This window comes from Streptomyces sp. bgisy100 (genome assembly GCF_057709105.1).
Map to the genome: position 1 here is coordinate 1 of NZ_JBYITE010000021.1, position 55,754 is coordinate 55,754.

48 protein-coding genes, 2 tRNA genes and 1 riboswitch are annotated in these 55,754 nt (G+C 72.9%); of the genes, 24 read left to right on the plus strand and 26 right to left on the minus strand.

Annotated elements, in window-relative coordinates:
• Positions 1-302 precede the first annotated feature (302 nt).
• A complete protein-coding gene (locus AC3EQ1_RS16185; RefSeq protein ID WP_432095013.1) occupies positions 303-1,244 on the plus strand; it encodes a beta-ketoacyl-ACP synthase III in 942 nt (313 codons plus the stop codon).
• Positions 1,245-1,585: 341 nt separating this feature from the next.
• Here AC3EQ1_RS16185 and AC3EQ1_RS16190 read toward each other — a convergent pair whose 3' ends face one another.
• Positions 1,586-2,626 carry a family 2 encapsulin nanocompartment cargo protein polyprenyl transferase gene (locus AC3EQ1_RS16190; RefSeq protein ID WP_432095014.1) on the minus strand — a complete coding sequence of 347 codons (1,041 nt, stop codon included), beginning with the start codon at positions 2,624-2,626 and terminating at the stop codon, positions 1,586-1,588.
• A gap of 327 nt (positions 2,627-2,953) precedes the next feature.
• Between AC3EQ1_RS16190 and AC3EQ1_RS16195 the strand changes: the two genes are divergently transcribed.
• Both AC3EQ1_RS16195 and AC3EQ1_RS16200 read left to right on the plus strand, forming a co-directional pair.
• Positions 2,954-3,187 (plus strand): hypothetical protein, encoded by a 234-nt coding sequence (locus AC3EQ1_RS16195; RefSeq protein WP_432095015.1) that lies wholly within the window; start codon positions 2,954-2,956, stop codon positions 3,185-3,187.
• 164 nt (positions 3,188-3,351) lie between these two features.
• Entirely contained in the window at positions 3,352-4,269 is a 918-nt protein-coding gene (locus tag AC3EQ1_RS16200) for a 1-aminocyclopropane-1-carboxylate deaminase/D-cysteine desulfhydrase (protein WP_432095016.1), read from the plus strand.
• A 70-nt stretch (positions 4,270-4,339) separates the two neighbouring features.
• Here AC3EQ1_RS16200 and AC3EQ1_RS16205 read toward each other — a convergent pair whose 3' ends face one another.
• Positions 4,340-5,926, minus strand: coding sequence for a Na+/H+ antiporter (locus AC3EQ1_RS16205; RefSeq protein WP_432095017.1), 1,587 nt, complete (start codon positions 5,924-5,926; stop codon positions 4,340-4,342).
• A gap of 73 nt (positions 5,927-5,999) precedes the next feature.
• Between AC3EQ1_RS16205 and AC3EQ1_RS16210 the strand changes: the two genes are divergently transcribed.
• From AC3EQ1_RS16210 to AC3EQ1_RS16220, 3 genes are all read left to right on the plus strand, one after another.
• Positions 6,000-6,260, plus strand: coding sequence for a UBP-type zinc finger domain-containing protein (locus AC3EQ1_RS16210; RefSeq protein WP_351515370.1), 261 nt, complete (start codon positions 6,000-6,002; stop codon positions 6,258-6,260).
• A gap of 230 nt (positions 6,261-6,490) precedes the next feature.
• Complete coding sequence (locus AC3EQ1_RS16215; RefSeq protein ID WP_351515369.1) at positions 6,491-6,904, plus strand: ATP-binding protein; 414 nt, start codon at positions 6,491-6,493, stop codon at positions 6,902-6,904.
• A gap of 101 nt (positions 6,905-7,005) precedes the next feature.
• On the plus strand, positions 7,006-7,896 hold the full coding sequence (locus tag AC3EQ1_RS16220; RefSeq protein WP_432095081.1) for an RNA polymerase sigma factor SigF: 891 nt from the start codon (positions 7,006-7,008) through the stop codon (positions 7,894-7,896).
• 216 nt (positions 7,897-8,112) lie between these two features.
• On the opposite strand, the gene AC3EQ1_RS16225 is transcribed toward AC3EQ1_RS16220, so the two are convergent.
• The gene (locus AC3EQ1_RS16225; RefSeq protein ID WP_432095018.1) at positions 8,113-8,547 is read right to left on the minus strand and encodes a hypothetical protein; all 435 of its coding nucleotides are present in this window, start codon (positions 8,545-8,547) and stop codon (positions 8,113-8,115) included.
• A 239-nt stretch (positions 8,548-8,786) separates the two neighbouring features.
• On the opposite strand from AC3EQ1_RS16225, the gene AC3EQ1_RS16230 reads away from it, so the two are divergent.
• Positions 8,787-9,755 carry a diacylglycerol/lipid kinase family protein gene (locus AC3EQ1_RS16230; RefSeq protein WP_432095019.1) on the plus strand — a complete coding sequence of 323 codons (969 nt, stop codon included), beginning with the start codon at positions 8,787-8,789 and terminating at the stop codon, positions 9,753-9,755.
• Positions 9,756-10,072: 317 nt separating this feature from the next.
• Complete coding sequence (locus AC3EQ1_RS16235; RefSeq protein ID WP_003983230.1) at positions 10,073-10,330, plus strand: WhiB family transcriptional regulator; 258 nt, start codon at positions 10,073-10,075, stop codon at positions 10,328-10,330.
• 311 nt (positions 10,331-10,641) lie between these two features.
• On the opposite strand, the gene AC3EQ1_RS16240 is transcribed toward AC3EQ1_RS16235, so the two are convergent.
• From AC3EQ1_RS16240 to AC3EQ1_RS16250, 3 genes are all read right to left on the minus strand, one after another.
• Positions 10,642-12,126, minus strand: a complete 1,485-nt coding sequence (locus tag AC3EQ1_RS16240; RefSeq protein WP_432095020.1) for a sensor histidine kinase — start codon at positions 12,124-12,126, stop codon at positions 10,642-10,644.
• Positions 12,127-12,470: 344 nt separating this feature from the next.
• Complete coding sequence (locus AC3EQ1_RS16245; protein ID WP_432095021.1) at positions 12,471-13,541, minus strand: SIS domain-containing protein; 1,071 nt, start codon at positions 13,539-13,541, stop codon at positions 12,471-12,473.
• Between the two features lie 44 nt (positions 13,542-13,585).
• On the minus strand, positions 13,586-15,115 hold the full coding sequence (locus tag AC3EQ1_RS16250) for a glycoside hydrolase family 3 protein (RefSeq protein ID WP_432095022.1): 1,530 nt from the start codon (positions 15,113-15,115) through the stop codon (positions 13,586-13,588).
• A gap of 263 nt (positions 15,116-15,378) precedes the next feature.
• Between AC3EQ1_RS16250 and AC3EQ1_RS16255 the strand changes: the two genes are divergently transcribed.
• From AC3EQ1_RS16255 to mctP, 3 genes are all read left to right on the plus strand, one after another.
• Positions 15,379-16,140 carry a GntR family transcriptional regulator gene (locus tag AC3EQ1_RS16255; RefSeq protein ID WP_432095082.1) on the plus strand — a complete coding sequence of 254 codons (762 nt, stop codon included), beginning with the start codon at positions 15,379-15,381 and terminating at the stop codon, positions 16,138-16,140.
• 213 nt (positions 16,141-16,353) lie between these two features.
• A complete protein-coding gene (locus AC3EQ1_RS16260) occupies positions 16,354-16,617 on the plus strand; it encodes a DUF3311 domain-containing protein (RefSeq protein WP_432095023.1) in 264 nt (87 codons plus the stop codon).
• On the plus strand, positions 16,614-18,257 hold the full coding sequence (gene mctP / locus AC3EQ1_RS16265) for a monocarboxylate uptake permease MctP (RefSeq protein ID WP_432095024.1): 1,644 nt from the start codon (positions 16,614-16,616) through the stop codon (positions 18,255-18,257). Before AC3EQ1_RS16260 ends, mctP begins: the two co-directional genes overlap by 4 nt.
• A 161-nt stretch (positions 18,258-18,418) precedes the next feature.
• Here the strand turns inward: mctP and AC3EQ1_RS16270 are convergent, their stop codons facing one another.
• Positions 18,419-18,796, minus strand: coding sequence for a thioesterase family protein (locus AC3EQ1_RS16270; protein WP_432095025.1), 378 nt, complete (start codon positions 18,794-18,796; stop codon positions 18,419-18,421).
• A 204-nt stretch (positions 18,797-19,000) separates the two neighbouring features.
• Positions 19,001-19,124, plus strand: a riboswitch (cobalamin riboswitch).
• 150 nt (positions 19,125-19,274) lie between these two features.
• Between AC3EQ1_RS16270 and AC3EQ1_RS16275 the strand changes: the two genes are divergently transcribed.
• The 3 genes from AC3EQ1_RS16275 (at position 19,275) to AC3EQ1_RS16285 (ending at position 24,748) form a co-directional block, all read left to right on the plus strand.
• The gene (locus AC3EQ1_RS16275; RefSeq protein WP_432095026.1) at positions 19,275-21,668 is read left to right on the plus strand and encodes a ribonucleoside-diphosphate reductase subunit alpha; all 2,394 of its coding nucleotides are present in this window, start codon (positions 19,275-19,277) and stop codon (positions 21,666-21,668) included.
• Positions 21,668-22,711 (plus strand): ribonucleotide-diphosphate reductase subunit beta, encoded by a 1,044-nt coding sequence (locus tag AC3EQ1_RS16280; RefSeq protein WP_432095027.1) that lies wholly within the window; start codon positions 21,668-21,670, stop codon positions 22,709-22,711. Before AC3EQ1_RS16275 ends, AC3EQ1_RS16280 begins: the two co-directional genes overlap by 1 nt.
• Positions 22,712-22,849: 138 nt before the next feature.
• Positions 22,850-24,748 carry a transglycosylase domain-containing protein gene (locus AC3EQ1_RS16285; RefSeq protein WP_432095028.1) on the plus strand — a complete coding sequence of 633 codons (1,899 nt, stop codon included), beginning with the start codon at positions 22,850-22,852 and terminating at the stop codon, positions 24,746-24,748.
• A 77-nt stretch (positions 24,749-24,825) separates the two neighbouring features.
• Here AC3EQ1_RS16285 and def read toward each other — a convergent pair whose 3' ends face one another.
• The 8 genes from def to AC3EQ1_RS16325 form a co-directional block, all read right to left on the minus strand.
• Positions 24,826-25,473: a peptide deformylase gene (gene def, locus AC3EQ1_RS16290; protein ID WP_432095029.1), complete on the minus strand. Its 648-nt coding sequence runs from the start codon at positions 25,471-25,473 to the stop codon at positions 24,826-24,828.
• Between the two features lie 95 nt (positions 25,474-25,568).
• Positions 25,569-26,552, minus strand: coding sequence for a tetratricopeptide repeat protein (locus AC3EQ1_RS16295; protein ID WP_432095030.1), 984 nt, complete (start codon positions 26,550-26,552; stop codon positions 25,569-25,571).
• 454 nt (positions 26,553-27,006) lie between these two features.
• On the minus strand, positions 27,007-28,221 hold the full coding sequence (locus AC3EQ1_RS16300; RefSeq protein ID WP_432095031.1) for an HD-GYP domain-containing protein: 1,215 nt from the start codon (positions 28,219-28,221) through the stop codon (positions 27,007-27,009).
• Between the two features lie 698 nt (positions 28,222-28,919).
• A complete protein-coding gene (locus AC3EQ1_RS16305; protein ID WP_432095032.1) occupies positions 28,920-30,497 on the minus strand; it encodes an HD-GYP domain-containing protein in 1,578 nt (525 codons plus the stop codon).
• Positions 30,498-31,004: 507 nt separating this feature from the next.
• The gene (gene rsrA / locus AC3EQ1_RS16310) at positions 31,005-31,370 is read right to left on the minus strand and encodes a mycothiol system anti-sigma-R factor (RefSeq protein ID WP_432095033.1); all 366 of its coding nucleotides are present in this window, start codon (positions 31,368-31,370) and stop codon (positions 31,005-31,007) included.
• Positions 31,367-32,035 (minus strand): sigma-70 family RNA polymerase sigma factor, encoded by a 669-nt coding sequence (locus AC3EQ1_RS16315; protein ID WP_432095034.1) that lies wholly within the window; start codon positions 32,033-32,035, stop codon positions 31,367-31,369. Before AC3EQ1_RS16315 ends, rsrA begins: the two co-directional genes overlap by 4 nt.
• Positions 32,036-32,403: 368 nt before the next feature.
• Positions 32,404-33,033 carry an alpha/beta hydrolase family protein gene (locus tag AC3EQ1_RS16320; protein ID WP_432095035.1) on the minus strand — a complete coding sequence of 210 codons (630 nt, stop codon included), beginning with the start codon at positions 33,031-33,033 and terminating at the stop codon, positions 32,404-32,406.
• A 51-nt stretch (positions 33,034-33,084) separates the two neighbouring features.
• Positions 33,085-33,900 carry an SOS response-associated peptidase gene (locus AC3EQ1_RS16325; RefSeq protein ID WP_432095036.1) on the minus strand — a complete coding sequence of 272 codons (816 nt, stop codon included), beginning with the start codon at positions 33,898-33,900 and terminating at the stop codon, positions 33,085-33,087.
• A 53-nt stretch (positions 33,901-33,953) separates the two neighbouring features.
• Here AC3EQ1_RS16325 and AC3EQ1_RS16330 point away from each other — a divergent pair, with 53 nt between their 5' ends.
• The 4 genes from AC3EQ1_RS16330 to AC3EQ1_RS16345 all read left to right on the plus strand — a co-directional run bounded on the left by AC3EQ1_RS16330 (position 33,954) and on the right by AC3EQ1_RS16345 (position 37,840).
• On the plus strand, positions 33,954-34,667 hold the full coding sequence (locus AC3EQ1_RS16330) for a M50 family metallopeptidase (RefSeq protein WP_432095037.1): 714 nt from the start codon (positions 33,954-33,956) through the stop codon (positions 34,665-34,667).
• A 116-nt stretch (positions 34,668-34,783) separates the two neighbouring features.
• Positions 34,784-36,136 (plus strand): 3-phosphoshikimate 1-carboxyvinyltransferase, encoded by a 1,353-nt coding sequence (aroA, locus tag AC3EQ1_RS16335; RefSeq protein WP_432095038.1) that lies wholly within the window; start codon positions 34,784-34,786, stop codon positions 36,134-36,136.
• Between the two features lie 12 nt (positions 36,137-36,148).
• Positions 36,149-37,174: a ribosome small subunit-dependent GTPase A gene (gene rsgA, locus AC3EQ1_RS16340; RefSeq protein WP_432095039.1), complete on the plus strand. Its 1,026-nt coding sequence runs from the start codon at positions 36,149-36,151 to the stop codon at positions 37,172-37,174.
• A gap of 342 nt (positions 37,175-37,516) precedes the next feature.
• Positions 37,517-37,840: a DMT family transporter gene (locus AC3EQ1_RS16345; RefSeq protein ID WP_351514601.1), complete on the plus strand. Its 324-nt coding sequence runs from the start codon at positions 37,517-37,519 to the stop codon at positions 37,838-37,840.
• A 143-nt stretch (positions 37,841-37,983) separates the two neighbouring features.
• Here AC3EQ1_RS16345 and AC3EQ1_RS16350 read toward each other — a convergent pair whose 3' ends face one another.
• On the minus strand, positions 37,984-38,625 hold the full coding sequence (locus tag AC3EQ1_RS16350; RefSeq protein ID WP_432095040.1) for a TetR/AcrR family transcriptional regulator: 642 nt from the start codon (positions 38,623-38,625) through the stop codon (positions 37,984-37,986).
• 152 nt (positions 38,626-38,777) lie between these two features.
• Between AC3EQ1_RS16350 and hisN the strand changes: the two genes are divergently transcribed.
• Both hisN and AC3EQ1_RS16360 read left to right on the plus strand, forming a co-directional pair.
• Positions 38,778-39,578, plus strand: coding sequence for a histidinol-phosphatase (hisN, locus tag AC3EQ1_RS16355; protein ID WP_432095041.1), 801 nt, complete (start codon positions 38,778-38,780; stop codon positions 39,576-39,578).
• A gap of 216 nt (positions 39,579-39,794) precedes the next feature.
• Positions 39,795-40,196 (plus strand): CBS domain-containing protein, encoded by a 402-nt coding sequence (locus AC3EQ1_RS16360; protein ID WP_432095042.1) that lies wholly within the window; start codon positions 39,795-39,797, stop codon positions 40,194-40,196.
• A gap of 189 nt (positions 40,197-40,385) precedes the next feature.
• Here AC3EQ1_RS16360 and AC3EQ1_RS16365 read toward each other — a convergent pair whose 3' ends face one another.
• Entirely contained in the window at positions 40,386-41,861 is a 1,476-nt protein-coding gene (locus AC3EQ1_RS16365) for a catalase (RefSeq protein WP_432095043.1), read from the minus strand.
• Between the two features lie 134 nt (positions 41,862-41,995).
• Between AC3EQ1_RS16365 and AC3EQ1_RS16370 the strand changes: the two genes are divergently transcribed.
• On the plus strand, positions 41,996-42,412 hold the full coding sequence (locus AC3EQ1_RS16370; RefSeq protein ID WP_432095044.1) for a Fur family transcriptional regulator: 417 nt from the start codon (positions 41,996-41,998) through the stop codon (positions 42,410-42,412).
• 199 nt (positions 42,413-42,611) lie between these two features.
• Here AC3EQ1_RS16370 and AC3EQ1_RS16375 read toward each other — a convergent pair.
• The 4 genes from AC3EQ1_RS16375 to AC3EQ1_RS16390 form a co-directional block, all read right to left on the minus strand.
• Positions 42,612-42,685: transfer RNA gene (locus AC3EQ1_RS16375), tRNA-Met, on the minus strand.
• A 399-nt stretch (positions 42,686-43,084) separates the two neighbouring features.
• The gene (locus tag AC3EQ1_RS16380) at positions 43,085-44,971 is read right to left on the minus strand and encodes a tetratricopeptide repeat protein (protein ID WP_432095045.1); all 1,887 of its coding nucleotides are present in this window, start codon (positions 44,969-44,971) and stop codon (positions 43,085-43,087) included.
• A 165-nt stretch (positions 44,972-45,136) separates the two neighbouring features.
• Positions 45,137-45,210: transfer RNA gene (locus AC3EQ1_RS16385), tRNA-Met, on the minus strand.
• A 44-nt stretch (positions 45,211-45,254) separates the two neighbouring features.
• Positions 45,255-48,134 carry a UPF0182 family membrane protein gene (locus AC3EQ1_RS16390; RefSeq protein WP_432095083.1) on the minus strand — a complete coding sequence of 960 codons (2,880 nt, stop codon included), beginning with the start codon at positions 48,132-48,134 and terminating at the stop codon, positions 45,255-45,257.
• Between the two features lie 138 nt (positions 48,135-48,272).
• Here AC3EQ1_RS16390 and AC3EQ1_RS16395 point away from each other — a divergent pair, with 138 nt between their 5' ends.
• Complete coding sequence (locus AC3EQ1_RS16395) at positions 48,273-48,830, plus strand: PPA1309 family protein (protein ID WP_432095046.1); 558 nt, start codon at positions 48,273-48,275, stop codon at positions 48,828-48,830.
• Positions 48,831-49,051: 221 nt separating this feature from the next.
• Here the strand turns inward: AC3EQ1_RS16395 and AC3EQ1_RS16400 are convergent, their stop codons facing one another.
• From AC3EQ1_RS16400 to AC3EQ1_RS16415, 4 genes are all read right to left on the minus strand, one after another.
• Positions 49,052-50,143 carry a YlbL family protein gene (locus AC3EQ1_RS16400; protein ID WP_432095047.1) on the minus strand — a complete coding sequence of 364 codons (1,092 nt, stop codon included), beginning with the start codon at positions 50,141-50,143 and terminating at the stop codon, positions 49,052-49,054.
• A gap of 263 nt (positions 50,144-50,406) precedes the next feature.
• Entirely contained in the window at positions 50,407-50,577 is a 171-nt protein-coding gene (locus tag AC3EQ1_RS16405; RefSeq protein ID WP_351514592.1) for a hypothetical protein, read from the minus strand.
• 131 nt (positions 50,578-50,708) lie between these two features.
• Positions 50,709-51,167: a molybdenum cofactor biosynthesis protein MoaE gene (locus AC3EQ1_RS16410; protein ID WP_432095048.1), complete on the minus strand. Its 459-nt coding sequence runs from the start codon at positions 51,165-51,167 to the stop codon at positions 50,709-50,711.
• Between the two features lie 81 nt (positions 51,168-51,248).
• Complete coding sequence (locus tag AC3EQ1_RS16415) at positions 51,249-52,358, minus strand: SDR family oxidoreductase (RefSeq protein WP_432095049.1); 1,110 nt, start codon at positions 52,356-52,358, stop codon at positions 51,249-51,251.
• A 190-nt stretch (positions 52,359-52,548) separates the two neighbouring features.
• Here AC3EQ1_RS16415 and AC3EQ1_RS16420 point away from each other — a divergent pair, with 190 nt between their 5' ends.
• Both AC3EQ1_RS16420 and AC3EQ1_RS16425 read left to right on the plus strand, forming a co-directional pair.
• A complete protein-coding gene (locus tag AC3EQ1_RS16420; RefSeq protein ID WP_432095050.1) occupies positions 52,549-54,075 on the plus strand; it encodes a zinc-dependent metalloprotease in 1,527 nt (508 codons plus the stop codon).
• Between the two features lie 263 nt (positions 54,076-54,338).
• Positions 54,339-54,797, plus strand: a complete 459-nt coding sequence (locus tag AC3EQ1_RS16425) for an NUDIX hydrolase (protein WP_432095084.1) — start codon at positions 54,339-54,341, stop codon at positions 54,795-54,797.
• A 177-nt stretch (positions 54,798-54,974) separates the two neighbouring features.
• Here the strand turns inward: AC3EQ1_RS16425 and AC3EQ1_RS16430 are convergent, their stop codons facing one another.
• Positions 54,975-55,736, minus strand: coding sequence for an AIM24 family protein (locus AC3EQ1_RS16430; RefSeq protein WP_432095051.1), 762 nt, complete (start codon positions 55,734-55,736; stop codon positions 54,975-54,977).
• Positions 55,737-55,754: the final 18 nt, after the last annotated feature.

A 55,754-nucleotide genomic window follows, 5' to 3' on the forward strand; every position in this document is an offset into this window, starting at 1 on the left:
CACCCGCACCAGCCACTTCGCACGACTTCGCCCCGCCGAGCACCAACTCGGCGGGGCGAAGTGATCGGGCCCGAATAAACCAACAGCGTCGCCATCGGCGGCCGGGCCCTTCCCGGTTTCCCCCGGCCTCCCGGACCCCACTCGCCGGGCGCGCCTGCCGGGGCGGCGGCCCCGGATCCGTGCCGGTTGTGCGGGTCGTGCCAGAACTCGCGGCGGAACGTTGGCGGAACCCGCTCTGCCCTACTGGCGAGTCGGCCCAAGACTGGGAGCACACCCGCACCGCGCAACAGGGAGAACGCCCCATGACCACCGGGTCACGCGTACTGGCTCTCGGTCACCACCAGCCCGCCACGGTGCTGACCAACGACGAGCTGGCCGCCATGGTGGACACCAGCGACGCCTGGATCCGCAGCCGGGTCGGGATTCGCACCCGCCATGTCGCCGGGCCCGAGGAGTCGGTGGACGACATGGCCGCCACCGCGGCCGGCAAGGCCCTGGCCCACAGCGGCCTGGCGCCCGCGGACATCGATCTCGTCCTCGTCGCCACCTGCACGGCCGTCGACCGCAGCCCCAACACCGCCGCCCGGGTCGCCGCCCGGCTCGGCCTGGCCTCGCCCGCCGTGATGGACCTCAACGTCGTCTGCGCCGGTTTCACCCACGCCCTCGCCACCGCCGACCACGCCATCCGCGCCGGCTCGGCGAGCCGCGCCCTGGTGATCGGCGTCGAGAAGTTCACCGACGTCGCCGACTGGACGGACCGGTCGACCTGCGTCCTGGTGGGCGACGGCGCCGGCGCCGCCGTGGTCACCGCCGCGGAGGAGCCGGGGATCGGCCCGGTGGTCTGGGGATCCGTTCCGGAGATGGGCAACGCCGTGCGCATCGAGGGCACGCCGAGCCGCTTCTCCCAGGAGGGCCAGGCCGTCTACCGCTGGGCCACCACCCAGCTGCCGCCCATCGCCCGCCGGGTCTGCGAGCGGGCCGGCGTCGCCCCGGAGGACCTCGCGGGGGTCGTCCTCCACCAGGCCAACCTGCGGATCATCGAACCGGTCGCCCGGAAGCTCGGCGCGGTCAACGCGGTGATCGCGCGGGATGTCGTCGAGTCCGGCAACACCTCCGCCGCGAGCATCCCGCTGGCGCTGTCGAAGCTGGTGGAACGCGGTGAGGTCAGCTCCGGCGCCCCGATTCTGCTCTTCGGCTTCGGCGGCAACCTCTCGTACGCGGGCCAGGTCATCCGCTGCCCCTGAGCGGTCCGCGGGGCCGTACCGGCCGGGCCTTCCGCGCCTTCCGGGCTTCCGGGCTTCCGGGCCTTCCGGGCGGGGCGGAGGCCGGGGCCCCGCCCCCGGGCGGACGGGGCAGCGGACCCGGTTTCCCGCTCGGCGGCTGCGGCGGAACTTTCGGGGCGGAAGCCCCGAGCCCCCACCCCGGGACGGACGCCGCAGGAGCCGGCCCGGAGCCCGGGCTCGGCCGCCGCGGCGGGACTTCCGGACCGGACGCCCCGAGTCCCCGCCCGGGACCGGCGCGGGGCAGCGGCCCCGGCCCCCGGCTCAGCGGCTCAGCAGTTGTGGCGGCCCAGCGGCTCAGCGGCTCAGCGGCTGCGGCGGGTCACGAACTCCGCGAGAGCCAGCAGGTCACCGGCGTGCGCGAGATCCGGCACCGCCCGGGCCAGCTGATCCACGGCCGAGGCCATCCGGACGCAGGCCTCGCTCTGCGCCCAGTCCCGCCCTCCCGCACGCTCCACGGCGTCCGCCGCCCGCCGCAGCGCACCGGCGTCCAGCGGGCCCTCCATCGCGTACACCCGGGCGAGTTCGGCGGCGGCGGGCGTGCCCGACGCCAGTGCGGCGACCACGGGCAGCGACTTCTTGCGGGCCGCGATGTCGGCCCCCACCGGCTTGCCCGTGTCCGCCGGATCGCCCCAGATGCCGATCAGATCGTCGATCAGCTGGAACGCCAGCCCCGCCTCCCGCCCGAAGGCGTCCATGGCGGCCACGGCACTCTCCCCCGCGCCGGCGTAGAGCGCGCCGAGCGCACAGGCGCAGCCGAGCAGCGCCCCGGTCTTGGCCTCTGCCATGGCCAGGCTCTCGTCGAGCCCGACCTCCGCCCGCTGCTCGAAGGCGCAGTCGGCGTGCTGGCCGTCGCACAGCTCGACCACGCAGGCGGCGAGCCGGCCGGCCGCCTGTGTGGCGGCGGGGTGGGGATCCTGGGCGAGGATCCGCAGCGCCAGGGAGTGCAGGGCGTCCCCGGCGAGGATGGCGTCCGGGATGCCGAAGACGGTCCAGGCGGTGGGCCGGTGGCGGCGGGTCGGGTCCCGGTCGATGACGTCGTCGTGGAGGAGCGTGAAGTTGTGCACCAGCTCCACCGCGGCCGCGGCGCGCACCGCCTGCTCGGCCCGGCCGCCCAGGGCCCCGGCGGCGGCCAGCACCAGGGCCGGGCGGATGGCCTTGCCCGCGTTCCCCGCGGTCGCGGTGCCTCCGGCGTCCTGCCAGCCGAAGTGGTAGGCGGCGATGCGCCGCATCGAGGCCGGCAGCGAGTCCACCGCCGCACGCAGCGCCGGGTTCACGGCCCTGCGCGACCGCTCGAGAAGATCCGTGGCCTCGCGGCACTCCCGGCTCTGCGTGAACGTGTCCATCGCCCCACCCCTCGATGTGCCAACGCAGGTCTCCCACCTGCCCGTTCATCCTGGCAGCCGCCGTCCGCCGCCCACCATTACTCGAATGGGTGGGAATAGATCACGGTGCCCGGGCGCGTCCGGACGCCACGTCACGGCGCCCGGCCCCTCGCGGGGGCGCGACGGGAGGCGGTGGAACGGGTGTCGGTTACCCTGAGAACAGGGCATGACATATCAATCCAGACCTTTCAGGCCTTCCGCCGCGGGGATCCCGGTCCACCGGGCGGGCCTTGTCCGGTGACGGGGCGACGGCATCCGCTCATCCGCATCGATCGCAGGAGGCAGCTCATGTCAGGGTTCCTGGACCGCGCCAAGGAACAGGCGCAGCGCGGGCTCCATCAGGGCAAGCAGAAGATCGACGACGTGCAGGCCCAGCGGGCGGGCCAAGACCTGGTGAAGAGGCTGGGCGAGGCGTACTACGCGGAGCGGCACGGCACGGGCACCCCGGAGGGGACCCAGAAGGCGCTGGACGCCGTGGAGAACCACGCCCGGACCCACGGCGAGGACTTCCTGCGAGGCTGAGCAGGAGACACAGGGCCGGCCGCCCCGGGTCCGCTCGCCGGGCCGGGGGCGGCCGGTCGGCTTGCCCCGGGAACCGGCCGCCGGGCCGAGGGGCGCACCTGCGCCGCCGCACCGCCCGGCCGGCCGGCCGAGTCCCCGGCGTCACCGCAGGTGACAATGGTCCGGTGAGTTCCCCGGCCCCCGATCCCGACCTGCTGCGTCCGCGGCTGCCCTCGCCGCTGGAGCCGGTGGACGACGCGCGCTTCACCCGCCGGGGCGTCCGGCTCCTGCTCAAGCGGGACGACCTCATCCACCCCGACATACCCGGCAACAAGTGGCGCAAGCTGGTCCCCAACCTGCGCGCCGCGGCCGAGCGGGGACAGACCGCGCTGCTCACCTTCGGCGGCGCCTACTCCAACCACCTGCGCGCCACCGCCGCCGCCGGACGCCTGCTCGGGCTGCGGACGATCGGGGTCGTCCGGGGCGGCGAGCTGGCCGACCGCCCGCTCAACCCCTCCCTGGCCCGCTGCGCCGCCGACGGCATGGAGCTGCACTTCGTCGACCGCGCCGCCTACCGGCGCAAGGCGGAGCCGGCCATGGCCGCCGAGCTGCGGGAACGCTTCGGCGACTGCCACCTGGTACCCGAGGGCGGCAGCAACGCGGCGGCGGTGCGCGGCTGCACCGCGCTCGGGCGGGAACTGCGGGGCGCCGCGGACGTCGTCGCCGTGGCGTGCGGAACCGGCGGCACCCTGGCCGGGCTGGCCGCCGGGCTCGCCCCGGAGCAGCGGGCCGTCGGCTTCCCCGCCCTCAAGGGCGGCTTCCTCGACCGCGAGACCGAGCGCCTGCAGCACGCGGCCTTCGGCGGACGCACGGGCCGCTGGCGGGTCGAGGAGCGCTTCCACTTCGGCGGCTACGCCAGGCTCACCCCCGAACTGCACGCGTTCGCCGACGACTTCACCGAGCGGCACGGCGTCACGGTGGAGCGCCTGTACGTGGCCAAGATGCTCTACGGGCTCACCACCCTGGCCGAGGAGGGCGCGTTCCCGCCGGGGACGACGGTCGCCGGCGTGGTGACCGGCCCGGACCTCTCCCTGCGGGACTGACGGCCGGACCGCCGGGGACGACGGCCCGGCCTCCGGGAACGGCGCAACGGGGCCCCGCGCGGCGCGCGGCCTACCCCGCGAGCTCCTCCCCGTGCGCCGCCGCCTCCTCCAGGTCCAGCCGGCGCAGCAGCAGCCGGAGCATCTCGTCGTCGAGCCGACCCTCGTCCCGCATGCGCACGAAGACGTCCCGCTCGGCCGCGATCACCTCGCGGGAGAGCCGGCGGTAGGTCTCGTCGACCGACTCCCCGGTCAGTTCGTTGACCCCGCCGAGCCGCTCCCACACCGCGTTGCGCCGCCGCTCCAGCACGGTGCGCAGCCGCTCCTCCAGGGGGCGCGGCAGGGCGTTGCGCGGGTCGGCGAGCAGCTCGTCGAGCCGCTGCTGGGCCGCCTCCGACGCCGCGTTCTGCGCCTCCGCCTCGGCCAGCAGGAGCTGCTGGGGGTCGTGGCTGGGCAGCTTCAGCCGCCGGATCAGCGGCGGCAGCGTCACGCCCTGCACCACCAGGGTTCCGATCACCGTGGTGAAGGCCAGGAACAGCAGCAGATTGCGGGCCGGGAACGCGCCGCCGCCGTGCACGGTCTCCGGGACCGAGAACGCGATCGCGAGCGAGACCACCCCGCGCATGCCCGCCCAGGACACCGCGAAGGGATGGGTCCACGGCGGCCGGCCGCCGGGCCCGCGCAGCAGCGGAAGGTAGGTGGCCGGGTACACCCAGAGGAAGCGGGAGGCGACGACCGCCACGAAGACGACGACGGCGTACCAGGCGGCCTCACCGGGGGCGTAGCCGCCGAGGCCGCGCAGCACGACGGTCAGCTGGAGCCCGATGACCAGGAAGACCGACGACTCCAGGATGAAGGCGATCATCTTCCAGACCGCCGCCTCCTGGAGCCGGGTCGCGAAGTCGACCTGCCAGGCCCGGTGCCCGAAATAGAGGCCGACGACCACGACCGCGAGCACGCCCGAGGCGTGGACCGACTCCGCCACCCCGTACGCGAAGAACGGCGTCAGCAACGAGAGGGTGTTCAGCAGCAGCGGGTCCCGCAGCCGGGTCCGCAGCCAGTGCAACGGCACCATCAGCAGCAGTCCGATGCCCACACCGCCGCCCGCGGCGAGCGCGAACTCCGCCAGCCCCTCGCCCCAGGACACCCCCTCCCCGACGGCCGCCGCCAGGGCGACCCGGTAGGCGGTGATGGCGGTCGCGTCGTTGAACAGCGACTCGCCCTTGAGGATGGTGACGATCCGGTGCGGAAGGCCGATCCGGCGGGCCACGGCGGTCGCGGCCACCGCGTCCGGCGGGGCGACCACGGCGCCCAGCACCAGGGCGACGGTCAGCGGCATCCCGGGGACCACGGTGTACGCGACCCAGCCGACGGCGGCGGTCGCGAACAGCACGTATCCGACGGACAGCAGCGCCACCGGCCGGACATTGGCCCGCAGCCCCAGATAGGAGCTGTCGAGCGCGGCGAGGTGCAGCAGCGGCGGCAGCACGAGCGGCAGCACGATGTCCGGGTCCAGGGTGTAGTCCGGGATGCCCGGAAGGAAGCTGCCGAGCAGGCCCGCGGTCACCAGCACCAGCGGCGGGGGCACCGGGGTCCGGCGGGCCAGACCCGCGATCGCGGCGCCGGCCGCCACCAGCACCAGCAGAGGAAATGCCGCCATCCGCCCGCTCCACCCCGTCTCAGGCGTGCGGCACCCGCCGCGTCACGCCTCGGCTCGTTTTACTCTGGCCATCATGAGCGAGTGCCCGCATCTTCAGGAACAGCCGCACCCCGAACCGTCGCCCCAGTCCGACACCTGTCTGGAGTGCCGGGCCGCGGGCACCCATCCCGTGCACTTGCGTCTGTGCCTGGAGTGCGGTCACGTGGGATGCTGTGACTCGTCGCCGCTCCGGCACGCCTCGCAGCACTTCGAGGACACCGGACATCCGGTGATGCGCTCGTTCGAGCCCGGCGAGAGCTGGCGGTGGTGCTTCGTGGATCAGCGGATCGCTTGAGCGGCCAACCGGACGGGCATCCCTTCGAATTGGGAGCGCAGACCTCTAGCCACTGTGCGTACCCAGGGGCTTACAATAAGTGATGCTCCCCGGTCCATGGGACCTCTTCCCCCGGATCGCGATAGCGTCGCAGCTGAACCATGTGCCGCGTCGGCCCGGTCCCGCCTCAGGCGGGCCGCCGTGCCGGTGCTCGGAAAGCTCAACCAGCTTGTGTCACCTTGGAGGTGAGGGTGTCCCAGATCGCAGGCGAGCCCGGGACCCAGGACTTCGTGGAAGTCCGGCTGCCCGCTGCGGGTGCCTACCTGTCGGTGCTGCGTACGGCCACGGCCGGCCTGGCAGCCCGCTTGGACTTCACCCTCGACGAGATCGAGGATCTGCGCATCGCGGTCGACGAGGCGTGCGCGATCCTGCTGCAGCAGGCCGTACCGGGAAGCGTGCTGAGTTGCGTCTTCCGTCTGGTCGGCGACGCACTGCGGGTGACCGTCTCCGCGCCCACCACGGACGGCCGCGCACCGGAGCGCGACACCTTCGCCTGGACGGTGCTCTCCGCACTCGCCGGTGAAGTCGACTCGTCGGTCGCGGAGGACCGCACGGTCAGCATCAGTCTGCACAAGAAGCGCGGCGCGGGCCCCGGACAGCCGTGACGGACGGGACGGGCAGGCCGGTGCCGGACGAGAGGCGCGTCGCGCGGGTGGTGCCCGGTACGGCCATCCCCGAGCAGCAGCAGGCAGAGTGGGCGGACCACATGGACCAGCATCAGCATCAGCGCCAGGACGAGCAGCACCAGGGCGAGCGGCCGCAGGGCGACCATAGCCAGGGTGAACGACGCGAGCACGAACCGGAGCACGCGTACGAGCACGAGCACGGGCAGTTGCCCGATCCGCACGACCGCAGCGGTGCCCGTGCCCTGTTCATCAAGCTGCGGGACCTGCCCGACGGCTCTCCCGAGCGCGCCGAGCTGCGCAACCACCTGGTCCGGATGCACCTGCCGCTGGTGGAGCACCTGGCCCGCCGCTTCCGCAACCGGGGCGAGCCGCTGGACGACCTGACCCAGGTCGCCACCATCGGTCTGATCAAGTCGGTGGACCGGTTCGACCCGGAGCGCGGGGTGGAGTTCTCCACGTACGCGACACCGACGGTCGTCGGGGAGATCAAGCGGCACTTCCGCGACAAGGGCTGGGCGGTGCGCGTCCCGCGCCGGCTCCAGGAGCTGCGCCTCTCACTGACCACCGCGACCGCCGAGCTGTCCCAGCGGCACGGCCGGTCACCCACCGTCCATGAGCTGGCGGAGCACTTGAGCATCTCGGAGGAGGAGGTGCTGGAGGGGCTGGAATCGGCCAACGCCTACAGCACGCTCTCCCTCGACGTGCCGGACACCGACGACGAGTCCCCGGCCGTCGCGGACACCCTGGGCGCGGAGGACGACGCCCTGGAGGGCGTCGAGTACCGGGAGTCCCTCAAGCCGCTGCTCGAGGAGCTGCCGCCGCGGGAGAAGAAGATCCTGCTGCTCCGGTTCTTCGGGAACATGACCCAGTCGCAGATCGCGCAGGAGGTCGGCATCTCCCAGATGCACGTCTCCCGGCTGCTGGCCCGCACCCTGGCCCAGCTGCGGGACAAGCTGCTCGTCGAGGAATGACGGCGCCGGGGGCCGCACCGGCCTCCGGCACGCCGCTCCCCGGTCGCACCCTGGGCCCCGGGTGCTCCGGCCCCGCGCCGCAGCGCTGCCGGCGGAGCCTCACGGCAGTCGCTGCCGCGGCCCCGCCACTGGAGCCGGTCCCGCCACCGAGCGTCACCACCGTCGCTCCCGCGGCCCTGCCACCGGAGCGTCACAGCGTTCGCCGCCGCGCCCCGCTCAGGCGTCGCGCGGTGCGATGCCCAGTGCCTCGGTCGCCGTCGGGTTCACCAGGAGCGCCAGCACGGCCAGCGCCACGGCGCCGAGGGCCACCCCCACCGCGATGAGCACCCCGCCGGTGCTGATCAGCGTCCAGGCGACCGGCACGGCCATGATCTGGGTGATCAGCGCAGGCCCCCGGCTCCAGCGGCGGCGGAGCAGCAGTCCACGCGCGGCCGCCAGCGGCAGCGCCGCCAGGGCGAGCAGCGTCAGCCCGCCCGTCTCGGCCTGGGTCGGGCTCTCGGGGCTCCCGAGCAGGCCCATGACGAGCAGATACGCCCCGAACACGGCGAGCGCCGCACCCTCCGCCCCCGCCAGCGCGGCGGCGACGGTGAGCCGGGTGGGGCGGGGGCCGGCGGAGCCGGTGTCTTCGGGGGCCTGGGTCTGCTTGCTCACCCCAGCAGGGTAGCTCCCGGCCCACGGGGCACCGCGGGGACGGTCGTGCGGCGCCCCGGGGCCGGTCACCCGGCACCCCTGGGTCGCGGGGCCGGTCGCCCGGCACCCCTGGGTCGCGGGGCCGGTCGCCCGGCACTCCTGGGCCGCGAGGCCCTCCGATGCCCCGTGGGGCCGGGAGGCTGTCCGGTGGGCGGGCACCCGGCTGGGCCCGGTACCAGAGGGTAGGTAGTCTGCTGCGCATGCGCGCGCTTCTCGTGGTCAATCCGGCAGCAACCACCACCAGTGCCCGCACGCGCGATGTCCTCATCCACGCCCTCGCGAGCGACCTCAAGCTGGAGGTCGTGACGACCGAGTACCGGGGCCACGCCCGCGACGTGGCCCGCCAGGCGGCCGAGGGCGGCGAGACGGAGCTGGTCGTCGCGCTCGGCGGGGACGGAACCGTCAACGAGGTCGTCAACGGGCTGCTGCACCGCGGCCCCGACCCCGACGCGCTGCCGCGCCTGGGCGTCGTCCCCGGGGGGTCGACCAATGTCTTCGCCCGGGCTCTCGGCCTCCCGAACGACGCCGTGGAGGCGACCGGCGCCCTGCTGGACGCGCTGCGTGACCACAGCGAGCGAACCGTGGGCCTGGGCCACGCGGCCGGCACCCCGGGCACCGCGGACGAGGGCGTGCCCGCCCGCTGGTTCACCTTCTGCGCGGGGTTCGGCTTCGACGCGGGCGTCGTCGGGCGGGTCGAACAGCAGCGCGAGCTGGGCAAGCGCTCGACCCACGCGCTGTACGTGCGGCAGCTGATGCGGCAGTTCCTCACCGAGCAGCGCCGGCGGCAGAGCCCGATCACCCTGGAGCGCCCGGGCCACGCCCCGGTCGAGAACCTGCTGCTCTCGATAGTCTGCAACACCGCTCCCTGGACCTACCTGGGCAATCGCCCGATCTACGCCTCCCCGCGCGCCTCCTTCGACACCGCGCTCGACGTGCTCGGGCTGAGCACCCTGTCGGCCGCCGGGATGGCCCGGTACGCCACGCAGCTGCTGACCTCGTCGCCCGACCGGGGGCCGAGCGGAAAGCACGCGGTGTCGCTGCACGACCTGACGGACTTCACCTTGCATTCGCAGGCGCCGGCCCCCTTTCAGATGGACGGCGACCATCTGGGACTGCGTTCGAGCGTGACGTTCACAGGCGTACGCCGTGCACTGCGTGTGATTGTGTGAGCGGAACGGGCAAAAGTCCTTCCACTCGAACGTTTAGGCCAGCTTCCACCCACTGGAAGTACGGCTGTGACCCAGACGACACCAAGGAATCAAAAAAAACTTTCCAGAAGGGGTTGTATCCGCCGCCGAGGTTTGCGAGTCTCTTCATGGCGATCGGGACGGCCCGCAGGAAGGCCCCCTTGAGAGCCGGAACCCCTCCTCATTTCGCTGGGACCGCACCAGGCAACTGGAAGCAGGCCCCTTCCCTTGTGGGGGGATTCGTGAAAGCGTTCACATTCACAAGCAACCTGCTGGTAATACAAGGAGATGGAGCAGCCATGGACTGGCGTCACCGCGCCGTTTGCCGCGAGGAAGACCCCGAGCTCTTCTTCCCCATCGGCAACACCGGTCCTGCGCTGCTGCAGATCGAGGAAGCCAAGGCCGTCTGCCGTCGCTGCCCCGTCATGGAGCAGTGCCTGCAGTGGGCGCTGGAGTCCGGCCAGGACTCCGGCGTGTGGGGTGGCCTCAGCGAGGACGAGCGCCGCGCGATGAAGCGCCGCGCCGCTCGCAACCGGGCGCGCAACGCCAGCGCCTGACCCGAACGCCCCCCGTGCCCGGGCGGCGCGTACAGCGAGTGCGCACCTCCCGCCCCCGAGCCGCAGCGCGCAGTAACCCCAGCCGCTCCCCCGGAGCAGCTTCTGGGGGTGCCCACGCACCGTGAGCAGTGAGCCCCGGACCGATTCGGTCCGGGGCTCGCTGCTGTGCGGGGCTCACTGTCATCCGGGGTTCACTGCTGTGCGGGGTTCACTGCTGTGCGGGCGGGCACCGGCCGGAGCCGGGGCCCGTCGCAGCTCTCCGCGCCCCGGCGGGGAGCCACGTCAACACCGGCGAACACGCGGTTCCGCGGTCAGTGCTTCTCGGCGCGTACGGGGATGTCCAGCACCACCCTGGTGCCGCGCTCCGGGGCGGGCAGCATGTCGAACGTTCCGCCCAACTCCCCCTCGACCAGGGTCCGGACGATCTGCAGGCCCAGGTTGCCGGTCCGGCCGGCGTCGAAGTCCTCGGGCAGGCCGCGGCCGTTGTCCTGGACCGTGACCAGCAGCCGGCCCTCGGTCCGGGTGCCGCCGCGCACCGCGGACACCTCGACCGTTCCCTGCTCCCCGCCCGGCGAGGCCGTGGTGCCGAAGCCGTGCTCCAGCGCGTTCTGCAGCACTTCGGTGAGGACCATGGACAGCGGGGTGGCGACCTCGGCGTCCAGGATTCCGAAGCGTCCGGTCCGGCGGCCGGTGACCCGGCCCGGGGAGATCTCCGCCACCATGGCGAGCACCCGGTCGGCGATCTCGTCGAACTCGACCCGCTCGTCGAGGGTCTGGGAGAGGGTCTCGTGCACGATGGCGATCGAGCCGACCCGGCGGACCGCCTCGCCCAGGGCTTCGCGGCCCTCCTCCGAACCGATCCGGCGGGCCTGGAGCCGCAGCAGCGCGGCCACGGTCTGCAGGTTGTTCTTCACCCGGTGGTGGATCTCCCGGATGGTGGCGTCCTTGGTGATCAGCTCCCGCTCGCGGCGGCGCAGTTCGGTGACGTCGCGCAGCAGCACCAGCGAACCGATGCGGGGGCCCTTGGGCTTGAGCGGGATGGCGCGCAGCTGGATCACGCCGCCGTTGCCCTCGACCTCGGTCTCCCGGGGCGCCCAGCCGCTGGCGAGCTTGACGAGCGCCTCGTCGACCGGGCCGCGGGACGGGGCGAGTTCGGCCGTCGTCCGGCCGAGGTGGTGTCCCACCAGGTCGGCGGCGAGGCCGAGCCGGTGGTAGGCGGAGAGCGCGTTGGGGCTGGCGTACTGCACGACGCCGTCGGCGTCGAGCCGGATGAGACCGTCGCCCACCCGCGGCGAGGCGTCCATGTCGACCTGCTGGCCGGGGAAGGGGAAGGAGCCCGCGGCGATCATCTGGGCCAGGTCGGAGGCGCTCTGCAGATAGGTGAGTTCGAGGCGGCTGGGGGTGCGCACGGTCAGCAGGTTGGTGTTCCGGGCGATGACGCCCAGGACCCGGCCGTCGCGCCGGACCGGGATGGACTCGACCCGGACCGGGACCTCCTCGCGCCACTCGGGGTCGCCCTCCCGGACGATCCGGCCCTCGTCGAGCGCGGCGTCGAGCATCGGGCGGCGGCCGCGCGGGACCAGATGGCCGACCATGTCGTCCTGGTAGGAGGTGGGTCCGGTGTTCGGCCGCATCTGGGCGACGGAGACATAGCGGGCGCCGTCGCGGGTGGGCACCCACAGCACCAGGTCGGCGAAGGAGAGGTCGGAGAGCAGCTGCCACTCCGAGACCAGCAGGTGCAGCCACTCGAGGTCGGACTCGTCGAGGGCCGTGTGCTGACGTACAAGGTCGTTCATGGAGGGCACGAATGTGAGCCTACCTGTGGCAGAGTTCGTTGCAGCATGGGTGAACGCTCTGCCGATGCATGGACAGATGTTAGTGGTCTAGTCCACAATGAGAAGGTAAAGCCTCCGCCCTCCCCGCACAGGAGGACGGAACAGAGGCACACGGCGCTCTCTGCCCTGACTGCTCCGTGGCCTCCGGTCGGCCGGCCGTCCGCGGGAACCGCACACTCCGCACGACGGTGGGCCGGCACCAGCTCCGGGCTGCGGTGCCGGACAGGTTGAGGGTCCTGTCCCGGCGCCGTGGCCCGAAGTGTTTTCCGGCCTCCCCGGCCCCTCCCCCGGCAGCCCCCGGCGGCTCAGTGGGTCTCGGTGACCTTGGCCAGGGCGCGCGGCGCGTCCGGGTCCTGGCCGCGGGCGATGGTGACCTCGTACGCCAGCATCTGGAGCGGCAGGATCTCCAGGATCGGCTGGACCTCCTCGGCCACGCCGGAGGTGGGCAGCGCGAAGCCGGCGGACGCCCGGTCGACCTCGGCCCGGCTGCCGATGACGACCAGGTCGGCGCCCCGGCCGCGGAGCCGGTCGAGCACCGGCTGCAGGGCCTCGCCGCCCTTCCCCTCGGTGACGATCGCGATCACCGGCGAGATGTTGTCGACCATGGCCAGCGGGCCGTGCAGCAGGTCGGCGCCGGAGTAGGAGAGCGCCGGAATGTAGCTGGTCTCCATCAGCTTCAGGGCGGCCTCCTTGGCGGTCGGATAGCCGTAGCCGCGGGAGGTGAGCACCATGCGCTCGGCGAAGCGGTACCGGGCGGCCAGCGCCCTGACCTCGTCCTGGCGGGCGAGGATCTGCCGGGCGAGCTCGGGGAGGGCCTTGGCGGCGGAGCCGTCGCCGCCGCGCAGGCCCTCGACGAAGAGGTAGAGCGCCAGCAGCTCGGCGGTGTACGTCTTGGTCGCCGGAAGCGCCTTCTCGGGGCCCGCGAGGACGTCGATGTGGAACTCCGAGACCGCGGCGAGCGGTGAGCCGGCGTTGTTGGTCACCGCGAGGGTGACCGCCCCGGCCGCCCGGGCGGCCTCGGTGGAGGCCACCAGGTCCGGGGAGCCGCCCGACTGGCTGACGGTGATCACGAGCACATCGGTGAGGTCCGGGGTCGCCCCGTACGCCGTGGTGGTGGACATCGAGGTCAGGCCGCAGGGCTTGCCGACCAGCACCTCCAGCAGGTACTTGGCGTAGAGCGCGGCGTTGTCGGAGGTGCCGCGGGCGGTGAGCAGCACGAAGCGGGGGTTGCGGGCCGCCACCTGTTCGGCGATCTCCCGGATCCTCGGCGCCCCCTCGTCGAGGATCCGGCGCAGGACCTCCGGCTGTTCGGCCATCTCGCCGGACATGATGCTGCCCGGCTGCCCGGCGGGCCGGTCCGGAGTGGTGGCGGACATGCTGGGTGCCTCCCGTTGGTTCGGTCGTTGCGGTGCCACGGCCGTCAGCTTCCGGCCGTCCGGCCGGTGATGACCTCCGCGGCGGCCCGCGCGCAGACGCGGGCGGCTCCGTGTGTGGCGATGTGCGGCGCTCCGGCGGGCGGCGCCTGGGGCACGCCCATCTCGACCACGACCGTGGCGGGCCGGACGGCGAGCAGGGCGTCCAGTGCGGCGGCCATCCAGGGGTGCCGGTGGAGATCGCGGACCACGGCGACGATCCTACGGTCACCCGCCCGTTCCAGCACATCTCCGATCATTCCCGGCATTCCGCCCCCGTCCGCGGCCTCCCGGCCGTAGGTGCCGGTCACGGTGCCGGGGAGCAGCCGGGCCAGTTCCGCCGCGATGCCCCACGGGGTCTCGTCCCCCACCGCGATGTTGGCGACGGGGGTGAACGCCGCGACGAACGGTGGAGCGGTCAGGGGCTCGTGGCCGGCGAGCCCGGTGACCCGCAGCGCGCGCCGGGCCGCGGCCAGGCCGACACCGGGGTCGGCCGCGGGCGCCTCGGGTGTCCCCGGCGGCCGGGCGGCGAGCGCCCGGACCCGGCCGGCCGCCTCGGCCAGCCGCTCCTCGGGGAGCTCACCGGCGCGGACGGCGGCGACCAGGGCGTCCCGCAGCCGCAGCACGGTGGCCTCGTCCGCCAGTCCGCCGCCGACACAGACGGCGTCGGCGCCCGCCACCAGCGCCAGGACGCTGCCGCGCTCGATGCCGTAGCGGTCCGCGACGGCGCACATCTCCATGCCGTCGGTGACGATCAGCCCCTCGAAGCCGAGGCCGCCCTCGGCGGCGGGGGCCCGCAGCAGCCCGCCGAGGACGGACGGGCTGAGGGTGGCGGGGCGGTGCGCATCGAGCGCGGGCAGCACGATGTGGGCGCTCATCACGGCGCGGGCACCGGCGCGCAGGGCGGCGCGGAACGGGACCAGTTCGCGGGCGTGCAGCGTCGCGAGGCCGGCGCCGACGGTCGGCAGGTCGTGGTGGGAGTCGGTGGTCGTGTCGCCGTGCCCGGGGAAGTGCTTGGCGCAGGCGCCGACCCCGGCCGACTGGAGCCCCTCCACGTAGGCGGCGGTGTGCCGGGCGACGAGCTCCGGGTCGGAGCCGAAGGAGCGGACGCCGATCACCGGGTTGTCCGGGTCGGAGTTGACGTCGGCCGACGGCGCCCAGTTGAGATTGATCCCGCAGGCGGCGAGCCGGCGGCCCAGCTCCCGGGCGACGGCACGGGTCAGCTCCGGGGAGTCGACCGCGCCGAGGGCGAGGTTCCCGGGGAAGGAGGAGCCCGTGCGGACCTCCAGCCGGGTGACGTCCCCGCCCTCCTCGTCGACGGCGACGATCAGGTCGCCGCGTTCGGCGCGCAGCCGTGCGGTGAGGGCCGCGAGCTGTTCGGGGCCGGCGATGTTGCGGCCGAACAGACCCACCGAGGTGAGACCTTCACCGAGCCGGCGCAGCAGCCAGTCGGGGGCGGTGGTGCCGGTGAACCCGGGCTGGAGGACGGCCAGGGCGTCCCGGGTGAGGGTGTCGGCCCTGCGGGTGAGCGTCGCCATGGAGAAGCGTCATCCCTTCGCTGCAGCGTCGGCTCCGGGGCGTGGTCCCGAACGGTTCGCACCTTAATGGTTTAGACCACTGACCGACAGCTTGGCCTGGACCAATCGGGGTGTCAAGGGCACCCCTCGGCCGCGGCCGGGTCCGTTACGCAGCCGACACCTGGGCGGGAGCCGTGCCCCGGCACGCCCGGACCGTGCCACGATGTCCGCGACGGACGGAGGAGCCGGTGACGGCAGCAGGACGTGAGTCGGGAAGGCTGGCCATGGAGAGCGAACGGGCCGACGGCGGCGGGGCGGCGGGCGCGAACCGCACCGCTCGCGTGCCCAAGTACTACCGGCTGAAGCGGCACTTGCTGGAGATGACGGAGACCCTGCCGCCCGGTACGCCGGTACCGCCGGAGCGCACCCTCGCCACGGAGTTCGACACCTCCCGCACCACGGTGCGCCAGGCGCTGCAGGAGCTCGTCGTCGAGGGGCGACTGGAGCGGATCCAGGGGAAGGGGACCTTCGTCGCCAAACCCAAGGTGTCGCAGGCGCTGCAACTGACCTCGTACACCGAGGACATGAAGGCCCAGGGCCTCGAACCGACCTCCCAGCTGCTGGACATCGGCTATGTGACGGCCGACGACCGGCTGGCCGGGCTGCTGGACATAGCGCCCGGCGGCCGGGTGCTGCGCATCGAGCGGCTGCGGCTGGCGAGCGGCGAGCCGATGGCGATCGAGACCACGCACCTGTCGGCGAAACGCTTCCCCGCGCTGCGCCGCAGCCTGGTGAAGTACAGCTCCCTCTACACCGCGCTGGCGGAGGTCTACGACGTGCGCCTCGCGGAGGCCGAGGAGACCATCGAGACCTCGCTGGCCAATCCGCGCGAGGCGGGGCTGCTCGGCACCGACGTCGGACTGCCGATGCTGATGCTGTCGCGCCACTCGCGGGACACCGACGGCGAGCCGGTGGAGTGGGTGCGGTCGGTGTACCGCGGCGACCGCTACAAGTTCGTGGCCCGGCTGCGGCGGCCCGAGGTCTGAGCCCGGCCCGACGCCCGAACCCGGCCCTCCGCCGGAGCCCGGCCCTCCGGCGCGCCCCCGGGGATCTTCCCGGGGCGCGCCGCACCGGCTCTGACCTGCGGATCCGTCAAGTGTGTCCGTACCGAGATGCGGACAGGGGCTGACGCCGGGCCGCGCGCTCGCTTAGATTTCCTGCGCACTGCAGTGATCGCTGAAGAGGGACGGAGCCGCGGCATGTCGGAACAGCCACCGAGAAGCGAGGGCACCAGGCCGGTGATCACGCCGCCACGCGTGGTCGTGGCCCTGTGCCTGATCGCACCGTTCGTCGCCATGCTGTGGGTCGGCTCGTACGCACGGGTCGAACCGACGGTGATCGGTATCCCCTTCTTCTACTGGTACCAGTTGTTCTGGGTGTTCGCGTCCACCGGTCTCACCTCGCTCGCCTACGTGCTGGTCCGGCGTGAGCGGCGGGCCCGCAAGGGAGGTGCGCCGGAATGAACGACGGCGTGAACGGCGTCGCCCTCGGCGTCTTCATCTTCTTCTTCGTGGCCGTCACGGCCATGGGCTTCCTGGCGGCGCGCTGGCGGCGGGCCGACAACGCCGACAGCCTCGACGAGTGGGGCCTGGGCGGCCGCAGCTTCGGCACCTGGATCACCTGGTTCCTGCTGGGCGGCGACCTCTACACGGCGTACACCTTCGTGGCGGTGCCGGCGGCGATCTACGCGGCGGGCGCCGCGGGCTTCTTCGCGGTGCCGTACACGATCCTGGTGTACCCGCTGATCTTCACCTTCCTGCCGCGGCTGTGGTCGGTGTCGCACAAGCACGGCTACGTCACCACCTCGGACTTCGTCCGCGGCCGGTTCGGCTCCAAGGGGCTTTCGCTGGCCGTCGCCGTGACCGGCATCCTCGCCACGATGCCGTACATCGCGCTGCAGCTGGTGGGCATTCAGGCGGTGCTGGACGTGATGGGCGTGGGCGGCGGCGAGTCGACCCACTGGTTCATCAAGGACCTGCCGCTGCTGATCGCCTTCGGTGTGCTGGCCGCGTACACCTACTCCTCGGGGCTGCGGGCGCCGGCGCTGATCGCCTTCGTCAAGGACACCCTGATCTACATCGTGATCGCCGTGGCGATCATCTACATCCCGATCAAGCTCGGCGGCTTCGACTCGATCTTCGCCAAGGCCGGCGAGGCGTTCACCCAGACCAATCCGGTGACGGACAAGCCGCGCGGATCGGTGGTGACCGGGGAGCCCGCGCAGTGGACCTACGCCACGCTGGCGCTCGGCTCGGCCCTGGCGCTGTTCATGTACCCGCACTCGATCACGGCGACGCTCTCCAGCAAGAGCCGTGAGGTGATCCGCCGCAACACCACCATCCTGCCGCTGTACTCGCTGATGCTGGGGCTGCTGGCGTTCCTCGGCTTCATGGCGATCGCCGCCGGGATCAAGGTCAAGAACGGCCAGCTGGCCATCCCGCAGCTGTTCGAGAACATGTTCCCGTCCTGGTTCGCGGGCGTGGCCTTCGCGGCGATCGGGATCGGCGCGCTGGTTCCGGCGGCCATCATGTCCATCGCCGCGGCCAACCTCTTCACGCGGAACATCTACAAGGACTTCCTCAAACCGGACGCGACGCCCGCCCAGGAGACCAAGGTCTCCAAGCTCGCCTCGCTGCTGGTGAAGGTCGGCGCGCTGGCCTTCGTCCTCACCATGGACAAGACCGTGGCCATCAACTTCCAGCTGCTGGGCGGCATCTGGATCCTCCAGACGTTCCCGGCCCTGGTGGGCGGCCTGTTCACCCGGTGGTTCCACCGCTGGGCGCTGCTGGGCGGCTGGGCGGTCGGCATGATCTACGGCACCCTCGCGGCGTACGGGGTGCCGAGTCCGACCAATCCGGCCCAGAAGCACTTCGGCGGCAGCGCGGACGCCATCCCGGGGATCGGTGAGATCGGTTACATCGGCCTCACCGCGTTCGTCCTCAACGCCCTCGTCACGGTGGTGCTCACCTTCGTGCTGCGGGCGGTGAAGGCGCCCGACGGCATCGACGAGACCACCGCGGCCGACTACACCGCGGACGCGGGCGAACCGGGCGTGGAGACCGAACTGCCGCCGGCCACCGCGGGGGCGCCGGGCGGGCACTGACCCCGGCCGGTATCCGGCTCGACGCGAGCCTGCGGGCCGTCGCCTCCGACACGGGGGCGGCGGCCCGTCGGCGTGTCCGGGGCGCCGCGCGCGGGGGCGGGCGGTACGGGCAAAGCCGGCGGCGGGGCCGGGCGAAGCTGCGCGGACGGGTCCGCCGGACCTCAGAGACGCGCCAGGAACCGGTCCCGGTCGACGATCACCCGGGTGATCTCACCGGTGGCCAGCAGCCGGCCGGCGCCGTCCTGGGCGGCCACGGTGAACCGCACCAACCGGCCGTCGAGGTAGGTGACTTCCGCGGTGGCGGTGACGGTCGCCCCCACCGGTGAGGCCTTGAGGTGGTCGACCTGGACCCGGGTGCCGACCGAGGTGCGGCCGGGCTCCAGCGCGCCCGCGAGCGCGTCGACGGTGGCGGCCTCCAGCAGGGCCAGCAGGCCGGGGGTCCCCAGGACCGGGAGGTCGCCGCTGCCGAACTCCGCGGCGGTGTCGGCCTCGCTGACGGTGTGTTCCGCGGAACCCCGCGCACCGGTCCTCAACGTCATGCCGGACAGGCTAACCGACGCGCCGGGTGACCCCGGCGGGTGATCCGCGAGCGATCCCGAATGGGAATCCGGGCGGCCCGCGGGACGCGCTTCCCCGTCCCCCCGGGCCTCGGCGCCGTTACCACATCTGTTCCCCTGCAAAGCGCACCACCCGAACCCCTGACACAAGATGTGGTGTTGCGTGCGGACCGCGACACAAGATGTATGCTCTTGCTCGCTGTCGTCGCAGGGGAATCCGGTGCGAATCCGGAACTGTCCCGCAACGGTATGAATGCGCTGGAAATGCGCACTTCCAAGTCCGAGGACCTGCCGGCGGCCTGCCCGGATCGACCGAACCGGGCGACGAAATCGTCCGGGCCTCGCGGGTTGGGCCGGTGGACGCTGCGCGGTGCGCTGCCCTGTTCCGGGGTGAGGTGTGCCCGTTCGGCGCCCGTCGTGTCCGTCCGTGCGGCCCCAGCCGAGCGAGGGAGAGCACCACGTGACCATCGCGCCCGCCGATCCGGCTTCAGCCGCCGCACCGGTGACCGAGGCAGACGGCCCCGGCACCGCGCTGCTGCGTACCCTGACCGACCTCACCGCCGATCTGCCCGCGACCGACCCGGGCCGGGTCGCCGCCGCCGCGCTCCGCGGCCGCCACGCGGGCTCCGACGAGGCCGAGTTGCGGGAGCTGGCGACCGAGGCGGCCGCCGGCCTGATCGCCGAGGACCCGGAGTACTCCCGGCTCGCCGCGCGCCTGCTCACCCGGGCGGTCGCCGACGAGGCCGCGAGCCAGGGCGCGGTCTCCTTTTCCGCCTCGGTCGCCACCGGTCACCGCGAGGGTCTGATCGCCGACCGGACCGCGGAGTTCGTCCGCGCCCACGCCTCCCGGCTCGACACGCTCGTCGAGGTCGCGCTGGCCGACGGCGCCGACGACCGCTTCGGCTACTTCGGACTGCGCACGCTGCACAGCCGGTACCTGCTGCGGCACCCGATGACCCGCCAGGTCATCGAGACCCCGCAGCACTTCATGCTCCGGGTGGCCTGCGGGCTGGCCGAGGACGGTTCGGACCGCGCCGTCGACGAGGTCGCCGCGCTCTACCGGCTGATGAGCCGGCTGGACTACCTGCCCAGCTCCCCCACGCTCTTCAACTCCGGCACCCGGCACCCGCAGATGTCGTCCTGCTACCTGCTCGACTCCCCGCTGGACGAGCTCGACTCCATCTACGACCGCTACCACCAGGTCGCCCGGCTCTCGAAGCACGCGGGCGGCATCGGCCTGCCGTACAGCCGGGTCCGCTCCCGCGGCTCCCTGATCCGGGGCACCAACGGGCACTCCAACGGCATCGTGCCGTTCCTGCGGACCCTCGACTCCTCGGTCGCCGCGGTCAACCAGGGCGGCCGCCGCAAGGGCGCGGCCTGCGTCTACCTGGAGACCTGGCACGCGGACCTGGAGGAGTTCCTGGAGCTGCGCGACAACACCGGTGAGGAGGCGCGCCGCACCCACAATCTCAACCTGGCCCACTGGATCCCGGACGAGTTCATGCGCCGGGTCGAGGCCGACGCCGACTGGTCGCTGTTCTCCCCCTCCGACGTGCCGCAGCTCGTCGACCTGTGGGGCGAGGAGTTCGACGCCGCGTACCGGGCGGCGGAGGCCGCCGGGCTGGCGCAGCGCTCGGTCCCGGCCCGCCAGCTGTACGCCCGGATGATGCGCACCCTCGCGCAGACCGGCAACGGCTGGATGACCTTCAAGGACGCCGCCAACCGCGCCGCCAACCAGACCGCGGAGCCCGGCCGGGTCATCCACTCCTCGAACCTGTGCACCGAGATCCTGGAGGTCACCGACGACGGGGAGACCGCCGTCTGCAACCTCGGCTCGGTGAACCTGGGCGCCCACCTGGGCGCGGACGGAGAGATGGACTGGGAGCGGCTGGACGCCACCGTGCGCACCGCCGTGACCTTCCTCGACCGCGTGGTGGACATCAACTTCTACCCGACCGAGCAGGCCGCGGCGTCGAACGAGCGGTGGCGGCCGGTGGGCCTGGGCGTGATGGGCCTCCAGGACGTCTTCTTCCGGCTGAAGCTGCCCTTCGACTCCCCCGAGGCGTCCCGGCTCTCCACGCTGATCGCCGAGCGCATCATGCTGGCGGCCTACGAGGCCTCCTGCGACCTCGCCGAGCGGCACGGCCCGCACCCGGCGTGGTCGGCCACGCGCGCCTCGCGCGGCGTGCTGCACCCGGACCACTTCGGGGTGGAGCCGACCCTGCCGGAGCGCTGGGCGGCGCTGCGCGCCCGGGTCGCGGCCACCGGCATGCGCAACTCCCTGCTGCTCGCCATCGCGCCGACGGCCACCATCGCCTCGATCGCGGGCGTGTACGAGTGCATCGAGCCGCAGGTCTCCAACCTCTTCAAGCGCGAGACGCTGTCGGGTGAGTTCCTCCAGGTCAACTCCTACCTGGTGGAGGAGCTGAAGGAGCTGGGTGTGTGGGACGCCCAGACCCGGGAGGCGCTGCGGGAGTCCAACGGCTCGGTGCAGGAGCTGAACTGGATCCCGCAGGAGATCCGGTCGCTGTACCGGACGGCCTGGGAGATCCCGCAGCGCGCGCTGATCGACATGGCGGCGGCCCGTACGCCCTACCTCGACCAGAGCCAGTCGCTGAACCTCTTCATGGCCTCCCCGACCATCGGCAAGCTCAGCTCGATGTACGCCTACGCCTGGAAGAAGGGCCTGAAGACCACGTACTACCTGCGGTCGCGCCCGGCGACCCGGATCGCGCGCGCCGCGGGCGGCAGCGGAGCGGCTGCCGCGCCGATCCCCGTCCAGCAGACGGCCGAAGCGGCGGACGCCGTCGCCTGCTCCCTGGAAAACCCCGAGTCCTGCGAGGCCTGCCAGTAATGTCCACCCACACCACCGAGATCGCGGCGGACTCCACCGCCGAGAAGAACCTGCTCGACCCGGGCTTCGAACTGACCCTGCGCCCGATGCGCTACCCGGACTTCTACGAGCGCTACCGCGACGCGATCAAGAACACCTGGACCGTGGAGGAGGTCGACCTCCACTCGGACGTGGCCGACCTGGCCAAGCTCTCCCCCGGTGAGCAGCACATGATCGGGCGGCTGGTCGCGTTCTTCGCGACGGGGGACTCGATCGTCGCCAACAACCTGGTGCTGACGCTCTACAAGCACATCAACTCGCCCGAGGCGCGGCTCTACCTCTCCCGGCAGCTCTTCGAGGAGGCCGTCCACGTCCAGTTCTATCTGACGCTGCTGGACACCTACCTCCCCGACCCGGACGACCGGGCCGCCGCCTTCGCCGCGGTGGAGAACATCCCGTCCATCCGGGAGAAGGCGCAGTTCTGCTTCCGCTGGATGGACTCGGTGGAGAAGATGGAGCGGCTGGAGTCCCGGGAGGACCGCCGCCGCTTCCTGCTCAACCTGATCTGCTTCGCGGCCTGCATCGAGGGGCTGTTCTTCTACGGCGCCTTCGCGTACGTCTACTGGTTCCGCTCGCGCGGTCTGCTGCACGGCCTGGCGACCGGGACGAACTGGGTGTTCCGCGACGAGTCGATGCACATGGACTTCGCGTTCTCGGTCGTGGACACCGTCCGCGAGGAGGAGCCCGACCTCTTCGACGAGGAGATGGGCAAGCAGGTCACGGCGATGCTGGAGGAGGCCGTGGAGGCCGAGCTGCAGTTCGCCCACGACCTGTGCGGTGACGGCCTGCCCGGGATGAACACCGCGTCCATGCGCGAGTACCTGCAGTGCGTGGCCGACCAGCGGCTGCGCCGGCTCGGGCTGCCGGTCCGCTACGGCTCGGAGAACCCGTTCTCCTTCATGGAGCTGCAGAACGTCCAGGAGCTGACCAACTTCTTCGAGCGCCGCGTCTCCGCCTACCAGGTGGCGGTCGAGGGTTCGGTCGCCTTCGACGACGACTTCTGACCGGCGCGCGCCGCCCGGCGCCCCCGGGGCTGCCCGGTCCGGAGTCCGAACGGAATATTCCGGTCACTGGGCAACCCCGGCCCCGTGCGTCACATCTCCCTCGGCGAAGACCTCTTCGCCGAGGGAGGAATGCACTCCATGAAGTGGCGCCGTCCGAAACGTGCGGAGGACCGCACCGAGCGGCCCCCGTCCGGCCGCCTCCGCCGCGTCGTCGACTACCCGCGCCGCGGCCGCGGCGGCTGGCGGCGCTGGCTGCCGTCCTGGCGCCAGTGGCTGAGCGCCGCACTGCTCGCGGTGGCGGGCCTGGCCGGGCTGTTCGCCGTCGTGTACGCGAGCGTCGACATCCCGGACGAGAACGCCGCCGCCCGCCAGGAGGGCACCGTCTACTACTGGGCCGACGGCAGCCAGATGGTCAGCGTCGGCGCGGTCAACCGGCAGAACGTCGAGCTCGGCAAGGTGCCGGACGCGGTGGAGAGTGCCGTGATCTCGGCCGAGAACGCCAGCTTTTACACCGACCCCGGTGTCTCGGTGAAGGGCGCCGCGCGGGCCATCGTCAACATGGTCAGCGGGGAGGAGACCCAGGGCGGGTCCACCATCACCCAGCAGTACGTGAAGAACACCTACCTCTCCCAGGACCAGACGGTCACCCGCAAACTCCGCGAGTTCTGCATCTCGCTGAAGCTGTCGAACCACCGCACCAAGCGGGAGATCCTCCAGGGGTACCTCAACACCAGCTGGTTCGGCCGCGGTTCGTACGGCATCGAAGCCGCGGCGCGCACCTACTACGGCGTCAGCGCCGAGCGGCTGAACCCGAGCCAGGGCGCGATGCTGGCCGCCCTGCTGAAGGGCTCCGAGAGCTACGACCCGGGGCTGAGCCGGGCCAACCACGCGCGGGCCGAGGCCCGCTGGAAGTGGATCCTGGACCGGCAGGTCGCCACGGGGGCGATGAGCAAGGCGGAACGGGCCCGGTACCGGACGTTCCCCGAGCCGCGGAAGCCGTCCAAGCCCACCAGCCAGGCGGGGCAGACCGGTTACCTGATCGACATCGCCAACAAGTACATCAAGCAGCGCACCGACCTCACCGACCAGGACCTCGCCCGCGGCGGCTACCGCATCCGCACCACCTTCGACCGGAACCGGGTGCGGCAGCTGGAGCAGGCCGTGCGGCGGGAGCGCCGGCAGAGCTTCGACCCGCGCCGGCGCACGGAAGACCGCCATGTGCAGGTGGGGGCCGCGTCCGTACGGCCCGGGGACGGAGCGGTCGTCGCGGTCTACGGGGGCACCGACGCCACCCGGCACTTCAGCAACAACGCCGACACCTCGGGGGTCCCGGTCGGCTCGGCCTTCAAGCCGTTCGTGATGGCGGCGGCCCTCCAGGAGGAGGAGTTCTCGGGGGAGCTCGCCGGGAAGGGCCTCGCGCCCGTGTCGTCGTCCGGTCTGGCCGGTCCGCTGGTGGCCTCGGAGAACCCGCCGTTCGTCGAGGCCGGCCGGAGGATCGGCCTGGAGAAGGTGCGGGACACGGCGGTCTCCACCGGGCTGCGGATCGACAGCATGGCGCGGCTGGAACCGACGTTCCCGCTCGGCACCTCCACGCCCAGCGCGATCCGTATGGCCGGCGCGTACGGCACCTTCTTCAACGGCGGCAGCCGGGCCGAGCCCTACTCGGTGACCGAGGTCACCCGGGACGGCCGGAAGGTCGGCGGCTTCGAACGGCCCGCGGCGCCACGGGTCATGGACCCGGGGGTGGCCAAGAGCGTCACCGCCGCACTGGGCGCCGTCGCCTGGACCACCCTCGACCCGGTGAAGGCCCGGGACCTCGACGCCGTCGCGGCGGGCCGGACCGGGGAGAACGACCGGATGAAGTCCGCCTGGTACATCGGCCACGCCGACGACCTGACCACCGCCGTCACCCTGTTCCGGGCGAAGCCGGACGGCGGGCCACTGCTGCCGCTGTCGGGCGTCGGCGGTCCGGACTCGGAGCGCGGCAACGTCTTCCCGCAGCGCATCTGGACCGACTACGCCAACGACGTCGCGTAGCCGCCCGCGCCGGACCCGCACCGATGCCGGAAGGGCCGGCTCCCCCAGGGGGAGCCGGCCCTTCCGCGCGTGCATGCTCAGTCGTTGGGCACCGTCTCGTAGCGCGGCGTGCCCTCTTCCATCTGGCGCAGGGCCGCCTTGCGCTCCCGCTTCGAGAGCCGGTCGATGTACAGGTAGCCGTCGAGGTGGTCGGTCTCGTGCTGGAGGCAGCGGGCGAAGTACCCGGTGCCCGCCACGGCCACCGGCTTGCCCTGGAGGTCCTGACCGCGGCAGACCGCGTAGTCGGGCCGGGCCAGCTCGGCGTAGGCGGTGGGGACCGACAGGCAGCCCTCGTTGGAGTCGTCCAGCACCCGGCGCTCGGCGGGCACGTCCTCGATCACCGGGTTGCAGATCGCGCCCACGTGCCGGACGCCCTCGTCGTCCTGGCAGTCGTAGACGAACACCCGCAGGTCGACGCCGATCTGGTTGGCGGCGAGGCCGACGCCCTCGGCGGCCCGCTGGCTGGCGAACATGTCGTCGACCAGCTCGGCCAGCTTGTCGTCGAACTCCGTCACGTCCTGGCAGCGCCGGTGCAGCACCGGGTTGCCGACGACGGTGATCGGGCGGGCGGTGCCGCGCTCGCGGTGGGCCTGCTCACGCGCCTCGGCGTCCACCGTGTCGTCGAGGAACTCCGAGGTGTTCGCCTGCTCCTCGGCCACCTGCTGCCCGCTGTCCTGCTGCGCCATCTCCGCCGTACGCCTTCCTCACGCCTGATCGCCCCGGTAGCGGGGCCTGGCCCCTGTGGCAGGGCCTGCTACAGGGTACGGCCCCGGCGAAGGCCTCAGCAGACCTCTTCGAGATCCCGCCACTCCCGGGTGTCCGGGCTGTCGGCGACCCAGCCGTCGAGCAGCCCGTGGACGAGTCCCGACGGGGCGGCGATCCCGCACTCCCGCTCGGGCACCCACAGGTCGCCCGAGGTCCGGTGCCCCAGCGGGCCGGGGTGACCGGGCTCACTGTGGTCGTGCGGGTCGAGGTGCTGCTCGCCGTCGCCCTCGTCGCTGGGCATGCGGCTCTCCGAACAGGTGCGGCAGAGCAGCCGCACGGAGGAGGACCAGTCCTCGGCGGCGAATCCGGCGTCGGCGGCCAGCCGCTCCAGGGCGTCCCGGTCCGCCTCGGTGGCCGCCTCCAGCAGCACCACCCAGGTGGGCACCGGCGACGGGGCCCACAGCTCGATCTCGTCGAACACCGGATACGACGGGCCCGCGGAGGTGACCCGCTCGCCGTGCGGGACGCCGTCGTGCAGCACGACCTCGCCCCAGCGCCGCCCGGAGGACGGCAGCGGGATGCTCTGCACCTCTATCCGGGCCGGGTCGAGCCGGCGGCCCCAGACCACCTCGGCCTCCCCCTCGGGGGAGAGCCGCACGGCCGCGCTGCCCAGCTCCATGCCGACCGGCTCGTCGGCGGGGGCGCCCTCGCCCGGCACCTTCAGCCCGTAGGCCTGCCAGGCGCGCCGGGCCAGCGGCCAGTCCTGCAGGGCGGTGGCCGCGATGCCGACGTTCCACCAGTCCGGGGCGCCGGTCTCCCGGTCCAGGAGGGCGACGGCGCGCAGCCCGGCGGCGCGCGCCTGCTCCCAGTCGTGCCGGAACTTGTGGAGCAGGGCGAGGTTGAACCACGACTCGGAGAGCCAGGGTTCCAGGTCCGCGGCCCGGGTGAGCAGGGCGCCTGCGTCCTCGTACCGGCCGTCGCCGATCAGCGTGAAAGCGCGGTCGGTCGCCTGCCGCCACGAGGCGGAGGGCCGATGCCGTACCTTGCCGAAGATCCTCACGATTCCCGCCTGCCGCTTCAGCTCCGTGTCCTGCGCCGTGCCGGCGCCGGCCGGTCACGGCCGGGGCGTCCTGGCGCCCGCACGACGTCCCCCTCGGTCACCGTGGTCCGGTCACCGTCTCCGCTGCCTCGTCGGGCACCGGTCTCCTTCTCCTGATCGATTCCATGACGACCACGGGGTGGCCCGCGGATTCCGCGTCGGCTCCCTGAGGACAACCTGCCACAGATCGGCTGTCATCTCAGCCCGGATCCCGACGCTCACCACTGCTCCTTGCCACCGTGGCGACCCCCGAACCCCCTCTCTCCGCATCCAACCATGCCCATCTGCGCCCGCGCTCATTACCCATGGGTTCCGGTACCGGACAAGATCCCTGCTCACGCAGCGGATCCAGCCGTTCACAGCGGGGAGCCGGCCGGGCCCGAGCGGGGCCTCCACGACCCTCCGCCCGGCGGCTTCACGACGGCCCGCCGCCCCGGGCGAGCACCCGGGCGAGCGCCTCCACGACCCGGGGTTCGTGGTCGCGGGCGGTCGCCAGCCGGAGCCGTTCCAGAGCGGCCAGCGGACCGTCCAGCCCGCCGCCGCCCGCCAGGTCGTCGTAGGCGTTGACGGTGCGGACGATGCGGGCGGGGAGCGGCTGTGCACGGTACGGGTCGGCCTGCCGCTCGACGATCAGCGCGACCTCGGGGTCCACCCCGGTCTGCCGGACCACCGCGCCGCCGAGCAGCGCGATCCGGTGGCGTTCCTCGGGCGGCAGGGATTCCGTGGCGCCCGACGGAGCCGGGTCGAGGAGCGAGAGCCGGCCGATGTCGTGCATCAGCGCCGCGTACTCCAGCACGGTCAGGCCGGGTTCGGTGAGACCGAGCTCACGGCCGACGGCCCGGCTCAGCGAGGCGACCCGACGGGCGTGGCCCGTGGGGGTGCAGCCGGCGATCTCGGTGGCCCGGGCGAGGGAGGCGATCGTCTGCCGGTAGGTGGCCTTGACCGCCGCGTACCGGCGGAAGGCGAACTGGGTGAGCAGCAGCGGCACGCTGAACACGGGCAGCGCCCAGAGCCCGGCCACGGCCGCGGCGAGCGCCATCACCACCCCGGTCGCGCAGATCGCCGAACCGATGCCGAGCAGGGCCCGCAACTCGTCCCGGAGCAGCGGGCCGTACGGCCAGCCGGTGCGGGCGTGGGCGAGGGCCGCGGTGAGCACCGCGTCGCACAGCGCGGTGAGGCCGAGCAGGAACAGCAGGAGCAGCGCGTAGGACGGGCCGCGTCCCGTCCAGGCGTCCAGGACACCGGAGTTGTAGAGGGGCTGGAAGCAGGTCGCCGCGAAGCCCGCGGTGAGGACGCGGCGGGTGAGGTGGTCGAGGACCCGGTTCCGGCCGCAGGCCACGTGCGGCGCGGCCCCGGCGAGTGCGGCGGCGCCGACGACGGTGACCACCTGGAGGACGCCGTGGCCGGAGGAACGCCCGCCGACCTCCCCGAGCAGCGCGTAGGCGAGGGCTCCGGCCGCGCCGAGCGGGGCGGCTTCACGGCCGCCCCGGGTCTCCCGGCGCACCAGCTCACCGACGGTGATGAGGACGCCGAAGGCGAGTGCGGTGGCCGGCTCGGCGATGCCGTGCCAGAGCGTCCAGACGAATCCCGCTGCGCCGAGTCCGCCCGCGGCGGCCCGGACGGCGGGCACGGCCCAGGAGGCGCGGACGGGTCTCCGGCGGGCGGGTGCCCCGCGCAGGGGTCCCCGGCGTGGGGACGGACGGCTTGTGGACGGGCGGCTTACGGAGGGACGGCTTACGGGCGGACGGCCGGGCGCACTCCGCTCGCCGGGCGCCTGCCCGGGCAGCCGGACCCCCTCGGCCCACTCCGGGCGCCCGCACGCTGCGCCGGGCTCCGTACCGGGCTCTGTGACGGGGTCCGAGCCGCCTGATGCGCCGGGCTCCGTGCCGGACGCCGTGCCGCCGGATGCGCAGGGCTCCGTGCCGCACTCCCCGCCGGGCCCTGCACGGCGCTCCGTACCGCCTGATGCGCCGGACCCCGTACCGAGCTCCGTGTCGCGCTCCGTGCCGCCCGCGGCAGGGAGCTCTGCGCCGGGATCCGGGTCCGGGGCCGGCTTCGGGTCGACATCCGGGACCGGATCCGGGACCGCCTTTGTGCCGGCTTCGGGATCCGGGTCCGGATCCGGGTCCCGGTCCGGGTCCGGCTCCGTGCCGGGCCGGGGTATGGCTCCGGAGGGTGACGGCGGGTGGTCCTGCCGGTCCGGTGCCTGAGTGCGCTCGCCGGGCTCCGTCGGGTCCGGGCCGTCGCCCGCTCCGGACCCGGCACCGATGGTCCGCGCGGCATCCGGAGCGCCGTGCCGGGAGTCCTCCCCCGCCCCCGGACGGGCGCTCATCGCCGACCGCCGCGAGGGCGGCGGCGGTTCCCGGCGGTGCCGGCCGCGGGCCGGACGTCCGGGACCGGGACCGGCCCGGACTCCCGCGGGTGCGGACCGGCCCTTCGGGCCCGCCGCTCCTCCGCTGCCGTGCCCGCCGCCGAGTCCGCTGCCGTGTCCGCCGCCGTGCCCGCCGCCGGTTCCGGGGCGGGGGCGGGCACGGCCCCCGGAGCGGTGTCCGGCGCCGGTGCGGGGACGTTTCCGCTGAGGTCCGCGGGGTGCTCGCTGTCCGCGGTGACGTTGGGGTGCCAGCCGTGCCGGTCCAGCGCCCGGACCAGCGCCCGGACCATCCGGGGGTCGAAGTGCGAACCCGCGCACCGGCGGAGTTCGGCCACCGCCGCCGCCACCGGCCGGGCCCGCCGGTAGGAGCGGGTGGAGGTCATCGCGTCGAAGGCGTCGGCGACCGCGACCACCCGGGCGAACTCCGGGATCTGCCGTCCGGAGAGCCCATAGGGGTAGCCGCGCCCGTCCAGGCGTTCGTGGTGATGCAGGATCGCCACCCGGGCCTCCCCGAGGAAGCCGATGCCGCGGACCATCTCGTGCCCGTACTCGGGATGGAGTTCGATGACGCGGCGCTCCTCGGGGGTGAGCGGGCCGTCCTTGCGGAGCAGCCGGGTGGGGACACCGAGCTTGCCGACGTCGTGCAGGATGCCCGCGATGCGCAGGGTCTCGACCCGGCCCCCGTCCATGCCCAGCTCCCGGGCGATCATCGCCGAGGCGCGGCCGACGCGCTCGCTGTGGCCGCGGGTGTAGCGGTCCTTGATGTCGACCGCCTGGACCAGGGCGCGGATGGTGGCGTGATGGGCGGCGCGCTCCCGGTGGTACTGGGCGAAGACCCAGCAGGAGATGTACATCGGCAGCAGCACCAGCAGCGACGTGACCGGCCCGAACGGGCTGCGCCACAGGACGGCCATCATCAGCCCGGCCGACCCGTGGACCAGATGGGGGGCGAGCGAACGCAGCAGCAGCCCGCGCCAGGCGGTGCGGGGCGGACAGCGCTCGGCGGCGACCAGGATCCCCCCGTCGAGGGCGGCGGTCACCGCGCAGAACGCGAGGACGGCGAGGGCCGCGGGCAGCAGGACACCGGGGAAGTCGGCGGTGGCGACCGCTTCCCGGCCGTCGCCGGTGAGGCGCCCGGCGCCGAAGACCTGACCTGCGGCGAAGGTCGCGAGGGCGACGCGGGCGGCGTGCCAGACCCGGCGGAGCCGGACGGGCTGCTGCTCGACCCGGCCCAGCAGCGCCCCGGGCAAGCCGACCAGGGCGGCGGCCGCGGGCGGCAGCAGGAAGGCACCGGCGAGGAGCACCGGGACGAAGGGCCCGGCGCCGGCCGGGGCGGTGCGTCCACGGTCCGGGGCGCCCCGTGGTGCGGTCCGGGGACGGCCGAGCCGCTCGGACGCGGCGCAGAGCAGGGCCAGCAGGGCGGCGGCGTCCCACGGCGTACCGGCGCCGGGGCGTAACGCGGGCGCGGCGCACACCACCGCGGCGAGCACAGCGCACAGGACGTACGCGCGCGCCCCGCGCGGCACAGCTCGCATGGTGCTCCTCTCCCATGGTTCCCGTGCGCTCGACGTGATCGCTGCGTCTTCGAAGCTGCGTCAGGATGGGGAGAATAAGCCCGCGCCGGGCCGAGGACAGGCGCATCGACGTATTAGGCCGTGCGGGGGGCGCGGATTCGCACCTTCGGGTGACAGAAGGGCCCTCGTCCGGGGTGCTGCGACGGGGGCGGGCGCCCGCTGTCGGCGGGCCAGGAACCACCGGCCGTACGCCCCTGCCGCGCGCCGTGCACAGCCCGGGGACCGGCGCCGCCGGACGCGCCCTGCACACCCCGCGGACCGGCCCCGTCGAAGCAGTCCCGAGGAGCAGACCCGTCGAAGCAGTCCCTCGCGTCGAACCGGCCCATCCGGAATCCGTACGCCCGCAGGCGCGCACACGTACGGGCCCGCCCGGAAGCGGGCCCGGAGGGATGCGGACTCAGGCGCTCGGACGGCCTCGGGTACCGGCGGCCGAGGTCTCGGGCGGCCGGGGCCTCGGGCGGATCGGCCTCAGGCCGATTCGGAGGTGCGCTCCGGCCCGGCGGAGGACTCCGCCTCGGCCTCCGCGGCCTGCTGGTCGGCGACCGCCTGCTCCAGTACGGTCTGCTCGGGCACGGCCTCGCCGGCCCGGATGAGCTCGATCCGGCCCATGACCTTGGAGCGCAGGTCGGTCGGCACGTCGTCATGGCCGCAGCAGCGCTTCACGAGCTTCTTCACGGCCTGCTCCAGGCCGTACTTCTCCAGGCACGGTGAGCATTCGTCGATGTGCACCTCGAACTTGGCGCACTCGCCGTCCGGCATCTCACGGTCGAGGAACTCGTAGAGGTGGTCGAGTACCTCGGAGCAGTCCGTCTCGTGCGGATCTCCGCAGCTCATGATCCCGAGCCTTTCCGATCGTGCGACTCGGTCGACGCAGCGCCCGCGCCGGCGGGGACCAGCCCGCGCTCACGGGCGTAGTCCTCCAGCAGACCGCGCAGCTGACGACGGCCGCGGTGCAGCCGCGACATCACCGTGCCGATGGGTGTAGCCATGATGTCCGCGATCTCCTTGTACGCAAACCCCTCGACATCCGCGAGATAGACCGCGATGCGGAACTCCTCGGGAATGGCCTGGAGCGCCGCCTTCACATCCGAGTCGGGCAGGTGGTCGAGCGCCTGCGACTCGGCGGAGCGCAGCCCCGTGGACATATGGGACTCGGCGCGCGCGAGCTGCCAGTCCTCGATTTCCTCGGCCGCACTGCGCTGGGGCTCGCGCTGCTTCTTGCGGTAGGAGTTGATGAAGGTGTTCGTGAGGATCCGGTACAGCCACGCCTTGAGATTGGTGCCCTCGCGGAACTGGTGGAAGGACCCGTACGCCTTCGCATACGTCTCCTGCACGAGGTCCTCGGCGTCCGCCGGATTGCGGGTCATCCGCAGCGCGGCGGAGTACATCTGGTCGAGGAAGCCGAGGGCGTCCCGTTCGAAGCGCGCGTTGCGCTCGGCCGCGGTCTCCCGTGCCTGGCCGTCGTCGGTCCCTGCGTCGGTCCCAGTGACCGGACCCACCTCCTCCAACGCCGCCGTGGCGGAACCGAATGCGGACCCGCTCGAATCGGAGAATAGACGACGATCCGCGTCACCCGCCGCTCCACGGGAAGCAGGCTGGGGCAGCAACGCCCGGGACCACTCGGTGTCGGCGGTCTGCGGACGGGCCGGGCATTGGATCGAACCCATGCGGCGGACTCCCTCTCCTCATACGAAGGCCTGCATCAACGGACACCCGCGACAACGCAGGCGAGCACCGCCGCATTCCCGCGTTCCGGCATGTGGTACGCCACAGCCCCTCGGCGGAACCGGGGCGGAACCGGGGCGGAACCGGGGCGGAACCGGGGCAGCACCGGGGCGGGCCCGGAGACGCGGCGACGGCCCGGCCGTCAGGCGGTCCGGTCCAGCCAGGCACCGACCCCATCCGTGATGATCTCCAGGGTCTCCTCCTGCCCGGGCCCCGCCTTCTTCGGTACGGCGAAGCCGTGATCGGCGTACGGCACCTCGACGATGTCCGTGCCCGCCGGAAACTCCTCCGGGCGCCCGAACGGGTCCCGTCCGCCCTGGACGACGAGGGTGGGCACCCCGGCGCCCGTCAGCTCCTCCGCCCGGGACTTCTCCGGCCGGCCGGGCGGGTGCAGCGGGAAGGACAGCGCCAGCACGGCCCGCGCGCCGAGGCCGCGCGCCGTACGGCAGGCGACCCGCGCCCCCGCGCTCCGGCCGCCCGCCACCACCGGCAGCCCCGGCTTCTCCAGTGCGGGCCACAGGGCCGTCCAGGCGGTGTCGAGGGTCTTCGGCGCCGGGGCGAGCCGCTTGCCGGCGACCCGCCAGGGCTGCTCGACCAGCGCGACGGTGACGCCGCGGGCGGGCAGCCCGGCGGCGAGCGCCCGCAGGTCCCGGGCCTCGATCCCGCCGCCGGCGCCATGGCCGAGGGCCAGCACCAGCCGCGCCTTCCGCGCCGCCCGGTGCCAGGTGATGCGGGCGTCGCCCGCGGGAGTGGGTACGGTCTCGGTCTCCATCACCCGTCCATCCTGGCCCGTGCGCCCCGGGAAACCGGAAACCCCGGGGGCTCAGAAGAGCGTTTCCTCCTCCGGGGCCTCGAGCTCCGTCAGCAGTTCCGGGCCGTTGTTGCGCACATTGCTGACCTCGGTGGAGACCGGGTACGCCCGGACGGTGCCGGCCGGCGGCGGGGCCAGCAGGGTGCGCAGGTCGTCCGGGTCCGTGCGCGCCGGGTCGAGCCAGGCGGACCAGCGGTCCTCGGGGAGCACCAGCGGCATCCGGGGGTGGATCTCGGCGAGCGACCCCGGACCGTCGCCGGTGGCACCGGGCAGGGGTGTGGTCTCCGCCTCGGTCGTGACCACCGAGCAGGTCACCCACCAGGCCCGCGGGTGCTCGGGGGGCAGGGTGCCGTCCCGCCAGAACTCGTAGAGCCCGGCCATCGCCATCACCGAACCGTCGGCGGGGGTCACGAAGTAGGGCTGCTTGCGCGGGCGCTTCTTCCTCCCCTCCTCCTCCAGCCGGCGCTCGGCGGCCGCGGTGACCCACTCGTAGTAGCCGTCCGCGGGGAGCAGGCAGCGGCGCGCGGTGAAGGCCCGGCGGAAGGAGGGCTTCTCGTGCACCGTCTCCGCCCGGGCGTTGATCATCTTCGCGCCCCCGTCGGGATTCCTGGCCCAGGACGGGACGAGCCCCCAGCGCAGCATCCTCAACTGCCGCACCGGAGCCGGGTCCCCGGTCTCCTTGTCCGGCCGCTCCAGCACCGCGTAGACGTCCTTCGTGGGCGCGACATTCCAGTCGGGGGCGAGGGTCTCTTCGGGATCCCACTTCGCGACGCCGAACGCCCCGACGAGGTCCTCGGGCTTCCGGCTCGCTGAATATCGACCGCACATAAGTGCCACACTGCCACGACGTCCGTACCTTCCGGCAAGGGAGCCGCCCCTTCATGAACAGCACAGCGATAGGCGATCTCTGGGATCGCGTCATAGGTTCCCAACCGGACCCCTCTCTCTGGCTGGTGGCCACGACCGCGGTGGTCGCCCTCGCGGCCGTGCTCCCGCATGCCGCCTGGCGGCTCTCCCGGAACGCCGTGACCATCGCGCACGAGGGCGGACACGGCCTGGTGGCGCTGCTCAGCGGCCGCCGGCTGGACGGCATACGGCTGCACTCGGACACCTCCGGGCTGACCGTCTCGCGCGGCAAGCCCACCGGGATCGGCATGATCCTCACCGCGGCGGCGGGCTACACCGCGCCGTCCCTGATCGGGCTCGGCGGCGCCTGGCTGCTGGCCGCCGGACACATCACCGCCCTGCTCTGGGGCGCGGTCGTGCTGCTGACCGCCATGCTCGTGATGATCCGCAACGCCTACGGCGTGCTGACGGTCCTGGTGGCCGGCGCCGCCTTCTTCCTCGTCTCCTGGCTGACCGGCCCCGCCGTGCAGGCCGCCTTCGCCTACGGCGTGGTGTGGTTCCTGCTCCTCGGCGGCGTGCGCCCGGTCTTCGAGCTCCAGGGCAAGCGGCGCCGGGGCGGGGCACCGGACTCCGACGCGGACCAGCTGGCACGGCTGACGAACGTCCCGCCGGTGCTCTGGCTCCTCCTCTTCCACGTGGTCTCACTGAGCTCGCTGATCGGCGGCGGACGCTGGCTGCTCGGTATGTGAGCGGCGGCGGTTGCGCGGCGTGACATCGGCTACCCTCCACCACTGCCGACTTTCGGCTGGGTTTCTCCGCTTTTGATCAAGATCGGTGCCCGAGCCGAACCACTAAAGTGAGGCCCATGACCGGTAACCCCGAGCACACCGCCCTCTGGCCCGCCCCGTCCGCGTCCGGCCCCGTCGACGCGACCGTCACCGTGCCCGGATCGAAATCGGTCACCAACCGCGGCCTGGTCCTGGCCGCGCTCGCCGCGGAACCGGGCTGGCTGCGCCGCCCGCTGCGCTCCCGCGACACCCTGCTGATGGCCGAGGCGCTGCGCGCCATGGGCGTCGGCATCGAGGAGACCGTGTCCAGCGCCACCGCGGGCGCCGACGGCGGCGAGGCCTGGCGGATCATCCCGGCCGGGCTGCACGGCCCGGCCACCGTGGACGTGGGCAACGCCGGAACGGTGATGCGTTTCCTGCCACCGGTCGCGGCGCTCGCCGACGGCCCCGTCCGGTTCGACGGCGACCCCCGTTCCTACGAGCGCCCGCTGCACGGGGTGATCGACGCCCTGCGCGCCCTCGGCGCCCGGATCGACGACGACGGCCGCGGCGCCCTCCCCCTGACCGTGCACGGCGGCGGGGCACTGGACGGCGGCTCCGTCGAGATCGACGCCTCCTCGTCCTCACAGTTCGTCAGCGCGCTGCTGCTGTCGGCGCCCCGCTTCAACCAGGGCGTGGAGGTGCGGCACGTGGGCGCCGCCCTGCCGTCCCTGCCCCACATCCGGATGACCGTGGACATGCTGCGGTCCGCCGGCGCCCGGGTGGACACCCCCGAGGCCGGCGGCGAGCCGAACGTCTGGCGGGTGACGCCGAGCGCGCTGCTCGGCCGGGATCTGGTGGTCGAGCCCGATCTGTCCAACGCCCAGCCGTTCCTGGCCGCGGCCCTGGTCACCGGCGGCCGGGTCACCGTCCCGGACTGGCCGGAGCGCACCACCCAGCCCGGTGACGCGCTGCGGCAGATCTTCACCGAGATGGGCGGTTCCTGCGAACTCACCGACGCGGGGCTGACGTTCACCGGATCGGGCTGCATCCACGGCATCGACGTGGACCTCGGCGACGTCGGCGAACTCACCCCCGGCATCGCGGCGGTCGCGGCGCTGGCCGACTCCGAGTCCGTACTGCGCGGCGTCGCGCACCTGCGGCTCCACGAGACCGACCGGCTGGCCGCGCTCACCAAGGAGATCAACGGCCTGGGCGGCGACGTCACGGAGACCGAGGACGGTCTGCGCATCCGCCCGCGCCCGCTGCACGGCGGGGTCTTCCACACCTACGACGACCACCGGCTGGCCACCGCCGCCGCGATCATCGGACTGGCCGTCGAGGGGGTCCGGGTGGAGAACGTCGCGACCACCGCGAAGACGCTCCCCGACTTCCCGGACCTGTGGTCGGGGATGCTCGGCACCTCCGTGGCCCCCGCACGGAGAGCGTGAGAGCACCCAGCGATGCGCCGCTACGGCAAGCACACCGACGAGGACGACGTACGGGTCCGGCCGAACCGCAAGGGCAACCGCCCCCGTACCAATATCCGGCCCAAGCACGAGGACGCCGCCGAGGGCTTCGTCCTGACCGTCGACCGGGGCCGGCTGACCTGCCTGGTCGAGGGCCGCACGATCACCGCGATGAAGGCCCGCGAACTGGGCCGCAAGGGCGTGGTCGTGGGCGACCGGGTGGGGATCGTCGGTGACCTGTCCGGCGCCAAGGACACCCTGGCGCGGATCGTGCGCGTCGAGGAGCGCTCCTCGGTGCTCCGGCGCACGGCGGACGACGACGACCCGTTCGAGCGGGTGGTCGTGGCCAACGCCGACCAGCTCGCCATCGTCACGGCGCTGGCCGACCCGGAGCCGCGGCCCCGGCTGATCGACCGCTGCCTGGTCGCGGCCTACGACGCCGGGCTGGACCCGCTGCTGGTGCTCACCAAGTCCGACCTCTCGCCGGCCGGACCTCTGCTGGAGACGTACGAGACGCTGGGCGTGCCCTACGTGGTGACCAACCGGGCGCAACTGGCCGACGGCGGCGCCGCGGAGCTGGTCCGGGGGCGGCTGGCCGACCGGATCACGGCCTTCGTCGGCCACTCCGGGGTCGGGAAGACCACCCTCGTCAACGCCCTGGTGCCGGACCGGCAGCGGGCGACCGGCGTGGTCAACGCGGTGACCGGCCGCGGCCGGCACACCACCACCTCGGCGCTCGCGCTGCCGCTGACCGCGGACGCGGCCACCGGCGGGAAGGGCGGCTGGGTGATCGACACTCCCGGAGTGCGGTCCTTCGGGCTGAACCACATCGATCCGTCCCGCGTGATCCACGCGTTCCCGGACCTGGTGCCGGGCACCGAGGGCTGCCCGCGGGCCTGCAGTCACGACGAGAAGGACTGCGCGCTGGACGCGTGGGTCGCCGAGGGGCACGCGGACCCGGCACGGCTGCACTCCCTGCGGCGGCTCCTGGCCACCCGGGAGCGGCGCGAGGGGGACTGACCTCCCGGCGCCCGGCCCGCGGCGCGTCCGGCGATCCGGCCCGGCCCGCGCGCACCCGGTCCGGCCCGCGCCCGCTCGCCCGGCCCGCGCCCGCTCGTCCGGCCCGCAGGGGCTCCTGCCGGCCCGGGAGGGCAGCGAGCCGGAGGCGGCTCTCCGGTGGACCCGCTCCTCGGATGCGGGCGCGCCACCCTTCCGCGGCGGCCGCCGGCGCCGGGTGCCCGGGGCGGTTTCCGTGCGGCGTTCGACGCTCCGACGTTCGGCGGTTCCCGCCCGAGGTGCGTGCATAATCGCACCAAGCACACCGAGGCGGACGAAGCGGTCACCGACGCGGGAGGCACACACATGGCGTGGCTGCTGGTCGTGGTCGCCGGGCTGCTGGAGACGGGCTTCGCGGTGTGTCTGAAGCTCTCGCACGGCTTCACCCGCCTCTGGCCGACCGTGGCCTTCTGCGCCTTCGCGCTCGGCAGCTTCGGCCTGCTGACCCTGGCGCTCAAGAAGCTGGACGTCGGACCGGCGTACGCGGTCTGGACGGGCATCGGCGCCGCCGGGACCGCCCTCTACGGCATGATCTTCCTCGGCGATCTGGTCTCCACCCTGAAGATCGTCTCCATCTCGCTGGTGATCGTGGGCGTGATCGGCCTCCAGCTCTCCGGCTCCGCGCACTGACCGCTCCGCCGCCACCTCTCCGCCGCCGGCCCGGGCCCGGGCCCAGCAGCACGGCCCGGTTCCGCCGGCAGCACGGCCCGGGGCCCGGGCCGGTTCCGGCGGCGAGCGGCCCAGGAACCCGGGCCGGCGACGGGGCCCCGGGCTCAGCCGGACCGCCGCGCGGCGACCCCCGCCGCGCAGCACCCCCTGACCAGCCGCGAGGGATCCTCCGCCCCCGCCGGAACCACCACGTAGGACAGCGCCAGCCGGACGGCGACCTCGCACTCCCGGGCCAGCTCCTCCGCCTCCTCCTTCGGCCGCCCCGCCTCCAGGACGGCCAGCGCCCGGTCGCGCACCTGCCTCAGCAGCTCGACCGGGGTGGGCGGCCCGGCGTCGGCGCGGCGCTGCGCCGGGAGGTACGACGCGGGCGATCCGGCTCCCCCGGCGCGCGGGGGAGCCGGCAGCAGCTCACCCCAGAACCCGGTGAGGACGGCTCTGACCAGCGGATTCGTCCGGGCGGTGCGCACCGTCCAGTCCGCGACCGCCGCGAGGCGCCGGCCCGGGTCCGGTTCCGCGCCGTTCCCGTCCGGCCGGCCGAGAGCTCCCTCGACCCCGGCGAGATAGGCGTCGGCCTCCCGCCGCACCAGGGCTCTCGCCAGGCCGTCCTTGCTCCCGAACTCGTTGTAGAGGGTCTGCCGGGACACCCCGGCGGCGGCCGCGACCTCGACCATCCGAACGCCCGACCAGGGGCGGTACGTCAGCGCCGCGAAGGCGGCGTCCAGCAAGGATTCACGTGCAGTAGGCATCGTTGCCTCCCGGCACTCCGGTTCACACGGCTGACGTCCGCACACAATTGACGCGCCGCCATGGAGTGTCAATAGCCCCGACGGCGCACCCCTCCACCCCAGACGGACACGGTCGTGTGGCCGGTCCGCGGAGCGGTCGATACTGTTCGCCCATGCCCGACTATCACGATGATCTGCGTCTGGCCCACGTGCTGGCGGATACCGCGGACGCCGCGACCATGGAACGGTTCAAGGCGCTCGACCTCAAGGTCGAGACCAAACCCGACATGACGCCGGTGAGCGAGGCCGACAAGGCCGCCGAGGAGCTGATCCGCTCCCAGCTGGCCCGTGCCCGGCCGCGCGACGCCGTGCTGGGCGAGGAGTACGGCAGCGAGGGCAGCGGCCCGCGGCGCTGGATCATCGACCCGATCGACGGCACCAAGAACTATGTGCGAGGCGTCCCCGTCTGGGCGACCCTGATCGCGCTGATGGTGCAGGGCGAGGGCGGCTACCAGCCGGTCGTCGGCGTGGTCTCCGCTCCGGCGCTCGGCCGCCGCTGGTGGGCGGCGCAGGGCTCGGGCGCCTACACCGGCCGCAGCCTGTCCTCGGCGACCCGGCTCCGGGTCTCCCAGGTCGGCAAGGTCTCGGACGCCTCCTTCGCCTACTCGTCACTGACCGGCTGGGAGGACCAGGGTCGGCTCGACGGCTTCCTCGACCTGAGCCGCGACTGCTGGCGGACCCGCGCCTACGGCGACTTCTGGCCCTACATGATGGTGGCCGAGGGCTCGGTGGACATGTGCGCCGAGCCGGAGCTCTCCCTCTGGGACATGGCGGCCAACGCGATCGTCGTGCAGGAGGCCGGCGGCAGCTTCACCAGCCTGGACGGCGTGCCGGGGCCGGGCGGCGCGAACGCCGCCGCCTCCAACGGGCTGCTCCACGAGGACCTGCTGGGCTATCTGAACCAGCGCTACTGACGACGGGCGGGCGCGGGCACCGGGCGCCACCGCGCCCCGTCCCGGCTCCGCCCGCCCCCTTGCCGCCTCCAACGCCGCATGTGAACATGAGAATCCCCCTGCTTGTGAACTTGTGAATTCCTTCTCATGAAGGATTCCCACCTCATGAGGGGTTCACCTCCTCTTGGAGGATTCACGCTTCGCGGGGGGATACACGAAGAGAGGTGGCCCCGTTCCATGCTCGTTCGCGACGCCATGAGCTCGGTAGTCCTCACCATCGGCCCCACCCACACCCTCCGCCAGGCCGCGCAGCTGATGTCCGCGCGCCGGGTCGGCGCCGCCGTCGTCCTCGATCCGGAGGACTGCGGGATCGGCATCCTCACCGAACGCGACATCCTCAACTCCCTGGGCGCCGGCCAGGACCCCGACCGGGAGAGCGCCCACGCCCACACCACGACCGACGTCGTCTTCGCGGCCCCCTCCTGGACGCTCCAGGAAGCGGCGGAGGCCATGGCCCACGGCGGCTTCCGGCACCTGGTCGTCCTCGACGACCTGGAGCCCGTCGGCGTGGTGTCGGTACGCGACATCATCCGCTGCTGGGCTCCGGAACGCCGGCGGACCACGGCACTCGCAGGCTGACGGACGCGTAAGCCGCACACCGGCGGACCGCACACCCCGCGGCCCCCGGACCGGCGCCACGAGCGAACGGGCCCGAGCACATCCCCGCCACGCCCGCACCCGGGCACCGGGCGGGTCGCACACCACCGAGCACCGGAAGGGGCCGGATCCCGTGCGGGATCCGGCCCCTTCGTGACGACGAGCCTCCGGTCAGCCGCGCAGGGCCCGGACCGCGGCCTCCAGACGCTTGCCGTAGTCCTCGTCCGCCCGGCGGAAGTTGTCGATCGCCCGCTCGGCGATGTCGTCGCGCGACACCTGGGCGATGAAGCCCGCGAGGTTGGCGATCAGCCGCTCCCGCTCGGCCTCGGACATCAGCCGGTAGAGGTGACCCGCCTGGACGAAGTCGTCTTCCTCGGCGTGCGAGGGGGCGGCGTCGTTGCCGGTGACGCCGCCGACCGCGAGCGGCTGCCACAGCGGACGGCCGGTCTGCTCCGGACCGCCGAAGCTGTTCGGCTCGTAGTTCCGGGCGCGGCCGTGCCGGCCGTCGTAGAGCGCGCCGTCCCGGCCGTGGGTGCGCGCCTCGGTGGCGCGCGGACGGTTCACCGGCAGCTGGTCGGCGTTGATCCCGACGCGGTGGCGGTGGGCGTCGCCGTAGCCGAAGAGCCGGCCCTGGAGCATCTTGTCCGGGGACGGGCCGATGCCCGGTACGAAGTGCGCCGGCGAGAAGACCGACTGCTCGACCTCGGCGAAGATGTTCTCCGGGTTGCGGTTGAGCTCCAGCTTCCCGATCTCGATCGGCGGGTAGTCCTCGTGCGGCCAGACCTTGGTCAGGTCGAACGGGTTGAAGCGGTAGCCCGCCGCGTCGGCCGCGGGCATGATCTGCACCTGCACGGTCCAGGTCGGGAACTCCCCCCGCTCGATGGCCTGGCGCAGATCGCGCTGGTGGGAGTCGGGGTCCTCACCCGCGAGCCGGTCGGCGTCGCCCTGGGCGAGGTTCCGGATGCCCTGGTCGGTCTTGAAGTGGTACTTGACCCAGAAGACCTCTCCGGCCTCGTTGTTCCACTGGAAGGTGTGCGAGCCGTAGCCGTTCATGTGGCGGTACGAGGCGGGGATGCCGCGGTCGCCGAAGAGCCAGGTCACCTGGTGGGTCGACTCGGGCGAGAGCCCCCAGAAGTCCCAGACGTTGTCCGCCTCCTGCGACCCGGTGTACGGGTCGCGCTTCTGGGTGTGGATGAAGTCCGGGAACTTGATGGCGTCCTTGATGAAGAACACCGGGGTGTTGTTGCCGACGAGGTCGTAGTTGCCCTCCTCGGTGTAGAACTTCAGCGCGAAGCCGCGCGGGTCCCGCACCGCGTCGGCCGAACCGAGGCTGCCGGCGACGGTGGAGAACCGCAGGAAGGTCTCGGTCCGCTTGCCCACCTCGGACAGGAACTTCGCCCGGGTGTACCGGGTCACATCGGCGGTGACGGTGAAGGTGCCGTACGCGCCGGCGCCCCGCGCGTGCACCACCCGCTCCGGGATCCGCTCCCGGTTGAAGCGCGCGAGCTTCTCCAGCAGGTGCTGGTCCTGGACCAGGACCGGGCCGCCGGTGCCCGCGGTCTCGCTGTTCTGGTTGTCCGCGACCGGAGCGCCGGACTCCGTCGTCAGCGGGCCGGTGGTCCCGGTCACCTCGTCCCGAACCGTCACGTGCTCCTCCTGCGTGTCGTCCTGCTCGTGGCCTTCGCTGAACGCGATCCTACATTGGACTTAGTCCAAGTCAAGATGAAGACGAAGACCGTACCGGTTCGGAACAACGGTCGCCCGCTGTTAGGCTGATAGTCATGAGTGACCTGCTGGAGCGACTTCGAGGACGCGGCTGGCGCCTGACCGCGCAGCGGCGGGTCGTCGCCGAGGTCCTCGACGGGGACCACGTCCACCTCACCGCGGATGAGGTCCATGCGCGGGCCGTCGAGCGACTGCCCGAGATCTCCCGCGCGACCGTGTACAACACGCTGGGCGAGCTGGTCTCGCTCGGCGAGGTGATCGAGGTCAGCACGGACCGCCGCGCCATGCGTTACGACCCGAACGCCCACCACCCGCATCAGCACCTGGTGTGCGCGAAGTGCGGCACGGTGCGCGATGTCCATCCCGGCGGCAATCCGCTCGCGGACCTGCCGGACGCCGAGCGCTTCGGCTTCACGGTCTCCGACGTCGAGGTCACCTACCGCGGGCTCTGCCCGTCCTGCACCAGCGCCTGAGGCGGTCGGCAGCACCGCCCGGACCCGTCCTCGCCGTCGGAACGCACTGCGCCGACGGCCTTCCGCACGCGCGGGCCCGAGACGAAGCGCACCGCCCGAAGCAGACAACGACGGCACGGAGCGGGCGGCGCACACCACGCACTCATGCGCGCGCACATGACGAAGGCCCGGATCCTGAGGATCCGGGCCTTCGTTCTCGTAGCGGGGACAGGATTTGAACCTGCGACCTCTGGGTTATGAGCCCAGCGAGCTACCGAGCTGCTCCACCCCGCGTCGGTGTGCCTTTACTCTAGCCTCAGGCCGACGACCAGCGCAAATCCGTTGAGGAGGCGGCCTCCCGTCGCGCCCTCGCGGCCCGCGGCGCAGCCCCGGGAGGGCCTTGCGCGCCGGGTGACCACGCCCCACAGGCGCCCTGCGCCCGCCGGTGACCGCGGCCACCGGCGCACCGGACACCGGCCGCCGCGCACCGCGCACGGTCCGCCGTACCGGGGTTCGCCGGGCGCCCGCGCACGGTCCGCCGTACCGGGCACGGTCCGCCGGGCCGGGCGTCCTCCGCCGGGCCGGGCGCCCGGGAGCGCCCGCGGGCCCCGGCCGCCACGGCGGCCTGTGCGGACCGACGGCCGCCCGGCCGAGGCCGTGACCCCGGCCGGCGCCGGCTCGTCCCGCCCGGCGTCAGGCCGTCAGCTCCTGCTGGAGGGCGTCGCGCAGTCGCGCCGCGCGCTCGGCGACCGCCGCCGGCCCCAGCTCGACCGCTCGCGTGCACCAGCGCTGCCCCTCGGCGAGGGCACCCCGGCGGGCGGCCAGCAGGGCGAGGCGCAGCGCGGCGCGGCCGTGGCCGGCGTTGGCCGCGCGGGTCCACCAGAGGGCCGCCTCCGGCTCGCTGCCCTCCCGGGCCAGCAGCAGCCCCAGGTTGAAGGCGCCGCTGCGGCTGCCCGCCTCGGCGGCGGTGCGGTACCAGCGCGAGGCCCCGGCGACGTCACCACGGAAGGCGGCGATCATCCCGCAGCGGACCTGGGCGCTCCGGTGGCCCTGTTCGGCCGCCCGCTCGTACCACTCCTCGCACTCGGTGGCCGTGCCGTCCCCTTCCTCCGGCCGCTGCCGCCGCTCCAGCAGGGTGCCCAGGCGGAAGGCCGCCTCCGCACTGCCGCCACCGGCCGCGCAGCGCAGATGGCGCTCCGCCGTCCGCTCGTCGCCGTCGCGGAGCAGCGCGATGGCGACCTGCAGGGCCGCCTCGGTGTGCCCGGCCGCGGCGGCGCGCTCGTACCACTGGCGCGCGGCGGCCGTCTCGTTCCGCCCGGCGTGCAGGATGCCGAGGTTGAAGGCCGCGTCCACGCTGCCCGCCTCGGCGGCCTTGGAGAACCACGGCTCCGCCCCCGCGGGGTCGCCCTGCTGGAGCAGCAGGACCGCGAGCGCGTTGGCGGCCTCGCGGTGCCCGGTGTAGGCGGCGCGGCGGTACCACTGCTCGGCCTGGGCGGTGCGGTCCTGCTCGGCGCAGAGCAGCCCGAGGTTGAACGCGCCGTTGTGGTCCCCGGCGTCGAGCGCGGCGCGGTACCAGCGCTCGGCGGTCTGCGGCTCACCGCGGTCGGCGTGCAGGGCGCCCAGCGCGTTGGCGGCGTTGCCGTCGCCGTCCTGGGCCGCGCGCCGCCACCAGACCGCGGCGCTGTCGGTGTCCCCGGCGTCGCGCAGCAGGAAGCCGAGCGCGCAGGCGGCGCGGGGCTCCCCGTCCTTGGCCGCGGTGAGGTACCAGCGGCCGGCCTCCTGGGTGTCGCCCCGCTCCTCGAGCAGGGTGCCGAGGTGCAGTGCGGCACGCCGGTGGCCGCGCGCCGCGGCCTGCCGGTACCACTGCTCGGCCTCGCCGGCCGTGTCCTCGCCGGACGGTTCCGGGAGCTCCCGGCGGCCCGTGGACGTGCCGAACGGGTCCGGGCGGCGCGGGTCGTCCGGCTCGTGGCCGGGGTGGTGCCGGTCCAGGATGCGGGCGAGCCGGTACGCCGCCTCGCGGTGCCCCTGGTCGGCCGCCGCCCGGAACCAGCGCTCGGCACCGGCGTCGCCGCGGTGCTCCAGCAGGTCCGCCAGGGCGTAGGCGCCGAGGGCGTGGCGCGATTCGGCGGACTGGCGCAGCCAGTACTCGGCGGCGGGTTCGTCACCGCGCTCCCGGTAGTGGCGGCCGAGGGCGTGCGCGGCCGCGGCCGAGCCGGCCACGGCGGCGATCCGCCACCAGCCCGCGGCCTCGTCCGCGTAGCCACGCTGGTGCAGCAGGACGCCGAGGTTGTTGGCCGCCGCCCGGTCCCCCGTGGCGGTGGCGGCCCGCAGATAGGGCTCCGCGCCGTCGAGGTCGCCCCGGCGCAGCAGCAGAGCGCCGAGCACGCTCATCGATTCGGTGTCGCCGACCTCGGCGCCGTGCCGGTGCCGGGTCGTCTCCTCGTCCGTGTCGGCGGTGAGTGTGGTGGTCTCGGTGCAGCCCGGTCCGGCTGCGGATGCGAGCGGGCCCTGCCCGTCGTCGGGTGGGCTCACAAACCGACCTGTTTCCAACAGATTTGCCTTGTCCCCCATAAGGGCCATCGTCGCACCACCCGCAACCCGCGTACACCTCGTATACCGCAGCCCGTGAAGTCACTTCGGCGTTTTGTCGACTTCCCGACACGACGTTGTGCCAAACGCCGGACTCCCAACTGTCCCCCACACAAGCGAAGGGCCCGGAGTCATTGACTCCGGGCCCTTCTTTCGTAGCGGGGACAGGATTTGAACCTGCGACCTCTGGGTTATGAGCCCAGCGAGCTACCGAGCTGCTCCACCCCGCGTCGTTGTGTACGTAACAGTACCACGCTGCGGGGTGGAGCCCTGCTCAGTTGTTCCCGGGCTTCTGGTCGGCCGGCTTCCGGTCCGCCTTCGCCTCGGCGTCGGCAGCCCGCTTCAGCGCCGCCTCCAGGTCCTCCTGGGCCTTGCCGTAGGCGGTCCAGTCCTGGTCGGCCAGCGCCTTCTGGCCCGCCTCGAACGCCTTCTGGGCGTCGTCGAGCGCCGCGCGCACCGTCGGATCGGCGGACGGCGGACGGGTGCCCTCGCCCGGCGGCTTCGTCGTGCCGCCCTGCTTGCCGAAGACCTCGTCGAGCGCCTCACCCAGGGTGTTGCGGAAGGCGGTCTGGTCGTTGTACGAGACCAGAACCTTCTTCAGCAGCGGGTAGTTGGTGCCCGCACCGCGCACGTAGACCGGTTCGACGTAGAGCAGGCCGCCGTCGAGCGGGACCGTGAGGAGATTGCCGTACTCGACCTCCGAGTCACCTCTCTTGAGGATGTTGATCTCGTTGGCGATGGCCGTCTCGGAGTTGAACTTGCTCTGCACCTGCTGCGGACCCGACACCGTGGTGTTGGACGGCAGCTTCAGAATTCTGATCTTGCCGAACTCGTCGCTCTCGGCGTCGGCGTCCACGGCCATGAAGGCACCGAGGTTCTCCCGGCCGCGGGGCGTGAACGTCGTCGTGAGCGAGAACGACTGCGCCTTCTGGTCCGGCATCTTCATGCTGAGGTAGTACGGCGGCACCGCGTTCCCCGACTTGTTCGTCGGGTCGTTCGGCACCTGCCAGACCTCACTGCCGCTGTAGAACTGCACGGCCTTGGTGACGTGGTAGCGGGTCAGCAGCTGGCGCTGCACCTTGAACAGGTCCTGCGGGTACCGCAGATGCCGCATCAGGTCCTTGTCGATGGAGGACTTGGCCTTCACCGTGCCCGGGAACGCCTTCTTCCAGGTCTTGAGGACCGGGTCCTTGGTGTCCCACTCGTAGAGCTGCACCTTGCCCGTGAAGGCGTCGACGGTCGCCTTGACCGAGTTGCGGATGTAGTTGACCTGGTTCTGCTGGGCCACCACCGCGCGCTGACCGTTGGTGAGCGAGTCGGCCGTGGTGTCGCCCAGCGTGGTGCGCGAGGAGTACGGGTAGCCGTTCGACGTCGTGTAGGCGTCGACGATCCACTGGATCCGGCCGTTCACGACCGCGGGATAGGCGTCGCCGTCGATGGTGAGCCAGGGCGCCACCGACTCGACGCGCTCCTTGGGCGTGCGGTTGTACAGGATCCGCGAACCGTCGCCGATGGCACCGGAGTAGAGGATCTGCGGCTCGCCGAAGGCCACCGCGTAGGCCGCCCGGTTCACCGGATTCGCCAGGTTGACCCCGCTCTTGCCGGTGTACCGGTAGAGCTTCTCGCCGGCGGCGTCGGAGTAGTCGAGCTCCTTCTGCGGACCGCCGACGATCGAGTACTGCGAGGTCTTCTCGCCGTAGTAGACCCGCTGCTGGTAGGTGCCCAGCTGGCCCTTGGTCGGCAGGTCGTACTCGGTGAAGTCCGGGGCGCCGCCCGGTGTCACCGAGGTGCCCTTGGCCGCCACCGCGCCGTAGCCGTGGGTGTACTTGAAGTGGTCGTTGATCCAGTTCCGCTCGGGGATCCCGTTGATGTTCAGCTCGCGCAGGCCGATGACGGTGTCCTGCTCCTTGCCGTCCTTGCCCGGGTAGCGGTCGACGTCGAGCGTGGCGGGGAAGCCGTAGTAGCCCCGGACCTGCTGGAGCTGCTGGTACGTCGGCGAGACGATGTTGGGGTCCAGCAGCCGCATGCTCGCGGTGCTCTCGGCGTCGCTGCGCAGCTTCCGGTCATCGGTCTGCGTGCTCTTGCCGGAGTAGTCGCTGACCTGCGAGTCGTCGATGTCGTACGCCTTGCGCGTGGCATCGATGTTCTTCTGGATGTACTGCGCTTCCTTCGCCTGCTCGTTCGGCTGGACCTGGAACTTCTGCACGATCGCCGGGTACAGCCCGCCGATGAGGATCGCGGACAGCACCATCAGCCCGAACCCGATGACCGGGAGCTGCCAGGTGCGCCGCCACAGCGTGGCGAAGAAGAGCAGGGCGCAGATGACCGCGATGCAGAAGAGGATGGTCTTCGCCGGGAGATAGGCGTTGGCGTCGACGTACCGCAGGCCGGTCCAGCCGTTGGTGGACTTCAGGTCGCTCGACTTGACCGCGAGGCCGTACCGGTCGAGCCAGTAGGCGACCGCCTTGAGCGAGACGAAGACACCGAGCAGCACGGACAGATGGCCCGTCGCCGCGGCGGTGGCCCGGGCCCCCGGGCTGGTGATCCGCAGACCGCCGTAGAGGTAGTGGACCAGGGCGGCGGCGATCAGGCTCAGCACCGCGGCGGCGAAGCCGAAGCCCAGCAGGAAGCGGAACCACGGCAGATCGAAGGAGTAGAAGGAGACGTCCTTGTCGAACTGCGGGTCCTTCGTACCGAACGGGACGCCGTTGACCCACAGCAGCCAGGTGCGCCACTGGCCGGAGGCCGAGGCCCCCGCGATCAGCCCGATGAGGGCGGTGACCGCGAGCAGCACCCACTTCTTGTACGGGGCGATGCTCATGCGGTAGCGGTCGAGGCTCTGCTGCTCGACCGACATGGCGCTGAGCGGCGGCCGCAGCCGGTGGGCGAGCCAGATGTTGACGCCCACGGCCGCCGCCATCAGCAGGCCGAAGACGAGGAAAAGGCCGATCTTGGTCCACAGGGTCGTCGTGAAGACCGACGAGTAGTCGACCGAGCGGTACCAGAGCCAGTCCGTCCAGAAACCGGCGAACATGACGAAGAGCATGGCCAGCACGGCCAGCACGCCCAGTGTCATGAACAGGGTCCGGACGCGCCGGGACGGTCGGCCGACTCTGATCCGCGGCCCTGTCGGGCCTCCGCCGCGGTCCGGCATCTGGAAAGCCAAGGTGCGCACCTCGATGTTTCGCTGTCGTATGAGCGGGCCCCCGCGATAGTAGGGGCCCACTCCTGCAACTTACTCAGGCTTTACCCAGTTCCCGTTCCGGGTCACGAAGGGGGCAAGATATCGAGCATGTCCAACCACTCCCCCGGTAGCACGCCCATGGCCGCGAACCCGCTGACCCGCGCCGTCCTCGAGATCGACGCGTACGCGGCGGGGCTCGGCTGGGACCAGCCCGCCCGGCTCTTCGCCCTTGTCGACACCGAACGGCTGCGCGCCGAGGAACCGGGCCTGGCTTCCCAGCTCGGCATCGACGACTCCGCCGAGGCCGCTTCTCTCACCCCCGTGGAACAGGACGAGCTGCCCGCCGGGGCACCGCTCGACGAGTTCCTCGCCACCATCGCCTGGCCCGGCGCCGTCGCCGGCTGCGCCATGACCGTGGAGCGGCTGATGCTCCCGCCGTCCGCCGAGGCGTCCGTGCCCGAGGGCCTGGACGATGCCCGGCTGGCGGAGTGGGTGGCGGCCCACCCGGACCGGCAGGAGGTCCGGATGACGGTCGCCGTGCTGCGGGACGGTTCCCGCGAGACGGCGCTGCGGCTCAAGGAGAAGGACTCGCCGACCGAGGTGCTCACCGGTTCCGATCTGGTGCCGGGGCTGGCCGAAGCGCTGTCGGCGACGTTCGCGGAGTAGGCGGAGCAGCACGTCGCAGTGGACCCGGGGCGCCTCTTCCGGATGCCGCCTCGGGTCCACGGGACCCGTCCGGTACGGACGGAAGTCTCCGGCCGACCCGCCGTCCCGCCGTCGTGCTGCCGGGCCGCGCGGCTCGGCGGCGGTCCGGGCCGGTGCCCGGCCGTCCGAACCGGTCCCGGGCGATGTGCGTCCCCGCCGCTGGGTGCGGGCGGGCCGCACGGTCAGCCCTTGGCGCACTCCGGCAGCGCTCCGGTGTCGCCCTTGCGGATCTTCTCCAGGGACTTCACCGCGTCCCGGATGGTGTCGACCTTCACCAGGGTGAGACCGGCGGGCACGTCCCTGGCCGCGGCGGCACAGTTGTCCTGCGGAGTGAGGAAGTAGCGGGCGCCCTTGCCGCGGGCTCCGACGGTCTTCATCTCGATGCCGCCGATCGGGCCGACCGTGCCGTCGTCCTCGATGGTGCCGGTACCGGCCACGAACTTCCCGCCGGTGAGATCACCCGGGGTCAGCTTGTCCACGATGCCCAGGGCGAACATCAGCCCCGCGCTCGGCCCGCCCACGTCGGCGAGCTTGATGTCCACCTCGAACGGGAACGTGTGGTCGGTGCCGGCCTGGATCCCGACGATCGCCCGGTCGTCGCCCGGCGCCTTCTTCGTCGGCACCGTCACCGTCCGGGTGCTGCGCGGCTCGGGCTTGCCCGCCTTCTCGGCGGCGGCCGCGGCCTTGGCCGGGACGATGGTGAACTCGACCTTCTCACCCGGCTCGTGGCGCGTCACCACCTTCGCGACGTCCCCGGGCGCTTCGATGCGCTTGCCGTCCACGGCCTTGATCACATCGCCGGCGTGCAGCCGGCCCTGGGCCGGGCTGCCCTTGACCACGGAGCCGACGACCACGCGGGCCGAGACCGGGATGCCGAGCTGCCGGAGAGCCGCGACCTTGGCGCTCTCCTGGGACTGGCTGAACTCCTCGGCGTTCTCCTGGTTGGCCTGCTCCGCGGTCTGGCCGTCGGGGTAGAGCGTGTTGTGCGGCACCACGGCGTTGTCGTGGGAGAGCCAGCCGTAGACCGCCTCGAAGAGGTTCATCCGGTAGTCGGCGCCGGTCACCCGGACCGTCGTCATGTTGAGATTGCCGGAGGCGGGATAGGTCTTGTGCCCGGAGACCTGCAGCACCGGCTCACCGCCGTGCTCGCCGAGGGTGTTCACCGTCGGGCCGGGAGACATCTCGGAGTACGGGACGGGGATCAGCACCCCGGCGCACAGCAGCGCGATCAGCGTCAGGATCGAAGCGAGCATCGTCGCGGTGCGGCGTGGCATGGAACGACAGTACGGGACGGGTCCGACAGTGCAATTCCGGGGCCGCTGCCACCGGTCCGCCGGCCATGGGGGGTACCACCGCGGCAGCGGCTCACGGCCGAGACGGCACGCCTGGGGCCGGGTGCGGCCGGAGCGCGGGACCGGGCAACGGCAATGGCGGCGGTCCGTGGCCGCGCCGGATGCGCACCGCCTGCCGGGGACCTGACCGCGGCTGCGGGCTGCGGGCTAACGGACCATGGGCCGACGGGGCTCGTCCGGTGCCTTCAGGCCGCGTCGGAGCCGGAGCGGGAACGTTCCATCGCCTCGCGGAAGCGCGCATAGCCGTCCAGCTCCGCGACATCCTCGACCTTGCGGTTCCGGGCCGCCCAACGCGCCCAGACCGCGGCGACGAGAGCCGCGACGACCGGAATCAGCAACCATGCAAGCGCCGCCATACCGGCCTCCCGACCCCATACACAACCGCAACTGACCGATGAGCAGATTAACCATCCGCCCGATCAACGCTTACGTCAGGGGGCCGGTTACGCAAGCGGAGTCGGCCATTCAGCGGGCGGCCGGATGCGCGCTAGGCACCCACCCAGTCCGCCGTTCCATCCGCGAATTCCTGGTGCTTCCAGATCGGCACCTCACGCTTGAGGTCGTCGATCAGGCGGCGGCAGGCGGCGAACGCCTCCTGCCGGTGCGGACAGGAGACCGCGACGACCACCGCGAGGTCACCCACCGAGAGGTCACCCACCCGGTGGACGGCGGCCAGCGCCCGAACGGGGAAGTCCGCGGCGACCCGCTCCGCGAGGCGGCGCATCTCCGCCTCGGCGGTCGGGTGGCAGGAGTAGCCGAGAGCGGAGACGTCCGCTCCGCCGTCGTGGTCCCGGACCGTGCCGACGAAGAGCGCCGTGCCGCCCGCGGAGTCGTCCCCGACGGCCGCGAACACCTCGTCGACGGAGAGCGGGGTCTCTCTTATCTCGACGAGACGGACCGGGTCCGGCGCTCCCGCCTCACCGGGGTGGTCGTGCGTGCCTGCCATACCGTCCATCGTGTCGCACCTGCCTGGATCAGGGAATCCGTATGCCGGAAGAATATTTCCGCTTGTGGGAGAGGTGGCGCGCTACACCCGGCGGCGCGCCTTGCGGGCCCGCCTGACCAGGGCCGCCGTACCCACCAGGGCCACCGTCGCACCGGCCGCGCCGAGCGTGGTCGCGTCCTTGCGGCCGAGCCGCCGCCCGGCGACCGTGTGCCGTCCGGCGACCTCCTCCAGCAGCTCCGCGAGGACCTCCTCGTTCGTCCAGCCGGGCCGCCATCCCGCGTCGTGCAGCCTGCTGCCGCTCACCACCCAGGGGTGCATGGTGTACGCGAGGTCGCCGGCCGGCGAGGGGGTGAGGCCGAGGCGGTGGAGCCGTGAGGCGGCACCCAGGGCCACCGCGGACGGCAGTTCCATGCGCCGGATTCCGGTCAGCTCCTCGACCTCCTCCTGCTCCAGCCAGCCGTCGCAGCCCACCGCGAACTCGCCCTCGACCTTCTCCAGCGCCGCGTACTCCAGGGCGCTCACCAGGTCCTCGATGTGGCAGAACTGCCAGGTCGGGCGGGACCCGGCGACGACCAGCAGGCGCGGGGACTCGAAGTAGCGGGTGAGGGCGGTGTCGGTGCCGCCGACCAGGATGGCCGGCCGGACCACCGTGACGTTGAGGCCGGGGTGCGCGCGGGGCGCGCGGCGGGCGAGGTGCTCGATCTCCAGCAGGTCGCCGACGCCGGTGGCCTCGGCGGTCGCGCGGAGCTCCGCGTCCTCGGCGAGCGGTACGTCGTTGTCGGGCAGCGCCCCGTAGACCATCGCCGACGTACAGAGGACGACCCGGTGCACGCCGGCCGCAGCGGCGGCGGTGAGCACGGTCTGGGCGCCTCGCACATTGTACGCCGTACGGGCCGTGGGGTCGCTCTCGAGGTCGAGATCCAGGGCGAGGTGCACCACGACATCGGCGCCCCGCAGCTTCTCGGCAATGGCCGGATCCCGCACGTCCAGCAGGTGCCACTGGGCTTCCGACATCTCGCCGCGGCGCTCGTCGATCGCCACGACCTGCTTGATCTCCTCGGACGTCGCGAGCCGCTCCGTGAGGAGGGCACCGACACCGGTCGCGGCTCCGGTGACCGCGACAACGGGGCGCCGCGAGGGCGCCGCAGCATCGTTTCGCGCTGCGCGAACTTCTCGATCTGGGGAACTCACCGGGCGTCTCCAGCGGTTGTCTTCAGTACGTACCGGAAGTGACGCGTACGTACCAGGTGGCTTCCATCCTGCCGCAGGCATCGGGGCGGCCAAGCACCGAGCCTAGAGGTGGACAGAGTGTCTACGCTGGGTGTTGTCGGGCAGTCGCCGCCGGTCCCGGGCCGGCGGCCCCTACGAGCCGAGGAAACCCGTGAGTGACAACCCATTCGGATTCGGCCTTCCGCCGGAGGAGCCGGAAGACGGCGACGACGGCAAGAAGAAGGGGGGCCAGGGCGGCCATCAGGGCCCCGCGAATCCCTTCGGGTTCGGCGGCGGGCTCGGTGGCAACGCCGGGGACAACCCCCTCGCGGCGATGTTCGGCTCGCTGAACCCGAACGACCTGGGGGCGGCCTTCCAGCAGCTCGGGCAGATGCTCTCGTACGAGGGCGGCCCGGTGAACTGGGACATGGCCAAGGACATCGCGCGCCAGACCGTCGCCCAGGGCACGGCGGACGGCACCAAGGACGCAAGCGTCGGGCCGCACGAGCGGGCGGCCGTGGAGGAGTCCGTACGGCTGGCCGATCTCTGGCTGGACGGCGTCACCTCGCTGCCGTCGGGTTCGGGCACCGCCGTGGCGTGGAGCCGGGCCGAGTGGGTCGAGGCGACGCTCCCGGTCTGGAAGGACCTGGTGGACCCGGTCGCCGAGCGGGTCGGCGCGGCCATGGGCGATGTGCTCCCCGAGGAGATGCAGGCCATGGCGGGCCCGCTGCTCGGGATGATGCGCTCCATGGGCGGCGCCATGTTCGGCACCCAGATCGGGCAGGCCGTCGGCATGCTGGCGGGCGAGGTGGTCGGCTCGAGCGACATCGGGCTGCCGCTGGGCCCCGCGGGCAAGGCCGCGCTGCTGCCGGTCAACATCGAGGCGTTCGGCAAGGGCCTGGGTGTCCCGCAGGAGGAGGTGCGGCTGTACCTCGCGCTGCGCGAGGCCGCCCACCAGCGGCTCTTCGCCCATGTCCCCTGGCTGCGGTCGCATCTGTTCGGTGCCGTGGAGGGCTACGCGCGGGGGATCAAGGTCGACACCGCGAAGCTGGAGGACGCGGTGGGCCAGCTGGACCCGACGCACCCGGAGCAGCTGCAGGAGGCGCTGCAGCAGGGCATGTTCCAGCCGGAGGACACCCCGGAGCAGAAGGCCGCGCTCGCCCGGCTGGAGACGGCTCTCGCCCTGGTCGAGGGCTGGGTGGACGCGGTGGTGCACGCCGCGGCGGCACCGCATCTGCCGTCCGCGGACCGGCTGCGGGAGACCCTGCGGCGGCGGCGCGCCAGCGGCGGCCCGGCGGAGCAGACCTTCGCCACGCTGATCGGGCTGGAGCTGCGGCCGCGCCGGCTGCGGGACGCCTCCCGGCTGTGGGCGTCGCTGACGGACGCCCGCGGAGTCGACGGGCGGGACGGGCTGTGGGCCCACCCGGACATGCTGCCGACGGCCCAGGACCTCGACGACCCCGACGGGTTCGTGCACGGCGAGCAGATGGACTTCTCGGAGATCGACAAGATGCTCGGGGAGGCCGCGAGCGGCGGGAAGCCGCGGCTCGACAAGGACGGCGACGGCGCCCAGGACAGCGGCGCACCGGGCGAGGACGGGCCGGGCACGAGCGGGCCGGGCACGAGCGGATCGGACTCGAGCGGATCGGACAAGGGCGACGGAACGGGCCGGGACGGCGAGGGCGACAGCGAGAAGTGAGCCTGCACAGGAACGCGGCCCGGGTCCTGACGAGCTGGAGCCCGCGGCGGGGGGCTGGCGTCCCGTCCGCGAGGAAGGTTCCGGGCGGCCAGCCCGGTGGCGGCACCTCCGGTGACCGGGGTGGAGCGGTGGCTTCCGACGGGGCCCCGTCGGCGGGTTCTTCCGCCGAGGTGCCGCGAGCGGGGATCCACGCACGCCACGACTCCAACCCCCGGGAGGAGTCCCACGCCCGGGAGGAGTCCCACGCCCGGGAGCAGGAGGAGCTGCGGCAGGCGTACCTGGACCACCTGGACACATATCCGGACGGCATGTGGAAGGCCTGCCGGGACGGCCACCTCACGGCGAGTGCCCTGGTGATCGACCCGGACGCCGGGCGGGTGCTGCTGACCCTGCACCGCAAGCTGCGGATGTGGCTCCAGATGGGCGGGCACTGCGAGCCGCAGGACGCGACTTTGGCGGAGGCGGCCCTGCGGGAGGCCACCGAGGAGTCCGGGATCGACGGGCTCACGCTGCTGCCCGGCGGTCCGGTGCGCCTGGACCGCCACCACACGCCGTGCGCCTGGCATCTCGATGTGCAGTACGCCGCGCTCGCGCCGGGCGGCGCGGTCGCGGCGATCAGTGACGAGTCGTTGGACCTGCGCTGGTTCGGCTACGACGAGGTGGCCGATGTCGCGGACGCCTCGGTGGTGCGGCTGGTGGAGCGCACCCGCGCCCTGCTCTGACGGGGCGCGGGGCCGCGCCCCGTCAGAGCAGCATCCGCGCTCCGGCCGAGCGGCGACCGCGCCGCGACCGGTACGGGGCTCGGACATCGCCCACGACGCGGGCGGCCGGGCTCGCGCCCCCATACGAGGTGCGAGCGCGGCCCGTCCGTTCGTGGCCCGTCCGTTCGTCGGCAGCCGTCAGCGGTTGGTCCAGACGTTGCCCTGGTTCTGCCCCTGGGCACCGTGCTGGCCCATGCCGTACTGGGCGCGCATCCCCTGGCCGATCACCGCGTTCTGCGGCGGCAGCAGCTCGCTGGGCTGGACCAGGGCGTACCCCTGGCCGAGGAAGTTGAGCTCCCAGCCCTCCCCGGTGTTGCCCCGGCGCCGGAAGACACCGGCGGAGTGGGTCTGGGCCTGCATCTGCACCCGCAGCGAGCTGGACCAGGCGACGATGGCGTCCGCGTCGGCGTTGACGTACTTGTCCGGGGTGACCTGGAGCATCAGCGGCTGGCCGGAGGTCATCAGCGCCACCTTGCCCCGGCCGGTGATCTGCAGGTTGTACTTGCCGGACCCGGATATGCCGAACTGGCTGTCCACGGCGATCACCTCGCTGTTCAGCGCGGAGTCCAGCGCCAGGACATAACTGCTGTCCACGGTCAGTCCGGTGTGGTCGACGTCGACCACATGCACGTACTGGGCGAGGTTGGCCAGGTAGACGGTGCCCTGCCCCGAGCAGCGCATCAGGTCGAGGCCTTCGCCGGTGTGCGCACGGGCGCGCTGCTGGCCCGGCGACCGGTACTCCGCGTCGAACTCGATGATCCCCTGGTAGGCGACCATCGTGCCCTTCCGGGCGAGGACGTCCTCGTGGCCGCTCAGGGAGACCCGCAGCAACTGCGGGTTCTGCAGGGCGTAGCGGTCCTGGGTCTCGGTCTCGGTGAAGCCGAAAAGTGGACTCTGCATGGTGTGTTCGCTCTCCCC

What these genes read in the sequence shown, in the direction of transcription:
- AC3EQ1_RS16185 (WP_432095013.1), top strand. Translation starts at nt 303, where the DNA reads ATGACCACCGGGTCACGCGTACTGGCTCTCGGTCACCACCAGCCCGCC.
- AC3EQ1_RS16190 (WP_432095014.1), bottom strand. Translation starts at nt 2,626, where the DNA reads ATGGACACGTTCACGCAGAGCCGGGAGTGCCGCGAGGCCACGGATCTT.
- AC3EQ1_RS16195 (WP_432095015.1), top strand. Translation starts at nt 2,954, where the DNA reads ATGTCAGGGTTCCTGGACCGCGCCAAGGAACAGGCGCAGCGCGGGCTC.
- AC3EQ1_RS16205 (WP_432095017.1), bottom strand. Translation starts at nt 5,926, where the DNA reads ATGGCGGCATTTCCTCTGCTGGTGCTGGTGGCGGCCGGCGCCGCGATC.
- AC3EQ1_RS16210 (WP_351515370.1), top strand. Translation starts at nt 6,000, where the DNA reads ATGAGCGAGTGCCCGCATCTTCAGGAACAGCCGCACCCCGAACCGTCG.
- AC3EQ1_RS16220 (WP_432095081.1), top strand. Translation starts at nt 7,006, where the DNA reads ATGGACCAGCATCAGCATCAGCGCCAGGACGAGCAGCACCAGGGCGAG.
- AC3EQ1_RS16230 (WP_432095019.1), top strand. Translation starts at nt 8,787, where the DNA reads ATGCGCGCGCTTCTCGTGGTCAATCCGGCAGCAACCACCACCAGTGCC.
- AC3EQ1_RS16235 (WP_003983230.1), top strand. Translation starts at nt 10,073, where the DNA reads ATGGACTGGCGTCACCGCGCCGTTTGCCGCGAGGAAGACCCCGAGCTC.
- AC3EQ1_RS16240 (WP_432095020.1), bottom strand. Translation starts at nt 12,126, where the DNA reads ATGAACGACCTTGTACGTCAGCACACGGCCCTCGACGAGTCCGACCTC.
- AC3EQ1_RS16245 (WP_432095021.1), bottom strand. Translation starts at nt 13,541, where the DNA reads ATGTCCGCCACCACTCCGGACCGGCCCGCCGGGCAGCCGGGCAGCATC.
- AC3EQ1_RS16250 (WP_432095022.1), bottom strand. Translation starts at nt 15,115, where the DNA reads ATGGCGACGCTCACCCGCAGGGCCGACACCCTCACCCGGGACGCCCTG.
- AC3EQ1_RS16255 (WP_432095082.1), top strand. Translation starts at nt 15,379, where the DNA reads ATGGAGAGCGAACGGGCCGACGGCGGCGGGGCGGCGGGCGCGAACCGC.
- AC3EQ1_RS16260 (WP_432095023.1), top strand. Translation starts at nt 16,354, where the DNA reads ATGTCGGAACAGCCACCGAGAAGCGAGGGCACCAGGCCGGTGATCACG.
- mctP (WP_432095024.1), top strand. Translation starts at nt 16,614, where the DNA reads ATGAACGACGGCGTGAACGGCGTCGCCCTCGGCGTCTTCATCTTCTTC.
- AC3EQ1_RS16270 (WP_432095025.1), bottom strand. Translation starts at nt 18,796, where the DNA reads ATGACGTTGAGGACCGGTGCGCGGGGTTCCGCGGAACACACCGTCAGC.
- AC3EQ1_RS16280 (WP_432095027.1), top strand. Translation starts at nt 21,668, where the DNA reads ATGTCCACCCACACCACCGAGATCGCGGCGGACTCCACCGCCGAGAAG.
- AC3EQ1_RS16285 (WP_432095028.1), top strand. Translation starts at nt 22,850, where the DNA reads ATGAAGTGGCGCCGTCCGAAACGTGCGGAGGACCGCACCGAGCGGCCC.
- def (WP_432095029.1), bottom strand. Translation starts at nt 25,473, where the DNA reads ATGGCGCAGCAGGACAGCGGGCAGCAGGTGGCCGAGGAGCAGGCGAAC.
- AC3EQ1_RS16305 (WP_432095032.1), bottom strand. Translation starts at nt 30,497, where the DNA reads ATGCGAGCTGTGCCGCGCGGGGCGCGCGCGTACGTCCTGTGCGCTGTG.
- rsrA (WP_432095033.1), bottom strand. Translation starts at nt 31,370, where the DNA reads ATGAGCTGCGGAGATCCGCACGAGACGGACTGCTCCGAGGTACTCGAC.
- AC3EQ1_RS16320 (WP_432095035.1), bottom strand. Translation starts at nt 33,033, where the DNA reads ATGGAGACCGAGACCGTACCCACTCCCGCGGGCGACGCCCGCATCACC.
- AC3EQ1_RS16325 (WP_432095036.1), bottom strand. Translation starts at nt 33,900, where the DNA reads ATGTGCGGTCGATATTCAGCGAGCCGGAAGCCCGAGGACCTCGTCGGG.
- AC3EQ1_RS16330 (WP_432095037.1), top strand. Translation starts at nt 33,954, where the DNA reads ATGAACAGCACAGCGATAGGCGATCTCTGGGATCGCGTCATAGGTTCC.
- aroA (WP_432095038.1), top strand. Translation starts at nt 34,784, where the DNA reads ATGACCGGTAACCCCGAGCACACCGCCCTCTGGCCCGCCCCGTCCGCG.
- rsgA (WP_432095039.1), top strand. Translation starts at nt 36,149, where the DNA reads ATGCGCCGCTACGGCAAGCACACCGACGAGGACGACGTACGGGTCCGG.
- AC3EQ1_RS16345 (WP_351514601.1), top strand. Translation starts at nt 37,517, where the DNA reads ATGGCGTGGCTGCTGGTCGTGGTCGCCGGGCTGCTGGAGACGGGCTTC.
- AC3EQ1_RS16350 (WP_432095040.1), bottom strand. Translation starts at nt 38,625, where the DNA reads ATGCCTACTGCACGTGAATCCTTGCTGGACGCCGCCTTCGCGGCGCTG.
- hisN (WP_432095041.1), top strand. Translation starts at nt 38,778, where the DNA reads ATGCCCGACTATCACGATGATCTGCGTCTGGCCCACGTGCTGGCGGAT.
- AC3EQ1_RS16360 (WP_432095042.1), top strand. Translation starts at nt 39,795, where the DNA reads ATGCTCGTTCGCGACGCCATGAGCTCGGTAGTCCTCACCATCGGCCCC.
- AC3EQ1_RS16370 (WP_432095044.1), top strand. Translation starts at nt 41,996, where the DNA reads ATGAGTGACCTGCTGGAGCGACTTCGAGGACGCGGCTGGCGCCTGACC.
- AC3EQ1_RS16380 (WP_432095045.1), bottom strand. Translation starts at nt 44,971, where the DNA reads ATGGCCCTTATGGGGGACAAGGCAAATCTGTTGGAAACAGGTCGGTTT.
- AC3EQ1_RS16390 (WP_432095083.1), bottom strand. Translation starts at nt 48,134, where the DNA reads ATGCCGGACCGCGGCGGAGGCCCGACAGGGCCGCGGATCAGAGTCGGC.
- AC3EQ1_RS16395 (WP_432095046.1), top strand. Translation starts at nt 48,273, where the DNA reads ATGTCCAACCACTCCCCCGGTAGCACGCCCATGGCCGCGAACCCGCTG.
- AC3EQ1_RS16400 (WP_432095047.1), bottom strand. Translation starts at nt 50,143, where the DNA reads ATGCCACGCCGCACCGCGACGATGCTCGCTTCGATCCTGACGCTGATC.
- AC3EQ1_RS16405 (WP_351514592.1), bottom strand. Translation starts at nt 50,577, where the DNA reads ATGGCGGCGCTTGCATGGTTGCTGATTCCGGTCGTCGCGGCTCTCGTC.
- AC3EQ1_RS16410 (WP_432095048.1), bottom strand. Translation starts at nt 51,167, where the DNA reads ATGGCAGGCACGCACGACCACCCCGGTGAGGCGGGAGCGCCGGACCCG.
- AC3EQ1_RS16430 (WP_432095051.1), bottom strand. Translation starts at nt 55,736, where the DNA reads ATGCAGAGTCCACTTTTCGGCTTCACCGAGACCGAGACCCAGGACCGC.